The sequence below is a fragment of the Fibrobacter intestinalis genome (assembly GCF_900167415.1).
Classification (GTDB): Bacteria; Fibrobacterota; Fibrobacteria; order Fibrobacterales; family Fibrobacteraceae; genus Hallerella; species Hallerella intestinalis.
Genome location: NZ_FUWU01000003.1, coordinates 56,085 through 113,755, shown reverse-complemented (window position 1 = coordinate 113,755; position 57,671 = coordinate 56,085). Strand labels below are relative to the sequence as shown.

Annotated in this window: 49 protein-coding genes (1 of these 49 only partly in view); 34 read left to right on the top strand and 15 right to left on the bottom strand. The window is 47.9% G+C overall.

Annotated features, from left to right (window positions below):
• Positions 1 to 307: 307 nt before the first annotated feature.
• The 5 genes from B5D40_RS01705 to B5D40_RS01685 all read right to left on the bottom strand — a co-directional run bounded on the left by B5D40_RS01705 (position 308) and on the right by B5D40_RS01685 (position 3,849).
• Positions 308 to 604, bottom strand: coding sequence for an HU family DNA-binding protein (locus B5D40_RS01705; protein WP_073303987.1), 297 nt, complete (start codon positions 602 to 604; stop codon positions 308 to 310).
• 107 nt (positions 605 to 711) lie between these two features.
• Complete coding sequence (locus B5D40_RS01700; protein WP_078775515.1) at positions 712 to 1,917, bottom strand: AI-2E family transporter; 1,206 nt, start codon at positions 1,915 to 1,917, stop codon at positions 712 to 714.
• Positions 1,875 to 2,630: a hypothetical protein gene (locus tag B5D40_RS01695; RefSeq protein ID WP_078775514.1), complete on the bottom strand. Its 756-nt coding sequence runs from the start codon at positions 2,628 to 2,630 to the stop codon at positions 1,875 to 1,877. Before B5D40_RS01695 ends, B5D40_RS01700 begins: the two co-directional genes overlap by 43 nt.
• Positions 2,627 to 3,322, bottom strand: a complete 696-nt coding sequence (locus B5D40_RS01690; protein WP_078775513.1) for a hypothetical protein — start codon at positions 3,320 to 3,322, stop codon at positions 2,627 to 2,629. The genes B5D40_RS01695 and B5D40_RS01690 overlap by 4 nt, the downstream gene beginning before the upstream one ends.
• Positions 3,322 to 3,849 carry a zf-TFIIB domain-containing protein gene (locus B5D40_RS01685; RefSeq protein WP_073303996.1) on the bottom strand — a complete coding sequence of 176 codons (528 nt, stop codon included), beginning with the start codon at positions 3,847 to 3,849 and terminating at the stop codon, positions 3,322 to 3,324. The genes B5D40_RS01690 and B5D40_RS01685 overlap by 1 nt, the downstream gene beginning before the upstream one ends.
• Before the next feature lie 29 nt (positions 3,850 to 3,878).
• On the opposite strand from B5D40_RS01685, the gene B5D40_RS01680 reads away from it, so the two are divergent.
• The 15 genes from B5D40_RS01680 to tmk all read left to right on the top strand — a co-directional run bounded on the left by B5D40_RS01680 (position 3,879) and on the right by tmk (position 22,164).
• Positions 3,879 to 4,700, top strand: a complete 822-nt coding sequence (locus B5D40_RS01680) for a tetratricopeptide repeat protein (protein WP_078775512.1) — start codon at positions 3,879 to 3,881, stop codon at positions 4,698 to 4,700.
• A gap of 1 nt (position 4,701) precedes the next feature.
• Positions 4,702 to 6,159 (top strand): M16 family metallopeptidase, encoded by a 1,458-nt coding sequence (locus B5D40_RS01675; protein ID WP_078775511.1) that lies wholly within the window; start codon positions 4,702 to 4,704, stop codon positions 6,157 to 6,159.
• Positions 6,160 to 7,650 (top strand): M16 family metallopeptidase, encoded by a 1,491-nt coding sequence (locus B5D40_RS01670; protein WP_078775510.1) that lies wholly within the window; start codon positions 6,160 to 6,162, stop codon positions 7,648 to 7,650.
• 80 nt (positions 7,651 to 7,730) lie between these two features.
• On the top strand, positions 7,731 to 8,621 hold the full coding sequence (locus B5D40_RS01665; protein ID WP_143394467.1) for a hypothetical protein: 891 nt from the start codon (positions 7,731 to 7,733) through the stop codon (positions 8,619 to 8,621).
• On the top strand, positions 8,608 to 9,297 hold the full coding sequence (locus tag B5D40_RS01660; protein ID WP_233126443.1) for a TrmH family RNA methyltransferase: 690 nt from the start codon (positions 8,608 to 8,610) through the stop codon (positions 9,295 to 9,297). The genes B5D40_RS01665 and B5D40_RS01660 overlap by 14 nt, the downstream gene beginning before the upstream one ends.
• Positions 9,298 to 9,314: 17 nt before the next feature.
• Complete coding sequence (locus B5D40_RS01655; protein ID WP_078775508.1) at positions 9,315 to 10,223, top strand: MlaD family protein; 909 nt, start codon at positions 9,315 to 9,317, stop codon at positions 10,221 to 10,223.
• 16 nt (positions 10,224 to 10,239) lie between these two features.
• Positions 10,240 to 10,515, top strand: a complete 276-nt coding sequence (locus B5D40_RS01650; RefSeq protein ID WP_078775507.1) for an HPr family phosphocarrier protein — start codon at positions 10,240 to 10,242, stop codon at positions 10,513 to 10,515.
• The gene (gene ptsP / locus B5D40_RS01645) at positions 10,508 to 12,325 is read left to right on the top strand and encodes a phosphoenolpyruvate--protein phosphotransferase (protein WP_158222157.1); all 1,818 of its coding nucleotides are present in this window, start codon (positions 10,508 to 10,510) and stop codon (positions 12,323 to 12,325) included. The genes B5D40_RS01650 and ptsP overlap by 8 nt, the downstream gene beginning before the upstream one ends.
• Positions 12,318 to 14,564 carry a transglycosylase SLT domain-containing protein gene (locus tag B5D40_RS01640; protein ID WP_078775505.1) on the top strand — a complete coding sequence of 749 codons (2,247 nt, stop codon included), beginning with the start codon at positions 12,318 to 12,320 and terminating at the stop codon, positions 14,562 to 14,564. The genes ptsP and B5D40_RS01640 overlap by 8 nt, the downstream gene beginning before the upstream one ends.
• Entirely contained in the window at positions 14,565 to 15,431 is an 867-nt protein-coding gene (locus B5D40_RS01635) for an EamA family transporter (RefSeq protein ID WP_073304018.1), read from the top strand.
• Positions 15,421 to 16,275 carry a 50S ribosomal protein L11 methyltransferase gene (locus B5D40_RS01630; RefSeq protein ID WP_078775504.1) on the top strand — a complete coding sequence of 285 codons (855 nt, stop codon included), beginning with the start codon at positions 15,421 to 15,423 and terminating at the stop codon, positions 16,273 to 16,275. Before B5D40_RS01635 ends, B5D40_RS01630 begins: the two co-directional genes overlap by 11 nt.
• Positions 16,272 to 17,294 (top strand): uroporphyrinogen decarboxylase, encoded by a 1,023-nt coding sequence (gene hemE, locus B5D40_RS01625; RefSeq protein WP_078775503.1) that lies wholly within the window; start codon positions 16,272 to 16,274, stop codon positions 17,292 to 17,294. Before B5D40_RS01630 ends, hemE begins: the two co-directional genes overlap by 4 nt.
• Positions 17,291 to 18,424, top strand: coding sequence for an acyltransferase family protein (locus B5D40_RS01620; RefSeq protein ID WP_078775502.1), 1,134 nt, complete (start codon positions 17,291 to 17,293; stop codon positions 18,422 to 18,424). Before hemE ends, B5D40_RS01620 begins: the two co-directional genes overlap by 4 nt.
• A 163-nt stretch (positions 18,425 to 18,587) precedes the next feature.
• Positions 18,588 to 21,446 carry a preprotein translocase subunit SecA gene (gene secA / locus B5D40_RS01615; protein ID WP_073304027.1) on the top strand — a complete coding sequence of 953 codons (2,859 nt, stop codon included), beginning with the start codon at positions 18,588 to 18,590 and terminating at the stop codon, positions 21,444 to 21,446.
• 79 nt (positions 21,447 to 21,525) lie between these two features.
• Positions 21,526 to 22,164: a dTMP kinase gene (tmk, locus tag B5D40_RS01610; protein WP_233134303.1), complete on the top strand. Its 639-nt coding sequence runs from the start codon at positions 21,526 to 21,528 to the stop codon at positions 22,162 to 22,164.
• Here the strand turns inward: tmk and B5D40_RS01605 are convergent.
• Positions 22,161 to 23,627, bottom strand: a complete 1,467-nt coding sequence (locus tag B5D40_RS01605) for a DUF3943 domain-containing protein (RefSeq protein WP_073304029.1) — start codon at positions 23,625 to 23,627, stop codon at positions 22,161 to 22,163. The genes tmk and B5D40_RS01605 overlap by 4 nt on opposite strands.
• Positions 23,628 to 23,749: 122 nt before the next feature.
• On the opposite strand from B5D40_RS01605, the gene B5D40_RS01600 reads away from it, so the two are divergent.
• From B5D40_RS01600 to B5D40_RS01550, 10 genes are all read left to right on the top strand, one after another.
• Positions 23,750 to 24,070 carry a nucleotidyltransferase domain-containing protein gene (locus tag B5D40_RS01600; protein WP_073304031.1) on the top strand — a complete coding sequence of 107 codons (321 nt, stop codon included), beginning with the start codon at positions 23,750 to 23,752 and terminating at the stop codon, positions 24,068 to 24,070.
• 12 nt (positions 24,071 to 24,082) lie between these two features.
• Positions 24,083 to 25,861, top strand: coding sequence for a penicillin-binding protein activator (locus B5D40_RS01595; protein WP_078775501.1), 1,779 nt, complete (start codon positions 24,083 to 24,085; stop codon positions 25,859 to 25,861).
• A gap of 19 nt (positions 25,862 to 25,880) precedes the next feature.
• Complete coding sequence (locus B5D40_RS01590; RefSeq protein ID WP_233126441.1) at positions 25,881 to 26,828, top strand: tetratricopeptide repeat protein; 948 nt, start codon at positions 25,881 to 25,883, stop codon at positions 26,826 to 26,828.
• Between the two features lie 143 nt (positions 26,829 to 26,971).
• On the top strand, positions 26,972 to 28,822 hold the full coding sequence (locus B5D40_RS01585) for a DUF4832 domain-containing protein (RefSeq protein ID WP_158222156.1): 1,851 nt from the start codon (positions 26,972 to 26,974) through the stop codon (positions 28,820 to 28,822).
• 265 nt (positions 28,823 to 29,087) lie between these two features.
• On the top strand, positions 29,088 to 31,313 hold the full coding sequence (locus tag B5D40_RS01580; protein WP_078775499.1) for a glycoside hydrolase family 9 protein: 2,226 nt from the start codon (positions 29,088 to 29,090) through the stop codon (positions 31,311 to 31,313).
• A 344-nt stretch (positions 31,314 to 31,657) separates the two neighbouring features.
• Positions 31,658 to 33,391, top strand: a complete 1,734-nt coding sequence (locus B5D40_RS01570) for a maltotransferase domain-containing protein (protein ID WP_078775518.1) — start codon at positions 31,658 to 31,660, stop codon at positions 33,389 to 33,391.
• A 90-nt stretch (positions 33,392 to 33,481) separates the two neighbouring features.
• Positions 33,482 to 34,246 (top strand): ABC transporter ATP-binding protein, encoded by a 765-nt coding sequence (locus B5D40_RS01565; RefSeq protein ID WP_078775495.1) that lies wholly within the window; start codon positions 33,482 to 33,484, stop codon positions 34,244 to 34,246.
• A complete protein-coding gene (locus tag B5D40_RS01560; protein WP_078775493.1) occupies positions 34,243 to 35,457 on the top strand; it encodes an ABC transporter permease in 1,215 nt (404 codons plus the stop codon). The genes B5D40_RS01565 and B5D40_RS01560 overlap by 4 nt, the downstream gene beginning before the upstream one ends.
• Before the next feature lie 119 nt (positions 35,458 to 35,576).
• Positions 35,577 to 36,071, top strand: coding sequence for a DivIVA domain-containing protein (locus B5D40_RS01555; RefSeq protein WP_073304042.1), 495 nt, complete (start codon positions 35,577 to 35,579; stop codon positions 36,069 to 36,071).
• Positions 36,072 to 36,121: 50 nt separating this feature from the next.
• Entirely contained in the window at positions 36,122 to 36,343 is a 222-nt protein-coding gene (locus tag B5D40_RS01550; RefSeq protein WP_078775492.1) for a DUF167 domain-containing protein, read from the top strand.
• Positions 36,344 to 36,353: 10 nt separating this feature from the next.
• On the opposite strand, the gene B5D40_RS01545 is transcribed toward B5D40_RS01550, so the two are convergent.
• On the bottom strand, positions 36,354 to 37,820 hold the full coding sequence (locus tag B5D40_RS01545) for a hypothetical protein (RefSeq protein WP_078775491.1): 1,467 nt from the start codon (positions 37,818 to 37,820) through the stop codon (positions 36,354 to 36,356).
• A gap of 127 nt (positions 37,821 to 37,947) precedes the next feature.
• Here B5D40_RS01545 and B5D40_RS01540 point away from each other — a divergent pair, with 127 nt between their 5' ends.
• From B5D40_RS01540 to cysK, 4 genes are all read left to right on the top strand, one after another.
• Positions 37,948 to 38,457, top strand: coding sequence for a RidA family protein (locus B5D40_RS01540; RefSeq protein ID WP_078775489.1), 510 nt, complete (start codon positions 37,948 to 37,950; stop codon positions 38,455 to 38,457).
• Between the two features lies 1 nt (position 38,458).
• Positions 38,459 to 39,463, top strand: coding sequence for a dihydroorotase (gene pyrC / locus B5D40_RS01535; protein ID WP_078775488.1), 1,005 nt, complete (start codon positions 38,459 to 38,461; stop codon positions 39,461 to 39,463).
• A gap of 111 nt (positions 39,464 to 39,574) precedes the next feature.
• The gene (locus B5D40_RS01530) at positions 39,575 to 41,629 is read left to right on the top strand and encodes a glycoside hydrolase family 5 protein (protein WP_078775487.1); all 2,055 of its coding nucleotides are present in this window, start codon (positions 39,575 to 39,577) and stop codon (positions 41,627 to 41,629) included.
• Between the two features lie 108 nt (positions 41,630 to 41,737).
• The gene (gene cysK, locus B5D40_RS01525) at positions 41,738 to 42,655 is read left to right on the top strand and encodes a cysteine synthase A (protein ID WP_078775485.1); all 918 of its coding nucleotides are present in this window, start codon (positions 41,738 to 41,740) and stop codon (positions 42,653 to 42,655) included.
• A 16-nt stretch (positions 42,656 to 42,671) separates the two neighbouring features.
• Here the strand turns inward: cysK and B5D40_RS01520 are convergent, their stop codons facing one another.
• The 6 genes from B5D40_RS01520 to B5D40_RS01495 all read right to left on the bottom strand — a co-directional run bounded on the left by B5D40_RS01520 (position 42,672) and on the right by B5D40_RS01495 (position 50,700).
• Positions 42,672 to 44,816: an ATP-dependent helicase gene (locus B5D40_RS01520; RefSeq protein WP_078775484.1), complete on the bottom strand. Its 2,145-nt coding sequence runs from the start codon at positions 44,814 to 44,816 to the stop codon at positions 42,672 to 42,674.
• Positions 44,817 to 44,825: 9 nt separating this feature from the next.
• A complete protein-coding gene (locus tag B5D40_RS01515) occupies positions 44,826 to 45,833 on the bottom strand; it encodes a polyprenyl synthetase family protein (protein ID WP_078775482.1) in 1,008 nt (335 codons plus the stop codon).
• Between the two features lie 7 nt (positions 45,834 to 45,840).
• Positions 45,841 to 47,748 (bottom strand): DNA topoisomerase (ATP-hydrolyzing) subunit B, encoded by a 1,908-nt coding sequence (gene gyrB, locus B5D40_RS01510; RefSeq protein WP_073301549.1) that lies wholly within the window; start codon positions 47,746 to 47,748, stop codon positions 45,841 to 45,843.
• A 21-nt stretch (positions 47,749 to 47,769) separates the two neighbouring features.
• Entirely contained in the window at positions 47,770 to 48,111 is a 342-nt protein-coding gene (locus tag B5D40_RS01505; protein ID WP_078775480.1) for a DciA family protein, read from the bottom strand.
• Positions 48,108 to 48,806, bottom strand: a complete 699-nt coding sequence (locus B5D40_RS01500) for an MlaE family ABC transporter permease (protein ID WP_233134302.1) — start codon at positions 48,804 to 48,806, stop codon at positions 48,108 to 48,110. The genes B5D40_RS01505 and B5D40_RS01500 overlap by 4 nt, the downstream gene beginning before the upstream one ends.
• A 91-nt stretch (positions 48,807 to 48,897) precedes the next feature.
• The gene (locus B5D40_RS01495; protein WP_078775478.1) at positions 48,898 to 50,700 is read right to left on the bottom strand and encodes a S41 family peptidase; all 1,803 of its coding nucleotides are present in this window, start codon (positions 50,698 to 50,700) and stop codon (positions 48,898 to 48,900) included.
• A gap of 324 nt (positions 50,701 to 51,024) precedes the next feature.
• Between B5D40_RS01495 and B5D40_RS01490 the strand changes: the two genes are divergently transcribed.
• The 3 genes from B5D40_RS01490 to tsaA are packed head-to-tail and all read left to right on the top strand — an operon-like array spanning position 51,025 to position 54,840.
• Entirely contained in the window at positions 51,025 to 51,882 is an 858-nt protein-coding gene (locus tag B5D40_RS01490; protein WP_095879500.1) for a hypothetical protein, read from the top strand.
• 38 nt (positions 51,883 to 51,920) lie between these two features.
• Entirely contained in the window at positions 51,921 to 54,035 is a 2,115-nt protein-coding gene (locus B5D40_RS01485; protein ID WP_078775475.1) for a glycosyl hydrolase, read from the top strand.
• A gap of 1 nt (position 54,036) precedes the next feature.
• Positions 54,037 to 54,840 (top strand): tRNA (N6-threonylcarbamoyladenosine(37)-N6)-methyltransferase TrmO, encoded by an 804-nt coding sequence (gene tsaA, locus B5D40_RS01480; protein WP_078775474.1) that lies wholly within the window; start codon positions 54,037 to 54,039, stop codon positions 54,838 to 54,840.
• On the opposite strand, the gene B5D40_RS01475 is transcribed toward tsaA, so the two are convergent.
• Together B5D40_RS01475 and B5D40_RS01470 are read right to left on the bottom strand one after the other, a co-directional pair.
• Positions 54,795 to 55,202 (bottom strand): Fur family transcriptional regulator, encoded by a 408-nt coding sequence (locus B5D40_RS01475; RefSeq protein ID WP_073301563.1) that lies wholly within the window; start codon positions 55,200 to 55,202, stop codon positions 54,795 to 54,797. The two genes, tsaA and B5D40_RS01475, sit on opposite strands and share 46 nt — an antisense overlap.
• Before the next feature lie 50 nt (positions 55,203 to 55,252).
• Positions 55,253 to 55,813: an NADH peroxidase gene (locus B5D40_RS01470; RefSeq protein WP_073301565.1), complete on the bottom strand. Its 561-nt coding sequence runs from the start codon at positions 55,811 to 55,813 to the stop codon at positions 55,253 to 55,255.
• 248 nt (positions 55,814 to 56,061) lie between these two features.
• On the opposite strand from B5D40_RS01470, the gene gltX reads away from it, so the two are divergent.
• A complete protein-coding gene (gene gltX / locus B5D40_RS01465) occupies positions 56,062 to 57,531 on the top strand; it encodes a glutamate--tRNA ligase (RefSeq protein WP_073301908.1) in 1,470 nt (489 codons plus the stop codon).
• A 13-nt stretch (positions 57,532 to 57,544) separates the two neighbouring features.
• Positions 57,545 to 57,671, top strand: partial view of a hypothetical protein gene (locus B5D40_RS01460; protein ID WP_078775473.1) — the beginning only. 1,112 nt of this gene lie beyond the right edge of the window; 127 of the gene's 1,239 nt are visible here — the first part of the coding sequence; the start codon lies at positions 57,545 to 57,547; the stop codon falls past the right edge of the window.

Sequence of the window (57,671 nt, the reverse complement as noted above, 5' to 3'; positions counted from 1 at the left end):
TATAGATTTTTTTGCTGGAAAAGAAAATGGCACTTGTCAAATTTCGGCCCATCAATGCGTGAATTATTTGTTCCGATAAATAAAAAAGGGAATTATGGACAATCTTCCACCAAGGGGAACTTAGTTTTCAGTTCTCGGTTATCAGTTCCGACTCCCGACTCCCAACTTCCAACCGGTCCCTGAACCTGCCGAAGGGCATTAACCCCTAGCCAAGCAAATCGGGTGGATTTTATATATACCCCCTAAATAAAAAAGGCTCGCTTCGGAGTTGTTCCAAAACGAGTCCTTTTAAAAAGTTGTTATAGAATTACTTCTTGGCGACCTTGGCCTTCTTGGCGGTAGCCTTGAGTTCCGAACCGACCTTGAAAGAAACAACCTTCGTCGCTTTGATTTTGATTGTTTCGCCGGTCAGCGGATTGCGACCAGTGCGGGCACCGCGTTCCTTCACGCTGAAGGTTCCGAAGCCGATGAGCTGCACCGGGCCGCCCTTCTTGATGCCTTCAGAGATGCCTTCGAGAACGGCGTTCACGGCCGCTGTCGCAGCAACTTTCGTTTCAATGTTAGCGGCTTTCTGAACATATTCAACAAGATCTTGCTTGTTCATGGATTTTTCTCCTTAATTGATTTTAGAATTCCATACAGCTATTATAATTTTTTGTTTGCAACAAATCAAGAGATTTTCGCAAAAAACTCAAAAGAATCGTTATTTTTCTAGGTTTTTTCGTTTTGCTCTTCCCAAGATTTATCGCGCCGCCTCGGAAAAATCCGATGTTCGACGTATTCTTGAAATATAGCGATGACGATACAAGTGAACGGAATGGCGCACACCAGCCCTATAAATCCCAAGAGTTTTCCCCAGACAGAGATGGAAAGAAGGATGAGGACTGGAGGCAAATTCATCTCGGTTCCTACGATTTTGGGAATGATGAACATGTCTTCGACAACCTGAATTACAAGGTAAATAGCCGCAATAATTAACAGCACTTGCCAAAAGGGGATGCCCGTGTCAAAAGAGTACATAATTCCCAAGAAAAACGCAATCGGCATACTGGCCACTTGAAGGTAGGGGACCATGTTCAAAAGCCCGATGAAGAGTCCAAAGACGACGCCCATCGGAAAACCGAGAACGCCAAAGGCGATGGCGTAAAGGATTCCGACAATCATGGCGACCAGGCTTTGGCTACGGAAATACGCTTTCATCAACCGATTTGTTTTGCGCAAAAGATCGGGTTTGCTCAAGTCGTCAAGCGGTACGAGCAAACGGATTTTTCGACGGATTTTGGGCATATCCATCATCAAGAACGTGGTGTACATAATGATGAATACAATGCTTACCAAAGTCAAAACGACCGAGGCCGTTCCCGAAAGAACCCCCATCGCTCCCGGAAGCAGCTTCCCGATCATCGACTGCACGGTTTCCCAGAAATTGATGTCCTGCAAAGATTCCAGCAGCTGCAGCTGCCCCGTAAAATTGTGCATGGAATTTCTCCAGTCCGACGGGAATAGCGCAAGCACCTGCTGGATCCAGACCGAATCCGACATGAATTTTTTGATGAGGCTTCCAAAACGGCTGAATTCTTCGCTGATTTGCGGAATGAAAATCAAGCAGAAAATCGTAACGACAGCGGCCATCAGACATAGCGTTGCAATTGTCGCTACAATGCGCGCAGAACGTTTTGGAATGCGCCGCAATTTCGGATGGCGTAAGAGAAAACGCGTCCATTCTTCGATTTTATCAACTACGGGATTTACAATGTAGGCGATAAGAAATGCGCCGACAAAAGGTGCGAGAACATTGCGCAAGTAATACAGCAGGGCGCACAAGCACACCGTGATAAGAAATATCGTGACGTACTTGAGTTTGATTTTTGTATTTAACGAAGCTTCTTTTTTTTCAGAGTCGGATTTTTTTTCCATCGATTTTTTACCCCCGCAATATATAGATATGAAAAAAGAATCAAAAGTCCGATGCTCAACCGGATGACAAAACGGTTCTTACCTGTAAATTCCCATTGCAAAATTTCAATCTCCGTCGGGAAGCCGAGAAGGGTTCCTTTACCCGATTCGACAGCGGCTTGGACAACGCGATTCATGTACAGGGAAGAATCCGGTTCTATTCCGTGGATGTCAAACCAAATTTTGCTCGGCTTCAAAAGGGAAAGCGGCAAGCGGACTTCCGAATAAAAACGGGTCGCAGGAATATCCATTTTTAAAGGGCGCAACGTTAAGGGATCTCCAGCTCGGGAAACCTGCGGGTCGGCGACATCTAAAACAAGAACAACGTCGGAACTCGCTCGAAAGCGCAGCACAACGGAATCCATATTCGAAAAATCCATACCTTCCAATGCCAATTCTCGCAGCCCGGATTCTAAAGGAATTTCCACGCCTGCATGGGGATGATAAATGCCGGAGTTCAGGGTCATTCGCACGGCAAGGGCGCTATCGCTTTCAAAAAATTCTGCGGTGGAAAATCCGCCTTCCCGGATGTCGCTGTAAATTCGGGCTTTGCCGAACGAATCGTTTTTCGGCCATAGCACAATGTGTTTGGTCGCGAACGCTCCCCAAAACAATCCGATAAGGATTACGCAAATCGCATACGCGAGGGTTAATTTTAACAAGGGCTTTTTCACTTTTTCTTTTTCAAAAAACCAAGAGCGGCGACCACGATGACGACGCAGACCAACAAGAAAATCGCAAGCTCCATAGAACCCACGCCTTTCGCGGCGATTTTTGTAAATCGGAAACGCATTGGCTTGCCTCGTTCTACATTCCAGCCGAGAGTGATTTCAAAATGGGATACGTGCTCCTTATGCCGTTGGACCAGTTCCTTGTCCGCTTGATTTTGCTGAAACCAAAATTCGGGAACATAAAATTCCGAGAAAGGAAGTGCGATGTGATTTTCCCCTTTTCGCAATGCGATTTCTTTTAAAAGAAGACGGTATGTCGCCAGTGAATCTTTTTGGGTGACATCGGGGTCGAATGTCCAAATTTTAATGACGAGTTCCGAAGCGGATTCTGAAAAAACATCCATCACGATAGAATCGACCAGAAGCCAGTTTTTGGAATCCAACGTCCAAATCAGGCCGCACCACGCCGCTTTCGATGTGTCCTTTCCCAAAGTACATTGAAATTCCAAAACGGAATCCACCCGTCGAACGGTTGCTGCAGACGAACCTCCGTCCGAGACGTCGTCATAGACAATCGGCAGTTCCGCGCTCGGCTGGGGAAAAATGGGAATGGAAAACTCCCGCTTGGGAACTAGCACAAAAACGACGAACGCGCAAATGATAGCAACAGAAAGGATTGCGAGTTTTTTCGCCATCAGTTCTCCGAAGACGTTTCAAAAATATCCTTGAACTTCATTTCGTATTGCATTGATTCAAACGGATCTTCTTCCGGGGAGGCCGTGCCGAAGATTTTATCGACAATTTTGCCCAGCTGCACGATGAACGCAAAATGGTGCTTTGGCTTTTTGGAAAGCAGCAGGCCATCCGAAGGAGAGGCGACCATTCGACGGAGAAGGGTCGCCATGGTCGAAGCGGGCAGTTGAAACATGTTGCAGCAAGTGGCGACTTTCCCGGCGATGCCGTAATCGGGCAATTTTCCGTCCACCAATTTTTCCCCGTGGTCAATGCAGCTGGTATTTTCTGTTGGCTCAATCCAGTCTGCTCGGCGTTCTTCTAACTTTTGAAGCCAAAGGACTCGCGTCTTGTCGTAGATTTCCCTGCGAAAAGCCATTGTTTTATCGCTTGGGAAAAACGTTCCCAGGCAATGCGGGCAAATTCGCAAGTCCAATCGAGAAAGTTCGACTTTTTTTGTTTCGGATTTACAGAAAGGGCAATTGCTCATCGTCTTTAGAAAATAGTAAATTTTGAGCTATGGCAAAAATAATCCCTGTTACATTGCAAAATTTTGAGACCGAGATCTCAGCAGAGGCGGAAAAACGCCCGGTTGTCCTGACTTTCGCGTCATCCCAAATCCCCGAATGCGCTTCTTACAACCAGATGCTGGAAACCCTCGCCAATGAGCTGGATTTCTCTTTGGGCGAAGTCAATCTGGACGAAACAGACAATATGGCGTTTATGGATTATTTCCAGATTCGGAGTCTGCCTTTTGTCGTCGTCCTTTCCAAAGGAGAAATCGCCGATGCCATCCAAGGCCGAGTTCCTCAAGATGAATTGAAGAAAAGGCTTTCCAAATTTTTTGTATCGGAAGAAGAGAGTGTCCGACAAACGATAGAAGACGCTGTTGCCGAAGGAAATTTTTCCCTTGCTAAACCGCAGATTCTTGCGGAGCTCGCTAAAAAAGCGGACGATCATCTGCAAATCCTGCTCGCGAAATGTGAACTCGGACTTGATGCCGCCGAATCTGCCAAGGAAATTCTGCAAAAAATTCCGGAAACCAGCGATGAATATGCCCAAGCGAAATCGCTTCTGGATTTGATGGATCTTTTGGTGGAGGCAGCCAAAACCGACGCTGTAGAAGGTTCCGCAGAAAAATTTCGCAACGCCTGCAAAGACGCTGCGCGCAAAGATTACCGGTCGGCGCTGGAAGGTCTTTTCCAACTCACCCTTTCCGATGCGGCGTTCCGGGATGGCATTGCCCAAAAATCGATGTTGGTTCTTTTCAGCGCCCTAGGCCCCAAAGATCCGCTCACCTGGGAATACCGCAACAAATTGAACACCTTCTTGTTTATTTAAAATGATGCGTCTGATTTCTTTCTTTACTGCTGTTCTTTTGCCCGTCGTCTTGTTTGCGCTGGACTTTCCTGTCCACAAAAAAGTTCTTGACAACGGATTGACCGTCCTTTTGTATCCGAATACGCAGGCACCGACCGTCAGTTGCAGGCTCTTTTATGTGACCGGTTCCGTGAACGAAATCCCGGGGAGTTCCGGGCTTGCCCATATTCTGGAACACGAATTGTTCAAAGGAACAAAAAAAGTGGGCGTCACCGATTTTCACAAAGATTCGATCCTCCTTGTGAAGCAAGATTCTGTGATGTCTTTGTCTCGCGAAGCCGCTGTTCGTGGGGATTCTTTGAACGCTCAAAAATTCCGAGCCGAATACGATTCGCTTGTTGAAGAAGAACGGCAATACATGGTGAAAGAGGAATTGTGGAGTGCTTACCAGCAAGCTGGCGGAACAGGACTGAATGCTTTTACAACCGATTTGATGACCGCTTATTTTGTCACTTTGCCCAAAAACCGGCTGGAGCTTTTTCTGTATTTAGAATCGGACCGAATGCAAAATGCGATTCTGCGGGAATTTTATTCGGAACGCGATGTGGTGCGCGAAGAAAGGCGGATGCGCTATGACGATCGCCCTTCGGGAAGATATTTTGAAACGTTGAACGGCATGACTTACGAAGCGTTCCCCTACCGGATTCCTACCATCGGCTGGCCCTCGGACATTATGAATTTGACGCGTGAACAGGCGGCGGAGCACTATCGCAAATATTATAAGCCGAGAAATGCCATCCTCGTTTTGGCGGGTGATTTGGATACGGCATCTGCAATGGCGTTGGTTCAAAAATATTTTGCAGAAATTCCTTCGGGGGAGGCTTTTGCTCCAATCACCGTTCGAGATCCGGAACCTGCCGGAGAAAAACGTTTGACGGTTTACCGCCCCGATGCTCCCAACCGGATGGATTTTATTTTTAAAACTCCGGGCGTCGGCGACAGCAGCCTGTATGCGCTCGATATCGCCGAAGGCGTTCTGAATGGACGCTCGGGAAGGCTCTATAAAAAATTGGTGGAAGAGAAAAAAGTGGCTGTTTCTGCACGCGCCGCGAACTCTGTAAATAAAATCGTTTCGGAATTTTCGATTAGCGTATTGCTGCAACCCGATGCCAATCCCGATTCCGTAGAAGCCTTTGTTTGGGAAGAACTTGAAAAACTCAAAACAGAAACCGTTTCCGAACGAGAACTCGCCAAGGTTAAAAATCGTGCGACGATGGGACTTGTCGAAAGTTTTCTCGATATGGAAAATGTGGCGACGCAGCTCGCTTGGTATGAAATGTTCGGCGACTATAAAATTCTTTTGAACTGGCCGGACAATCTTGGAAAAGTGACTCCGGAAAATGTACAGAATATCGCCCAAAAAACATTCAGCCACAAAAATGCGACCATTGGACTTTTATTGAAAGGCGAGGAACGTTAAATGAAACTGTTTTCCCTTTTGTTGTTTGTTTGTTTCCTTGCCGCTTGCTCGGGGACAAAACAGCCGGCTAAAATTCAACAGCCCGCGACCAAAACCGTCGAAGTCGCTAAAAAAATGGAAACTCCGGCAAGCGATATTCCGGAATCATACAAGGAAATCGTTTTTCCGCCTTTTGCTTATACGGCTCCGTTCCCTGCTGATTCCCGCGTTCAAATTTCAGAAAAAGTAACGGGCTACGTCATTGAAAATAGAAGTCTTCCTCTGATTCACTTTAACATTTTCTTTGAAGAACCGCACGTCACCGACAGTCTGCAAAACAAAGCTGCCAACGCGCTTCTTTCTTTCATGTTTCGCCGAGGCGGTTCCGAAAAACTTTCTCCGCAAGTTTTGGACGATTCGCTGGAATTTATCGCCGCGTCTCTTGCGGGATCGGTCGGCACGTTCACCAGTGCCATTAGCGTGGAATGTATGACCAAAGATTTTCCGCAGCTTATGGAACTCGCCAAAGAAGTCTTTTTGCATCCCGCGTTTGACAGCAGCGCTCTTGAAATTCAAAAAGCGAATGCCATCAACGGTTACGAACACCGCTATGATACGCCTAAAGATATTCTCGCCGCTTTGGACACTAAAGTGAATTACAAACCGAATCCTCGCTTATGGACCGCCACTGCCGAGGAATATCGGAATGTCAAACGCAACGACCTTGTTGCTCTTTCCAAGGGACGCTTTCAACGGGGGCGTATTGTTTTTGCGCTCGCCGGGGATTTTAACAGAGATTCCATGGTGACGGAATTAAAACGGTATTTTGAATCCTGGCCATCTGACAAACCGGACTCGTCCAAAATTCCGCCGATGGAACTTTCACAAAAAACGGGAATTTTCCTTGTGGATAAGGATATAACCCAAGCGAATATCCAGATGAGCGCGCCTTTTGTGAAACGTCCACACCCCGATTATTACCCGACGGCAGTGGCAAGTTTTATTTTAGGAGACGGCAGTTTTTCCTCTCGCCTGATGGCGACGGTGCGCTCTGACAACGGACTCGCTTATAGCATTCACAGTTACGCTGAAAATTCTTACCGCGATCAAGGCCGGGTATTTATTTCTCTGCAAACGAAAGTGGAAAGTGCTGCTCTGGCGATAGACTTGATTCAAAAGGAAATTGAAAAATTGGCAAAGGAAGGCCCGACCGATGCGGAATTGGAACAAGCCAAGAAAACGCTGATTGAAGGACTTCCAAGCCTGTTCGATTCTCCGGCGAGTACGTCCATTCTTTTTGCGCAAGGAGATTTGCTCGGCAAAAAGGATTCGCATTATATTGACTATGTTCAAGAAATCAACGCCGTGACGAAAGAGCAGGTCCAACAGATGATTGCCAAATACTTTGACCCCAAAAAAATGGCAATCTGCATTGTCGGTCCTGAAAGCGGGCTGAAAGATGTTGGGACGTTTACGGTTGTTCCGCTGGACAGCTTGGATATGAGGCAGTGAGCTTTTTGAAACGCTTTTTCTTTATCTTAAACTTTTTTGTTTTTTGTTCGCTTGCGATTGCAGGTCCCGGACAAGAAGAGTTGCGTCACAATGCTTGCGCTGCCGCCAAAAAATGTTTAGATATCATTCTTCCGAGATGTTCTGCCCAGGAGCTGGAACCCGTCGAAGATGTCGAATATGACGGCGAATTCTGCTCGGCATTTTTGGAATTGCAAAAACGCGGAATTCCACTGCAAAGCCCCGTCACCGCTGAAATTTTTGGGCATCTCGGCGGGCGTTATCGAGTCGTTTACGAAACCGAGGGCAAGCTCCCCGTCAGCGGACCGATGATGAGCTATCTTTTTGATCATTTCCCGTTTACGACTGCGCTGGTAAATGCCATGCAAGAAACCAATTATACGATTCACTACAATTCGTGGGATCAGCGGCTTTTCAGCGGCAATAACGGCGGAAATCTTTTTGGTGATTTTTACTGGGTTTTGCAGGATAGCGCTGGAGTCGGAAAAGGATTTCACAATGTTTTTTACGGCAGCGGACGTTGCAAAATTCTTCGCTGGAATCTGCATGGAATCGCCATCGCTGTTTTGGACATGTATCCGAACGGCGATGCGACCCGCTATAAATTCAAAGCGATTGTATTCCCGGCTAACGCCGTTTTGAATTCCATTATGAAAATGGGCGTCTTCCGGGATGTGGTCAATTCCAAAATTTCGGAAATTATCCGCAACATTTCGGAATCTTCGGAAAGTTACGTCGAAGGCAATCATGAACCCGTCGAAAAATCCGAAGTTATTCAAAAAAAATACAGTAAGGAAATTCATGAATTTCAGCAAGTCGCGTCTGGAAAATTATTTTGGACCGTCGGCGACGCTGTTCAAAAAAAACGCGAAGAAAAACGAAAACAGAAACCGAATTTTGTAACCGAAATTCCGATGATTTTCAAACAGGAAAATTCCCATGGCAACCCCTGACTATACTTATTCTTCCCCGGAAATGCAAGCGAAAATCGAAGCACTGCTCCCGCGGATTACAGAACACCGTCGCGATCTTTTGATGAAAGTGGTTCAAAATCGCACGCGGCATTTTTGCATGGTTCTCGAAGACCTTTTTGACCCGCATAACATTTCGGCGGTCATTCGCACGGCAGAGGTTTTCGGATTGGAAGACGTGCATATTATCGAAGAAGTGAATCCTTACAAAGTAAACAAATCTATTTTGAAAGGCTCCATTAAATGGATGAATCTTTATTTGTATAAAAAACGCAAGGCCTGCATGGAACATCTGCGGCAAAAAGGTTACCGCATCGCTGTTGCCAGCACGAATACGACAAAATCCGTTTTGGATTTGGATCTTTCTCAGCCGACCGCTTTCTATTTGGGAAGTGAATTTACCGGAAATCATCCTGATACCCTTGCGACCGCAGACTGCGAATTTATTTTACCGCAATACGGCATTACCGAATCCATGAATGTTTCCGTTGCCGGAGGCGTTCTCATGTGTTATCTGGATCACTTTATGCAGCAAAAAGGGCGTTCTCAATTTACGCTTTCCCCTGGCGAACGCGATGAACTTTTGCTCGAATGGCTAAAAAGGCATATAAATGACGAGTCCGCATCCAGCTCTATCACTCGCATAGACGGCGAATAAGTTAAATTGTATTCGCGATGAAAAAGAATATCGGATTATATCTCGCTGTCGGCCTTGTTGTCCTGCTCGCCATTATCATTTTGATTTTTGGCCTGTTCTTTTTGAACGACAAGGATCCCCGTGAAGTTTTTGACACCTATTATCTGCGATTTCCTCAAGTCAGCACCTTGACTTTGGACGACCCTGTTAAAATCAACGGCGTAAAGCTCGGTAAAGTCGAAGATATTTATTTGTCTGGGCATCGCGTTCTTGTTGTGGTGCGAATCCGTAACGACGTACGAATCCCGGTGGGCTCCGAAATTCGCGTGCAGAACATCGGCATTATGGGAGAACGCCAAATCGGTATCATCCTTTGCGATTCCAGCGAAAATTATTCGCCCAACGACACAATCGACGGACAATTTGATGCGGGCATTGCCGAAGCGCTTGGGCTTGCGGGAGAAATCATCGATTCTACAAAAACGCTCATCACTTCGGTTCATCAAGTGATGGATTCGACCATCGCGAATCCCGAATTCCGGACTAAATTCCGCACGATGATGGACAAGGCGGAAAATCTGGAAGATCGTCTGGCGAAAATGCTCAAGGACACGGATCCGCAAATCAAAAGCAGCTTGAACAATTTGAATATGGCCACCGTTAAAGTAAACGCTTTGCTTGACACGGTAAAAGCTCCTGTCAGCGGGCTTCTTGCCGACGCCAATAATTTGATGCAAGACGCGGGCGGCATTCTTGTCAAACTGGATTCTGTGACAAATCGCTTGACTCTTTTGACATCCAAGCTTCAATCCACGGACAATACGGCGGGAATCCTGCTCAACGACAGAACTCTCCATGACGATTTGGTTCAAACTCTCCATTCCGCGGACAGCCTGTTCCAAATTATTCTTCAAGACGGTTTGGATATTAACGTGGATTTCTTTTAATTAGGACGGATATTGTATGCTGACTAAAGAAATTGTCGTCACCAACAAGCTCGGCGTGCACGCGCGCCCCGCAGGAATGATTGTCGATATTACCGGCAAATCCCAAAGCGACATCTCTCTGGAATATGAAGGCAATAAAGTAAATGCCAAAAGTATTTTGAACGTGATGATGCTCGCCATTACACCGGGTTCCACCGTCAGATTTACCGCCGATGGTGCTGATGAAGAACAGGTTTTGAATCAACTGGAACAACTTTTCCGCGAAAATTTTCATGAAGAGCAAAATGACTAATAAGCAAAAAAATCGAACGGTTCTAGTGGGAGTGGCCGCTTCTCCCGGTTATGCTTATGGTCCTGTCCGCAAAATTGAAACCCGAAAATATTCTTTAGACTCCTCGGCTTTGCCAACCAGTGCGCTTGCCGAAGAAGAAAACCATTTTTTATCTGCTGTCGATAAAGCTGCCAAAGAAATTCAGAACTTAAAAAAAGTTACCGGAGAACGGTTGGGTGAAGAAGAAGCCCGCATTTTCGATTCCCACTTGATGATGCTTCGGGACTCGACGGTTCTGGATCCGATTATTCAAAGCATCCGTCAAAAAAGGCATAACGCCCGTTGGGCTGTTCATTGCACGCTTTCGGCTTTAATTGCCAAATTTGAAAGCAGCAAAATGGAAATCATGCGTGAACGCACGATGGATTTGCGGGAGATTTACAATCGTTTGCTTGCCGCTTTGGACGAAGCTACTTCCGCGCCTCTGCCTCAAAGCAAAACTCCTTTGGAACCGTCCAATATCGTTTCGCACGAATTGACTCCCGGTATGCTGATGTCCATTGAAAAAAATGAGGTGCTGGGATTTGCGACGGACATCGGTGGGCGCACAAGCCATATTTCCATTCTTGCCCGAGCCATGCAGCTCCCTGCGGTTTCCGGTTTGCGCAACATTTCCGTTGTCATTGAAGATAACGATATGCTGTTTATTGATGGAACCGGAGGAATGGTCATCGTTAATCCAAACGAAGAAGACCTGAATCGCTACCAGGAAAAGCTGGCGGTTTACAATAAGCAGAAGCAAGAACTTTTCACCATGCGCCAATTGGAGCCGATGACCTTGGACGGCAAATACATTACGCTCCATGCGAACATCGAGCTTCCTATTGAAGCAGAATCCGTTCTGGAATTTGGCGCAACAGGCATTGGACTTTACCGTTCCGAGTTCCTTTTTTTTAGAAAGGGAACGCCGACTTGCGAGGAACAGACCGCTGCCTACTCGCATATTCTGAAAAGGCTTTCCCCCCATCCGGTGGTTATTCGAACCTTGGATGCTGGCGGCGACAAGCTCGTTTCCGATATTTCCGCCGCGGACGAAGCAAATCCTTTTATGGGCTGGCGTTCCATTCGCGTGTGCCTTACCCGCAAAGACCTTTTCCGTGAACAATTGCGGGCTTTGCTTTTGGCGAGTCGTGAAGGACATTTGCGCATCATGTTCCCCATGATCAGCAGTTTAAATGAACTCCGCGAAGCTAAGGCTCTTTATTATGAATGTCGGACGCAACTGCTGAATGAAGGCGTGGAGCTTCCCGAAGTGCAAGTCGGTTGCATGATAGAAGTCCCGGCGGCGGTCATGATGGTTGGTACTCTCGCTAAAGAAGTGGATTTTTTCAGTATTGGTACAAATGACCTGATTCAGTTTACGTTGGCTGTAGATCGTACAAATGAACTGATTGCTAATATGTTTGAACCGCATCATCCGGCTGTTTTGAATATGATAAACCGCACTGTTCAAGCGGCTCATAGCGAAGGCATTCCCGTTTGCGTCTGCGGCGAAATGAGTGCCGATCCCTTGTCCACGCTTGTTCTGGTCGGTCTAGGCGTCGATGAACTTTCCATGACACCCTGGAGCATTATGGAATGCAAAAAAATCATTCGATCCGTCAATTACGAAGATGTGAAAGCTACTGCCCGCGCCGTTCTTAAAATGGATACCGCCGCCGATGTCAATCGTTATCTCCGTCAAAAATATCTACAGATGATTATCGACTTGGGCATTTCCAGTTTTATCACATCTCACGAAATCAAGAATCCGTTAGAAAAAAATGCTTAAAAAAATTCTTCTTGTTGGAACTTTGCTTTGTGCCGCTCTTTTTGCCTCTACAAAAGATTCTGCACAGGATCGGATTCCGGGATATGATTTTCAAAACAAAGTCATTCGCTATGAACGCAATCAGAAAAATTGCGATTCCCTGCCTGACGGTTTGGAAAAAGATTTCACTTGCGCTGCAGCCGCTTATTATCAAGGCGATTTTGAAGGCTCGCTTAAGGCATACGAATCTCTTCTTGGCAAGGATGAAAGTCTAGATAAAAGTATCTTGTCTCGAATAGCGCGATCCCAGTTTGAACGAAAACAATATGCGCAAGCTAAAAGTACCATCGCTAAAGGGGATGAAAAGTTTCCCGATGACGCTGGCTGGAAAGAATTTGCGGCACGAGTTCGGCTGGATTTGAATTTAGAAGACCCGAATATCAAACCCAAAGCGAAAGCGGATTCCATTGACGTCTTTTTGAAAAATTACGGCGACGATGTGCGAGTTCCTCGTTTGCGTTATACAAAAGGAACTTTGCTCGAACAAGCGCACTGGTATAAAGCAGCAAAGACCGCGTACCTTTACGTTATCGCTCATCCCTCGGAATATGGTGACGCCGCCTGGAAAGCTTTGCGTCGCATCCGTTCCCATTCCATCGCTGAAACCCTCGATGAAAAAATCACTTATACGAGTCGCCTTTGCAGCAAGGGCTTTCACAAGGAATGCCTCGATTTGATCGATTCCATTTTTGCGATAGATGCCGTTCAAGTTTCTGGACGCGACACGAGCAAAGCGCCCGTTTTAAAAACCGCAGAAGATTCTCTCAACCAGAAATTGCCCCCCAGCACGATTTCGTTAAAAAATCGTATCTCTTTGTGGGAATTTCGAGCGGCGGCCTACAAGAATTTGAAGCAGGATTCTGCGGCCATTCGGACTTATGAATTTTTAACGGACAGTGTGGATTTCCGAGTTGCATGGTTGCAATCTTTAGTTCGTCTTTATCGCGCAAATGGCATGACGGTCAAGGCGGCAAAAATCGATTCGCAATTCCAGGCCAAGTTCCGCTTTACTTTGCAAAACGCCAACAACATTTGGGTTCGGGCGTTTGAATTGGAGCAAGCGGGCAAATTTGCAGAAGCCATCGCCAGTTATGATTCCCTTTCCAATCCCCGTTTTAAAAACAGCAACAAGGTCAAATGGATTCGTTTTCGAATCGCCCTCTGCTATTTGAAACAGAACAAAATGGATTCCGCCATTATCGCTTTCAATAAGGCGAAAAGCGAAGATTTTCTCTGGAGTTCCAGCGGTGCGAGAATGTTTCTCGGTGATATTTATTTCTCTCAAGGCAAAGCAGAAGAGGCCAAGGCGGCCTATCTCGATTGCATCAAAGATTTTCCGGTCGGCTACTACGCGCATCGTTCCCGCATCAAATTGATAGAAAACGGTTTGATGGATTCTGCATCGGTTCCGTGGCTCGCTCCTCGAGATATGTCGGACTCGGCGACTATCGTCTGGATTCGTTCCATTCAAAAAGGAAAGTCGGATTCTTCTCACAGTGAAGCCCGCTATAAGATGGTGCAAAAGCTTTTGGACTTCGGATTTGCCGAAGAAGCCTTTGATTTGTTTCACGCAGCCAAAAAGAAAAATCAAGATCGTTTGGATTTCTTGTATTCCTATGGTAAACTTTTCCTTGCTTACGATGAACTGATTCAAGGCTATGCGCTGGCACGAAAATTTCAGAATACGATTCCTCGCGCTTTTTTAGGGGACGCTCCGCGCGGCGTGATGAAATTTTTGTATCCCATGCCGTTCAAAGAACAGATTTTCGCCGCTGCGGATTCTTCCATCGACCCGTTCTTTGTTTACAGCGTGATGCGTCAGGAATCCACTTTCAACTATTTGATTACAAGCCCGGCGAATGCTTGCGGCCTTTTGCAAATCATTCCTCCGACGGCGAAAAAACTTGCCGATGCTGAAAAAATTCAAAACTTTTCTTCGGCTCTGCTGTACAATCCTTATATGAATATCCGATTGGGCGTGCGTTACTTGAAAGATCTCCTTAAGGAATACGAGAACGATCCCATGTATGTTCTGGCCAATTACAATGCGGGTCCCCGCCCTGCAAAACGCTGGCAAGCGGCTAGCAAAAACATGTCGTGGGATATGCGGGCCGAAGAAATCAGCTACTGGGAAACCCGTGACTATGTAAAACGCTGTTTGGGCAATTACTGGGTTTATACCGAAGTTTGGGAACGCTAAATGTTGCTTTTTGTTTTGACATTTGGCGCTGCAATCTGTTTTGCTTTCGGGAATGTCCTTTCCAAATCGGGAGTTGCTAAATCCGGGAAAAAAGCAGACTTTGCACATCCTATTCAATTTATTCTCGGCTTTCTCACCTCTAAACGCTGGTGGACGGGATTTTTTCTTTCGGCGTGCGGGAATGCGGGAAACTATTCGGCGATGGCGCTTTATAATTTGAGTCTGGTCAAACCGATTTCCGCATTGAATCCGGTTCTTACCGCTGTATTTGGGTGGCTCTTTTTGAAAGAGCCTATTAACCGACGCATTGTCGCCGCCATTGTGTGCGTTCTTTGCGGGCTTCTTTTCGCGTCAGCAGAAATCGGAGAAAAGGCTGGTGTGCAAAATATTCCGGCTCTCTGGATTTTTGTCGCCATTTTTTTGGCTTTCGCCTTTTCTTGCCGTTTCATTTTTCGGCGCAGCGAAATCAGCGATTCCCTGATGATGGGAACCTGCTACGGGCTTTCGGATGTTTTGTATAAAAGCCTTGCGATTGACGCTACCGCAAAGGGGATAGAACTTTCCGCTGGTGAATTCGTTTACTGGCTTGGTGACATTCGGGTTTGGGCTTTTGCGGCGACCTATCTTACCGCATTTCTTTTTACGCAAGTCGCTTTTTCTCGTGGGCGCGCCCTTTTTGTAATTCCGTTTAGCGCGGCGATCGGAGCCGTTGTTCCCATTCTCGCCGGGGCGCTTATTTTTGCGGAGCCGTTTCCACCGATGAAAATCGTGAGCATCGTTCTGGTCATTTTCGGTTCTAGTTTGTTCATTACGAGCCCGCGAGAAATCATCAAGAAAAATTTTAGTAGGAAATTCCATGCAAAATGATATTTGGTTCAAAGCGATAGGACATTGCAAAACGGAAGAATACGATTTGGCGACGTTCTTTTTGATGGAAGCGGGAGTTGGCGCTTTGGAAGAACTTGAAACTTCTAACGCCGAGCGCACCGATTTTTGCTTTTATTCCGAAAGTCAAGAATTTCGAGATGGTATAATTGCTCGGTTTCCGCAATATCATTTTGAGGCAGAAAACGAAAAGGCTAAAGATTGGGATCGCTGGTGGCGGGACAGAGCGACTCCGGTCCATGTCTCCGAAAAAATCTGGGTGAGGCCGCCTTGGGTTGAATTTACTCCTCCAGAAAAAAATGCCGTTCTCCTGGTGCTCGAAGCCAAAAGCGCTTTTGGAACGGGCGATCACGCTACGACGGCTCTGATCTCCGGCATGATGGAATTCTTGGATTTTCAAAACAAGATCGTCCTCGACATTGGAACGGGAACGGGCATTCTCTCGATGATTGCCGATAAACTGGGAGCGCGCAAAGTCATCGGTACGGAAATCGATCCGCTAGCCCTTCCTTGCATTGTGGAAAATTTCAAGCAGAACCAATGTGGAAATTCCCGTGCCGTGTTCGGGTTTTTAAGCGCGTTCAGCGATTCCGCTTCCTTTGATATTATCGTTTGTAATATGATTCGCACCGAATTTTGGCCCATGCGAAAAGACGTGGAACGGATGCTTTCTAAAGGCGGACATTTTCTGCTCACCGGGCAACTGACCGCCGAAAAGGATTACATTCTCCATTGGTTTCAGGAATGCGGTTTTCAAGTCGTTCGGGAAAATACACGGGACGAATGGTGGTGCGTTGACGCTGTTTACACGGGGAAAGTACGATGACGACTTTCTTTGCGCGCGCCGCTTTAGGAAAAACAACCGAGAAACCTGTATGGCTGATGCGCCAAGCGGGACGTTACTTGCCCGAATATCGCGCACTCCGCAAACGTTTTCCTGATTTCATTTCTTTTGTACGTAATGCGGATGCTGCTGCCGAAGCGACCTTGCAGCCCGTTAATCGTTTTGATATGGATGCGGCAATCCTCTTCAGCGATATTCTTGTGACTCTTCCTTCCATGGGATTTGATTTGAAGTTTGAATCCGGAAAAGGTCCTGTCATTTCCAATCCTTTTCGCGACGCGTCTTGTGCGAAAAATCTTCGGCAAGTTCGTTTAGAAAACGATTTAGCATATACGAAAGCCGCTTTGCAAAAAGTCCGCGCCAAGCTCTCTTCGGAAAAATCCCTCCTCGGTTTTGTCGGGGGGCCGCTTACGATTGCTTCTTATGCTATTGAAGGTGGAACTTCTAAAGATTTGCACAGGACCAAATCCCTTTTTTATAATGATTCTGATGCTTATGCGGTTTTGCTGAATGCAGTTGCCGAAACAACCGGCAAATATCTGGCTCTTCAAGTGGAATGGGGCGCAGATGTTCTCGTCATCATGGATTCGTGGGCTGGGCATTTAAACGGTGACGATTATCAAAAAATGGCAAAGCCCTACACGGATAAAGTCGTTTCCATTGTTCGCCAGCAAACGGATGCTCCCATTATCCATTATGCAAACGGCGCTTCGCATCTCGTTGCGGATTTTATCAAGTCCGATTTTAATGTTGTCGGAGTCGATCATCGAACCGATTTGGCAAATCTTCTGGACAAGAATCCAGGAAAAATTTTCCAAGGAAATCTGGACCAGGCTTTGCTTTTTGCAAATCCCGAAATCATTCGGGAGCGGACTCAAGAAATTTTAAAGACCGTTGGAAATCGTCCGCACATTATGAATCTTGGGCACGGCGTTCTTCCCGATACGCCTCTTGACGGAGTTCGTACTTTTGTCGATACGATTCACGGAAATCATTTATGAATGAAAAAGCATACTTTCCAGCCATCGACGGATTGCGCCTTTTAGCTTCCCTCAATATCGTGATGCTGCATCTAGCTTCCTCTTCGGCACTTGGCTATATGGCGAGTTGGACTTGGGTAATGCCGATTGTAACTGCTCCCGCTTTTGCCGCTGGGCTCTTCTTTATTCTGGCCGGATTTTTATTTGCTTCTAAATTCAATGACCCGGACAGACGCTTGCCCGTCATACCCTTTTTGTTTGCTCGTATCGCAAAGCTCTATCGCTGCCATTTCGCCATGACGCTCCTGATGTTTGTCGCTATTTACGTCAAAGTGGGCGGGTTTGAAAACATGTTTCACCCCATCCGCTCCCTTTTCATGCACCTTTCGCTTTCGTGGGCGTTTTTTCCGCAGTTGGGAATGAAACTCAATGAACCCAGCTGGTCTTTAACAGCATTCTTTATTTGTTATGCAATCACTCCATTTTGCGCGCGGCATTTGGCGAAAATTTCCAGTCGAAAAATTCTGTGGACGCTTTGTGCGCTGGTTTTCCTTCCTGGAATCCTGTGGGGAATTTTCTTTGCATACGCCGGTTTTCTAGGAAACGTTCCGCTTCTTGGAGATTTTTCCAATTACAATTTGCGCTATCAGTATTTTCACATGTTTCCCTTTGTACGCATTTTTGAATATCTGTTCGGGATGATTCTTTTTAGGCTTTACAAATCGGGCGCATTCGATATTTTGAAAAAAAATTATGTCGCTGGAATTTTGCAGATTTTCTTTTTGGCGATTCTCTATGCGAGCCTTTTTACGATGAAATCCGAAAACGTCGCCTGGAATTTTATTTGCCATCATTCCGTTGCGGTTCTTATTTATGGCGGTCTTATCATCTGCGTCACGACATCCAAGGGTTGGCTTTCCCGAATTTTTTGCCAGCCGCTCATTCGCTCTGTCGGGCGCGCGTCTTTTTATCCGTATCTGATTCACTTGCCGCTAGTCACCATCGCCTGGGGCTTTTGTGATATGAACCGTCCTCTTTCCACCGTTCTCTTTCTCCTTTTCATTTACACGGTGAGCACGCTCTACCAAAAGTACAAAGATCGCTTGCATCGTTTGGAAAAAAGTGCGCATTCGCTTCCCCCGCAGAAGTAGCTGCGCAACGGCTGTTGGCTGTTTTTAAAATTCTAGCCTTTGGGTATTTTGGGACGGTCGAACCCGTCGAACATATTGATTTTTCTTTATCCGGGCAATTTTTAGAGGTTGCCTGTTTTTTGTTTTTCTAAATTAACGGAATAATTTTTAAAAAGGACTTTCAATGAGTATTCTTGATTCGCTTCTTCATAAGGTTTTCGGAACTCCACACGAGCGTAAAGTAAAATCCCTTCGCCCGATCATTGCGCAAATTCACGAGGCACGTCAAAAACTGGAAGTTCTAGATGACAAGGAATTGGCGGCAAAATCCGCAGAATTTCGTGAAGCGATAAAAGCCGGCAAAACGCTGGACGACATCAAGGTCGAAGCCTTTGCCGTGTGCCAAGAAGCGTGCGACCGCCGTTTGGGCATTTTCAACGTGTTCAAGCCGGAATTTGAATTTGATTTTTCTTCTCTCGGCGATGATCCGGAAATTATCGCCGCAGTGGAAGCCGCCAAAGCCGATATGGCTGCGGGCAAACCCGAATGGGAAATCTATATGCCCGCTAAATTCTACGCGAAAGTTCGCGAGCTTTTTCCCAAGTCGGAAAAGCCTTTCCGAATGCTGCCCTTTGATGTCCAGCTGATTGGCGGACTGGTTTTGCACGAAGGCGCTATTGCCGAAATGGCGACTGGCGAAGGAAAAACTCTGGCTGCGGTCTGCCCCGTATATTTGAATGGACTTTCTGGAAAAGGCGTGCACGTCGTCACCGTAAACGACTATCTGGCGACCCGAGATTCTAAACAGATGGGATTTGTTTACAAGTTCCTCGGTTTGACGGTCGGTTTGATTGTTCACGATTTGGATTCGGCACAACGCCGTGAAAGCTACAACTCCGATGTGACTTACGGAACCAATAACGAATTCGGATTTGACTATTTGCGCGACAATATGGCTGTAGATCCGAAGGACGTGGTCCAGCGCGAACCGAATTTTTGCATTGTCGATGAAGTGGACTCGATTCTTATTGACGAAGCGCGGACGCCTCTCATCATCAGCGGTCCTGCCGAAGATGCCACCGACAAATACACCAAAGCTCGCCAGCTGATTTTGCAATTGACCCGCGGCAAAGATTATACGGTCGATGAAAAAGACAAAATCGTGCAGCTCACGGAACGCGGTACAAACCATATCGAACAGATCATGGGTTTTACCAATCTGTATGGCGAACACGCGGAATGGGTGCATTTTATCACTCAGGCTCTCAAAGCGGAAAATCTGTTTCTTCGCGACAGGGATTACATTGTTCGGGACGGCGAAGTCGTTATCGTCGATGAAAATACGGGCCGTCTCATGGAAGGCCGCCGCTACTCCGACGGCATTCACCAATCCATTGAAGCCAAGGAAAATGTTCCTATTCGTCGCGAAAACCAGACCCTCGCGACCATCACATTCCAAAACTATTTCCGGATGTACAAAAAGCTTTCGGGCATGACGGGAACGGCAGAAACGGAAGCGACGGAATTCATCAAAATTTACAACATGAACACATGGGTGATTCCCACGAACAAGCCCTGCATCCGTAAAGATATGCAGGACATGGTTTACAAAACCGAAGACGCCAAGTGGAAAGCCATCGTCGCCGAAATCCAGAAGCGGCATGAAAAGGGACAGCCTCTTCTTGTCGGCACGGCATCGGTGGAACGCTCCGAAAAGTTGCATCAGCTTCTGGTAAAAGCGGGCATTCCCCATGACGTTCTGAACGCCAAAAATCATGGGCGAGAAGCGGAGATTATCCAGTTTGCAGGCTACAAGGGAAAAGTCACTGTCGCCACAAATATGGCTGGACGTGGAACCGACATTGTTCTAGGACCCGGTGTCAAGGAACTCGGTGGCTTGCATGTTCTCGGTACGGAACGGCACGAAAGCCGGCGTATCGATAACCAGTTGCGCGGACGTGCGGGGCGTCAAGGCGATCCGGGTTCATCGCAATACTTCCTCTCTTTGGACGACGATCTGATGCGCATTTTCGGTGGCAGCAATGTCAAGCAGCTGATGAACCGTTTTGGAGTCGGCGATGACGAAGTCATTACGCATCCGATTGTCTCTCGTTCCATCCGCGGTGCGCAAAAACGCGTAGAAAGTCAGAGCTTTGACACGCGTAAATACTTGCTGGATTATGACAACGTCATGAACGAGCAGCGTAAAGTGATCTATGGCATTCGTCGGCGCATTCTCAACGGTGACGATGTGCGCTCGGACATTTGGACAAACATCCAGGACGCCTGCGATATTAAAGTCTCCCAATTTGTTGGCAAGGAACGCTTTGCCGATGAATGGAACTGGGACGGATTGACGACTGCGGTTAAATTGAGCTTCGCCGTCAACTACAACCCGGCTGCGGAAGAGCGTGGCAAAAAAACAGCGGAGCAGGTTTTGGACGAAGTGATCGCTCTTTGCAAAAACAAATACGATAAGCTGGTCGAAATTATTCCCGACAACGATTTCCGCAATATCGAACGGCGCATTTTCCTGTACACCATCGACCAACACTGGAAAGAAAACTTGTACGCAATGGACCAGTTGAAAGACGCTATTCGCTATCAGGGTTATGCGCAAAAAGACCCGCTGGTGATGTACAAAAATCAGGCGTTTACCACATTCCAGAATTGTTTGGAAAGCATTGCCACGATTACTGCCCAGCGCATTTTGAACATCCGAATTCAGTTGGCGAACGGCGTTTCCGTTGCTCCGGAGCAGCTGCAAAAAGCTCCGCGCCCAAGCGAAAATCCGAACAATGGGAATTCCGCAGCGACCGAACAAGAACAGGAAACGCCTAAAGCAGTCAATCCTGTTCCGCCATCGACTCCGTCCGCAATTCCGAGTTCCGCACTTCCCGGTACACGTCCGCAAGGATTACGCCGTGCTGGAGTTCCCGGCGCTCGCTTAAAGAGCGACCATCCGAAGCTCGGACGCAATGACCCGTGCTGGTGCGGTTCCGGCCTCAAATACAAAAAATGCCACGGCAAAAACGAAGATTAAAATCTGTGCATTTCAATATGGAACGGCGGGACTTTTCTCTTCGCCGTTTCTTTTTTCCAATAGAACAAGAGGATTTCGCATGATACAAACCGCAAAACGTTTTTTTTGTTTAGAGGGAATCGATGGTTCGGGAAAAAGTACTCAACTGAAATTTCTTGCATCCGATTTGCAAAAAAGAGGTTTTGACGTACTCTGCATTCGGGAACCGGGCGGCTCTGAAATATCGGAAAAAATCCGAAACTTGCTTTTGGATGTTCGTTACAAAGGCATTATGAGCGACAAGACCGAATTGCTTTTGTACAATGCGGCCCGCTCTCAGGTTATCGCCGAAAAAATTGCCCCGGCTCTGGATGCGGGAAAAATTGTCTTGGCTGATCGATTTGCCTGGAGCACTCTTGCCTATCAAGGTTACGGTCGGGGAATTGACCCGCAAACCGTTCTGGCTCTTTCTCAAATCGCTTGTGGGCATTATAATCCAGAGCTGACTCTTGTTTTGGATCTTTCTGTGGAAGAAAGTCGCCGGAGACAAACAAACGATAACCGAATTCCCGACAGGCTCGAAAGCGAATCGGCAAATTTTTTCAACCGTATTCGAAATGGGTATCGGCAAATGGCACAGGATTTTCCCGAATGTGTTTCGCTCATCGACGCGGAACAGCCTGCGGACAAAGTTTACTCTCAAATCCGTCAGGCCATTTGGAAAAAACTCGATTCTTAAAAGTTGTATCTCGTGTATAAATTAATGGAATGCATCGTGCGGGACATCGGTTGCACCCGTTCATAGGCGGCGATTTTAGCATAAGAATTGAGGCTAAGTCCCAGAGAAAAACGCAGTGGCAAATACAGATCGGCTCCGGCGCTGTTGAAAATCACAAAGTCGTAACCGTTGGTTCCGTAATGCGGTTCAGTATTGGGCATCGTATGGAACAAATATGCCGCAACCGAGTTGTATAGTTTTCCCCATTTTTTCAGCTCGATTTCTATGGAAGATTTATAGCTGAGTCCCAAGCTGTACTGGTAATCTCTCGTTTCTTCATACGTGGAATCCGTCAGAGCAAGCACATCGCCGTAATTAAAGTCCGACGAGCCTAGCATAACGAAGGAAGGCATGTGAATCATGCGGAAATTGAGGTTTTCAGAAAGATGAATGCTGACGTCGGCACCCAAACCGATAGCCAGCGCGGACATTTCGACCAAGTCGCCGTAGAACGTGTCGAAATGCAGATATGTAGCCAGGTCCACCCAGTTTTCGCCGGAATTCAGATGGATGTTTTTGAGTTTTCCCACGGAATTCATCCGCATCATCATACCGTCTTCACTTTGCTCCTGATTGAAATCAAAAGTAAAGTATTCAAAAGGCTTTTGAATTTTGCGATTTGCCCTGCCGTAAACGAGATTCAAACCATAACCGAGCGACGAAGAGTTCCAATCGCTATCGGAGCGGACATCGGCGTCTTCGTCGTAGCGGTATTCGCTGCCAAACCGATGGCCGACTCCGATAAACACGGACCAATTCAGCGGCGCATACCCCGGATTTGTTGGACTTGCTCCAGTCACTCTTTCTTGCAAGTAAGCAATCGGGCTAGAGACGAAGGCGAAGATGTTGTCCAAAATTCCCGCATCCGGTTTAGAAAGAACCCGTGTCGAAATCCGGTAGAGCATTTCGCCGTAGATGGTGCCGCCAACGCTGGTCGCTATCAGGTCGTTCGGTGCGGGATATTCTGTTTCGCAGAACATTTCCCAGACGTAGGAACCCGTAAAAGCAAACAAAAAGCTTTCGTAGAAAGAATAGCCCGACGCACGAGCCGCTGAATAATACATGCTGCCCTGATAAGGGTGCCCAAAAAAGTTGATGGCAAAATGGTTGTCGTCCCACTGCCAGCCTTCTCGATAGTTGCGTTTCCAGTAAGACGGTCCGGTTTTAGCGTAATCCTTGCGTAAAACGGCATAATCCCAAGCCCACACCAACACGTTTTGGGCAATCACTTCCGCAAAGGGGACGATGGTGGGGTACCGCTTGCCTGTCGGGGTTCTAGGCGTAAATTCCGGAATGGAGTCCGCCGAGGCTTCCGTTTTCTTCTGCGAAGCCGATAAGGAATCCTCTGGAGATGGCGTGGATACGTCTGCATAAGCAAACGTTGAAACCAAAACCAAAGAAAGAAAAAACAGAACTTTTTTCATAGCGATAAAAAATGTCCTTTTTGTAAGTTTTTTCTAGATGCTAAAAGATAAAATAAACTATTTCCCGATGAAGCGAAGTAGGGCGCGGGGTTTTATGTTCGTTTTTCTATATTTACGGCACAATGCAATTATGTCTAGAACCCAATCAGCTGGAAAAAGTCCAGAGAATTTTAAACGCCCATTTTGCCGAATTTGAAGTCGATGCCTACGGTCCGCGTGTGACCGGAGTCGATCTGACCCCGGATTCCCCGTTGAATATCGTGGTGGTTTCTACAAAACCGGTTTCATTTGAAGAAATGGTCAGCGTCGAAAAGGCCTTTGCCGAAAGCGAACTCCCCTTTCGAGTGGACATCGTTGACTGGTCCAAGCTGACGGAAAATATGCAGAAGGACATTAAAAAAGAACACGTCGTCATTCAAGAAGCCAATTCCAGCGCTATCTGATTTCAGGAATTTATGAATACTTCCAAATTTATTTTTACCCTTTCGTTTATGGCGGCATTTTCAGCCGCGACCGCTCAGAATGTGCAACCGAGCGACTGCTCCGCGGCGACTATCGAAACGCTGAAGCCTCTTGCCGAAAAAAAGATGAAAACCGAAGAAGGCTATCAGGCTTCCTTGAAATTGGCGGCTTGTTACCTCGCTGCAGATGACACGGCGAATCTGAACAATCTGACTACTCGCTTTTTGGAGTATTATGCCGGAGAGCCGAAGCGTTCACGTATGGAGCTGATCGCCGCCGAAGCGATGCTCCGTAAAGAGCAGTCCGTTGAAAATGCCATCGACATTTTGCTGAATGTCCTCTCTTATAGCCAGAACAATGCTATCAAGGAAGACGCTGAAAAATTGGCGATTCGCACGATTTCTAAAAATTCCAACTTGCAGATTGCGCAGCTCACCAACATCGCCGACAAGGCTCTTGTGAATCGTAAAGTCGCCAATGCGACTTGGTTGCGACTGGGGCGGGAACAAGCGAGAAGGCAAAACTCCAAAGCGGCGCGCCATTGGTTCAAAAGGGTGATAAGCGCCAACGAAAATGCGGACTGGGTGGCGACTGCCCAAGAAGAAATCGCCAAACTGGAAGGACAGCCTTCTATTCCTACCGTTCTGATTTTGGCTCCTCTGACCGGGGATTTCGCTGAATTTGGAAACGATGCGGTCAAAGGCGCTCGCTTGGCTTTTGAACAGTCGAATTTGAAAAATAAAGTCAATTTGCGTATTGCCGACACGCGGGCAGACGCTGTAGAAGCTCTTCGGCAAACCCGCCTTGCTGTCGCCCAAGACAGCGTTGTCGCCATTATTGGTCCTTTAATGAGTGCCCCGGCGGCAACCGTTGCCGCATGGCTTAGCTCCGTTCACACCCGCATCCCTATGCTGACGCCTACCGCGACTGATGCCGGAATTTCCCGAATGGGACCCAACATTTTCCAAGTTAATGTGAGTATGGAAAATCTGGCGACGGGAATCGCCAATTACGCCATGAGCTGCTTGGGAATTCGCGAATTTGCCGTTCTTTCTCCTGTCGGGGATTTTGGAACCGCTATGACGCAAAGCTTTGAACGCGCTGTCGAGCGTCGGGGTGGTGCTGTTGTCGCCATTCAGGAATTTGAAGAAGGCCAACCGGATTACACCACAGAATTTCGGAAACTTCGGGCAACGCGTTTCAAACAGATTCTGCATAAACGAAACATCGCACGAGGAGCCAAAGATTTAGATGCCATCGGCGGCAAGGAACGCAAAGCTTTTTTGCAGGATTCCGTTTTCAGCATCCCGGGAGTTTTCATCCCCAGTTCCAGTCCTTCGGATGCAGGTCTCATCGCTCGACAAGTCGCTTTCCATAAAATTCGCGGAACCCTTTTAGGGACTTCGGGGTGGTATGGCCAGGACTTGATTGATGAGGGAAAAAAACTGGTCGAAGGGGCGCATTTTAGCGTTTCTTCTGCTACGACGGATTCGAGCAAAAACTATACGAATTTTTCCAACGCTTATAAATCCGCTTTTAATGAAGAACCCAAACCCGACAAGGTCAGCGGCTTGAGTTATAATGCGGCGAACATCGTTTTTTCCCTGCTCGCAAACGGCGAAACGGATTTGGTAAAAAAAATATCTTCGCAAAAAACATTCTCCGGCGTTTACGGCGACATCCGATTTGAGCGTGGGGCAAATGCCAATGTGCAAATCATGAGTGTGGATTCCAGCGCATTTGTCGATAAAACCCAGTGCCCTGCCAAATGACAATTGTCCGGATGCCAAATTGAAATTCTTTTCAGCCGTTTTTGCTTTAATCCTATGCGCTCGCACACTTTCTGTAGCTGCGGACTCCGCCATTTTTGCTCTGCCTCCAGAAATCCAAAATGCGGCAAAGCGATCCATGGATCAAGCGTTGAACACAAATTATGCGGCTTCTTTTTTGGCGATAGAAAAAATTCATTCTCAAAATCCGGGAGTCGCCTGCGTTTTAAAAAACATAGTCCGGCTGACAAAATTCGACGATTTGGGGGATACTCTGGCTTTGGAAAAAGCGGCGGAAGAACTTGCCGATTGTCAAGCGGACGGTGCTTGGGACGTGTTGCGGGAATTTGAACTCGGCTATGCAAAATCCGCACAGGGGCATTCCTTCAAAGGGGCTTTGGCAACCCGACGTGCTGCCAAAAAGTTTGAGGATTCTCAAGACAAAGATGCTCGGGCGATTTATTCCATCTATGCGTATTACGTCGAAGATGGCTTCGGATTCTTGCCTTTCATTTCGGACGACAGGGAGAATCACCTTAAAATTCTGGAAGAACGTGCGGCTCATTCGCCTCTTTTTTGGGCGATTTTTGCAACGCCATTGGCGTGGATGTATTACGACAAAGAAGAATACGACAAAGCGCTTGCTGTCGTAGAACGCTCCCTTGCCAAATCTCCGAAGAATCCCATCTTCATTCAAATGAAAGCGGATATGCTTTACAAACAAAAGCGTTACGCAGAAGCCGCTGCCATTTACGAAAACAGTGCTGCGGAATATTTAAAACGTTCGGGAAAATCGGTGCGGTATTTTTGCGCTATTGGCAATTTGGCTCGAATTTATTTGGATGCGGGAAAAGAAAATCTGTCTCGGCAAAATGCCGAAAAATTGAACGACCCCGACTATAAAAAAATTGAAAACTGGATGCCCGAATCCCTTGTCAAAGATTTGAAAAAGAAAAAACTTTATCCTTGATTTTTTGGGAAGCTTTTCAAAAAATTCCCAATTTTACAACGCCTCTTTTGAATCGTCCGAAAAAGGAATGCGGAACCCATTCACTTAATATATATTTTCAAGAGCTTCGGATTTCGTGAAATCCAGAGCAAAGGATGGTGAAAATGGGAAAGGGCATATTGTCCAAAGCTGCTGGGACGATGCTGTGCATCGCTTTTGGGATGGTGGTGCCCGCTGCCGAATACAAACTCCAAGATTTAGACTATACCGACCACCTTGCGCCTCTGCTGAAAAATCCGGGGCGCGGGCTGGCTCCAATGAAGGGCTTTCGGGTCAAGCCCGGCGAGAGTCTCAATCTTCGTACGAATGGAACGGTTTATAACGACTTTATGCGGTTCCATGTGGACCTCGGGGCGTTTTCTGACAATGCTTTCGTCTCCATCAAAGGAACCGACACCATATTCGGCGTTTCCCAACCGATCGACAGTTTTGCCATTGCCAGCGTTCACGCCGTTTTGGATTCCCTCCGTCGGCGCGGCGGTTCTTGTGTTATTCGCCAATCTTATGACATGAATTGCTACGGCAAACAGGAGCCTTCTACAGAATGGATTCTTAAACATGCCGCTCAAATGGCAAAAGCCTATAACGGCTATGAAGATGTCATTCATTATGTGGAAATCGGGATGTTCGGCACTTGCGGCGAGCAAACGTCGATGAATGGCGAATCTCAGGAAAAGATGGCTGAAGTGCTGCAAACTTTTCTCGAAAATACAAATGATGAAATTCCGGTAGGTATGCGCAGTCCCTATGTGATTGCCGCATGGCTCGGGCTCAAAGACGCCTATTCAGGCGGCGGACCCGCTTTTGGCGATTTCGATATTCATTCTGCGCGTTTTCAGGATTCCGTTCGATCTCGTCAAAAATATTTTCATCGTGTCGGACTTTATAACGACGGCTACTTGGGCAGCGACAACGATCTTGGAACTGTCGGTTGGGGGCATCCTCCGCTCTCCCGAGAGAAGATGGTACAATGGCTTGAATCCGAGCGAATTCCTTATGGTGGAGACTTTGTTCACAATTACAACGATTCTTCTAGGCCTCCGCTCAATACTGCCGAGTATATGAGTTACGAAGGTTTTCGGACGCACACGTCTTACGTCGGTTCTTTCGGAAATCTGGACAAATACTACCATAATATGGGCGAAGTGCTTTTTAAAGGTCCGGACGCAGAATACGGCGGCAAAGCGACCGGTTACGAATACATTCGCGACCATTTGGGCTACCGATTCGTTCTGCGTTCTTCCGAAATTTTGGATTCGATTGGCGTTGGCGGGCGATTTCAAGCGCGGGTAAAAATTCAAAATGTTGGCTTTTCCAACAACCGGATGGTTAAAAAAGCGACGCTTCTTTTGAAAAACGCCAGCGATTCCACTCAAATTTTTGAATTGCCTCTCGACATTGACCCCACTCAAATTCATTCTCGCAAATTGAATGTCAAAAGTGAAAATCCGACAAGTCTTTGGAATGGCGAAAATTTTTACAGCCTTTACGACGAAACAGATACGTTTGACGGCATAAACGTCTTGGAATTTTCTGCATCTCTCCCCGAAACGATGACGCAAGGAAAATGGAATTCCTTTTTAAGATTTTCCCGTTATGGAAATTTTAAATCGGACGGTAATTTTCACACCATCCGATTTGCAAACGATTCCACTTATTACGATGTGGCAACAGGATCCAACTTCATCGGCAGTTTTGTCCTTTCGGACAAAGTACCGGCAGCGATGCATTCGGCAGAAACCATGGTCAAGAATCCCGCCTTTAGGGTTTATGGAAAAAATTTGGAATTGGAAAATGTTAGCCGTGTAGAAATTTACGACTTGCAAGGTTCACGGATTTTGAAGCAAAGCATTCAGGGGAATGCGATCCTTCCCCTACAATACAAAAGCGGTGTCTATATCATTCGGCTTCAAAATGGAAATTTCTTGAAAAAAGGAAAGATCCAAATACAATAAACTTTGGCAGCGTCAAAGGCGAGCTTATGAGTTGGAAGGAATCGCCGTGTTTCATTCGAATGGCGCATTCTAAAGAAAATTGCGCTTTCGAGTTTCGTCGTTGTAAAGATGGCCCGGCTAGCTTGACAGGCGCACCAAGTATGTAAATCGACATTGCAAGGAACAAAAGCGATGCGGCAATCTTGAAGTATTGCCCCAAGCGGCGGAATGCCGTTTCCCCGAATTTTCATATATATTTTGAAAGGTTCATCGATAGGAGATACTTATGGGTTGGCGTGGTTTGAAATGGGCGCATTCTCTTTTTGCAATGGGAACGGTTGCTTTCGGAAATCTTTGGGCGCAGGATGTTTTTATTACGGTGGATCAATTCGGGTATCGACCTGCGGCGAAAAAAGTGGCGGTCTTGCGCAGCCCGGAATCGGGGTATGACGCGGCACTTTCCTATGTGCCGGGAACGGTGATGGAAGTGGTGGATTCAGCTTCCAACAAGATTGTGTTTTCTGGAGCACCAGTGGCGTTTCAGGAGGGGGCAGTGGATACGGCTTCCGGGGATAAAATCTGGTGGTTCGATTTCTCGAATCTTTCGGAACCGGGGACGTATTTTATCCGGGACAAGTCGGATTATACCAAACAATCCTTTTATTTTCGCATTGGCGAGGATATTTACAACGATATTTTGAAGGCGGCATTGCGTGTGCTCTATTACCAGCGGGTAGGCATTGCCCACGAGGCGGCGTATGCTGGCGAAGAATGGGCAGACGGCATGAATCACGCTCAAGACAAAACGGCCCGCCTTTTCACCGATTCCACCAATGCGGCGACGGAGCGTGATGCGAGCGGAGGCTGGTTTGACGCCGGGGATTATAACAAATATACGGTCTGGAACGGCAACTATGTGGAAATGCTGTTGCGCGCCTATTTGGAAAGGCCCAAGGCTTTTACTGACGATTACGGGATTCCCGAATCGGGGAATGGCATTCCCGATATTTTGGACGAAGTGAATTGGGGATTGACCCATCTGCTTCGGATGCAGAATGCGGACGGCTCGGTGCTTTCCGTGGTGGGCGAGTCTCACGCTTCTCCGCCTTCGGCAGCGAAAGGCCGCACTTATTACGGAGCGCCCAATGCGGTTTCGGCCTATTCGGCGGCAAAGGCTTTTGCGCTGGGTTCGATTGTAGCAAAGCTCCGGAAGAATACGGAATATGCGGCCACATTGCAAGACGCGGCTTTGCGCGCTTACGCCTGGGCGGAAGCGCATCCGGATTCCATGTTTTTTAACAATCTGGAATCGGCGGGGACAAAAGGGCTTGCCGCAGGCCAGCAGGAAGTGGAAGAAAACGAAACGACGGCTCCCAGGCTTGGACTTGTAGTGCTTGCGGATTTTGCCCTGTATGAATTGACGGGGGATGCTGCCTATTTGAATCGCTTTAACGAAAGCATCGACCGATTTCCTTTGATGACAACTTATGGGAGTTGGGCGATGGATCAGTATCGCCATGCACAGCACCAGATGTATATCCAGTATTTAGGTTACAAGGACGCCGATAAAAATGTGAAGGCAAAAATCGAAGAAAAATTTGTGAACGCCTTTTCTACATCTATGAATTTTGTGCAACAGCTGGAACGAGATGGCTATCGTGCGTATTTGCGGGATTACAACTGGGGTTCCAATTCGGCAAAATCGGCGGGGGGACTTTTCTTTGACCAAATGGCAGAATTGAAAACGACTTCTGGAACCGATGCGGCAACCTGGCACAACGCTGCCGAGGAATACTTGCACTACTTGCACGGCGTGAATCCTTTCGGCATGGTTTACCTTTCCAATATGTCCCGTTACGGTGCGGAAAAAAGCGTGTCGTCTTTTTACCACACTTGGTTTAACGATGGCTCGCCCAAGTGGGATTCTGTGAGTAACTCGACTCCGGGACCTGCGCCTGGTTATTTGACGGGAGGCCCCAATGCCCGTTACAGCTGGGATGCCTGCTGTGCTGAATATGACGCCGACAACAGCAAGAAAGGATGCGGAAGCGTTTCAAACAATAAATTGTGCTATGCCTTTTCGCAACCTGCCGGTGAACCGCCAGCAAAAATGTACAGGAATTTCAATAACGGCTGGCCTCTCAATTCTTGGGAAGTGACGGAACCCAGTCTTGGTTATCAGACCAATTACATTCGGCTTCTTTCGCGATTTGTCGAGGAGCGGGGTGTGGGCTTTGACGAAGATTTGGGAATGGCGCGACCGATGCCTGCACCGCCTTCCGCGTTGAAAATTTCTTTGTCCGGGAAAAATCTGATGGTGCTCTGTAATGCCGACGTTCGGGAAGTGCGCCTTTTTGATGTGAATCATCGGGAAGTGTTGCTGTGGAGTGGCTCTACACAAAGCGTGACGCTGAATCTTTCTGCGCTTCCGTCGGGAGTGTATTTTGCGCGGGTGCGGGCTGGCAAGGATGCAAAACTTTCAAAAACGATGGCCTTTCCTTTGTTTCAGTAATGGCGTTGCGTGAGGCATGCGAAGGGTGGCACTTGCGCCAGTGCGTAGCACCGACTGGAAGATAGCCCGGAACTCGCCGACCTGCCGTCGGCAGGGCACGCCCATCTCAAAAATTTTCTTTGCGAAAAAAATTCTTCCTCCTTTTTTACAGTTGGAATTTTTTCATTTCGCAGTCGATGACGCCCTCGTTCTCTATTAAATATGAAGCATTCAGATAACATAGGTTCTTTTTTTTCAGGCTGTAAAAAGTTTCTTTGTTTTACTGGACAATCCCTGTGTTTTCCCGCTTGGAAACCAAAAAATTCCTACATTATGTCCAAAGATTCAACACAGTGAAGGAAACTATGGCAGCCATTCCGGAAAAAAAAGACAATCTTGTCATTGAAAATATCCAGCCATCCATAGATGCCGGGCGATTCGCCATCAAGCGCGAACCCGGTGACACCGTTCAAATCACCGCGGACATTTTCCGCCACAGCCATGAAAAATACGACGCCGCTATCTATTATAAATTGCGGAATGAACGCCGGTGGCGCAAAGCGCCGATGCACTTTGTCGATAACGATATGTGGGCGGGCGAATTTGTCGTGAACAGCATCGGTTACTACGATTATAAAATTGTCGCTTGGACAATCGATCCCGAGGACACGCCAACGGAAAGTGCCCTTTTTGAACTTCGAGTGGATCCTGTTTATGCGCGCGCGGGAACCTGGTATGAAATGTGGCCGAAGAGTCAGGGAAAAAGCGATACGAAGAGCGCCACTTTTAAAGATTGCGAAGCCCAGCTTGACTATATCCGCGATTTGGGATTTGATACGGTGTATCTGGTTCCTATTCACCCGATTGGCGTTACCAACCGCAAAGGTGCCAACAATGCGCTTCACGCTAAAACCGACAAAAAGGGAAAACCGCTGGAACCGGGATGCCCTTATGCCGTCGGCAACAAATTCGGCGGGCACTTTGACGTGGATCCCGAACTCGGGACGATGAAGGACTTTGAACATTTTGCCAAAACGGCGCGTTCCAAAGGTTTGCGGCTGGCTTTGGACATCGCTTTGAATTGCAGCCCGGATCATCCCTATGCGAAAAAGCATCCGGAATGGTTCTATCACGAGCCGGACGGCAGCATTAAATTTGCTGAAAATCCTCCCAAAAAATACGAAGACATTTATCCGTTCGATTATTACAACAAAAATTACAAGGCCCTTTGGAAAGAGATTCGGGACATCATCCTCTTCTGGGCGGACAAGGGAATCGAGATTTTCCGCATCGACAATCCGCATACAAAACCGTTCCCGTTCTGGGAATGGCTGATTCGCGAAATCAAGGAGCAGCGACCGGAACTCGTTTTCCTTGCCGAAGCATTCACTCGCCCCAAGATGATGCACCGTTTGGCGAAATCCGGCTTTGACATGAGTTATACCTATTTTGCTTGGCGTGAACAAAGGTGGGAATTTGAACAGTATTTCAAGGAACTCACACAGAGCAATGCCAAAGAATACATGCGTGGCATTCTTTTTCCGACGACACCGGATATTTTCCCGAAGTATTTGGCAAATCAGGGGCCTGCACAATTCAAGCAGCGGTATTTTTTGGCGGGAACGCTTTCTAGCTTGACCGGGCTTTACAACGGCTACGAGCTTTGCGAAAACATTCCTTCGCCGGTAAAAGAAGAACTTTGGGATAGCGAAAAATACCAGTATAAGGTTCACAACTGGAATGCTCCGGTAAGTATCAAGGATTTTGTGCGCAGGGTCAATGACGCCCGCCAGAACCATCCCGCTTTGCAGGAATACGACAACCTGGATTTCCATAGCGCGGACAATTCCAATCTGATGGTCTATTCCAAAAAGAAGGATAACGACGTCATCCTTTGCGTTGCCAACATGGATATGCACAACGCCCAGGAAGGAACCATCTCGTTGGACATGTCTAAGCTGGGACTTGCCGAAGACGCGTTCTTCTTTATCAAGGATTTGATTACGGATGAATCTTATGTTTGGCATGGGGCGCATAATTTTGTGCGACTGGATCCGAACAAGGCTCCTGGCCATCTGCTGGTTGTCAAAAAACTGTAATTTCCCGCAAAAATTTCAGAACATCACCCACGGATATCGGGGTGATGTTTTTTTGCAACGCGTTTTTCTTTTCAGGCATCTAAAGGTATCATGAGTAGTCCAATTCTTTCCATTCGCCATTTACGCCGCGAATTCAAAATGGGCGGTGAAACGGTACATGCTCTGCGGGGTGTGAGCTTTGATGTCTGCGCAGGTGAATTTCTGACCATTATGGGAACGAGTGGATCCGGTAAAAGTACCATGTTGAATATCTTGGGCTGCATGGACAAGCCGACTTCCGGGGAATATATTTTGGACGGCGAACATATTGAAAAAATGAAAACGGAATCTCTGGCAAATATCCGCTGCCGAAAATTGGGATTTGTTTTTCAGAGTTACAATCTGCTTTCTCGTACAAGCGCTATTGAAAACGTGGAACTCCCCCTTTTGTACAATTCCAAAATCGCTGCGGAAGAACGCCGGGAGCGAGCGTTTAACGCGTTGAAACGCGTCGGCTTGGAAAGTCGAATGAATCATTTGCCCAATCAACTTTCGGGCGGCCAGCAGCAACGCGTCGCTATTGCAAGAGCTCTGGTAAACGATCCGGTCATCATTCTTGCTGACGAAGCGACGGGGAATTTGGACACCCGCACGAGCTACGAAATTATGGAAATTTTTCAGGAACTCCATTCTCGTGGGAAAACCATCGTCTTTGTGACTCACGAGCCGGATATTGCGACATTCAGCACGCGCACAATCGTTTTGCGCGATGGACAAATCCGGCGCGATTCGCCGAATGAAAATGTGCAAAGTGCCAAAGCTGCATTCGAAGCGTTGCCGCCCGCCGAAACTTTTGAAGAAACGGAGCCCCTATGAATCCGACGACTCTCGTTAAAATCGCTTTTCGGGCTTTGCTGCGCAATCGGATGCGGACATTTCTTTCTGTTTTGGGCATTGTTATCGGCGTTGCTGCGGTCATCACGATGGTCGCTATGGGAGAAGGCTCCAAGCGTTCGATCAAAGAAAAAATTACCGCCATGGGAACGAATGCTATCGTCGTCATGCCCAATGTAGAACGCCGTGGCGGGATTCAGCTGGACGCCAGTTCCTCCACGCAAACGCTGGAAGAAGAAGATGTTGTCGCCCTTCGCCATCAGGCTCGATATATCAACGGCGTTTCTCCTGTCGTTACGGCGAACGGTCAAGCGATTGCCGGCAATAAAAATGAATCCGTTTCTTTGACCGGAATCAGCACGGACTATTTAAAAATCCGAAATTACGAAATTGAAAACGGCGTGATGTTCGACGATTCCGCCGACCGCATTGCCAAAGTCTGCGTCATCGGGCAGACTGTCGTTTCGACGCTCTTTCCCGATACCGATCCAATCGGCAAAACCATCCGCTACAAAAACATTCCCCTCAAAGTTATCGGCACATTGAAAGCCAAAGGCTCGGGGGATTTTGGACAAGATCAGGATGAAGTCATTTTTGCTCCCTACCAGACGGTGATGAAACGTTTCAACGCGACGACGGATATTCGCACGATTTACGCCAATTCCATTGGTGAAGGTTATGCGGCAAAGGCCAGCGAAGAAATTCTTTCCATTTTGAAAGAACGTCGTTCCTGGAGCGGGGAAAAGGAACCGTTCCGAGTGCACACCCAAGAAGAAATGATTGAAATGATTACGAGTACTTCCGACCTGCTTTCTTTGGTTCTTACTGCCATCGCAGGAATCAGCTTGCTCGTCGGGGGCATCGGCATTATGAACATCATGTACGTTTCTGTTACGGAACGCACTCGGGAAATCGGGTTGCGCATGGCGATTGGCGCACGCGGACGCGACATTCTTTTGCAGTTTTTATTCGAATCGGTGATGATCAGTTTGCTCGGAGGACTTGTCGGCATTCTTTTGGGCTCTGGAGCGACGGCGTTCATCCGGTGGATTTTAAATTGGCCGATGAGCATCACTCTTTCCAGCGTGCTCGTCAGTTTTGGCGTCTGCTTTGTGACGGGAGTGTTTTTTGGCTGGTATCCCGCCCGAAAAGCCAGCAGGCTTGACCCGATTGAAGCTTTGCGATTTGAATAGCGCTTATTCAAACCAAAAAGAAAAACGAGCATTGGCGTTTGGCAACGAGAAGCCGCCGACAAGTACTTTTGGATTTTCTATATTGAAATGCGTCCATCTTCCCTAAAAAGGTCGCCTCTATGGAACTCACACCGCTTGACATCCGCAATCAGACTTTTCACTCCAAACGTTTTGGGGGCTTTGATCCCGAAGAAGTCAAGGCTTTTTTGGAAACCGCAGCCAAGGCTTTTGAAGAATCTGGACGTGTCCGCACGGATCTGACGGAGCGTTTGAAAATCGCCGAAGAACGTGTAAACTATTACAAGCAAATTGAAAAGACGATTCAGGATGCTGCGATTACCATGCAAAAGACCATGGATGAAATCAAGCGTTCCTCGGAGAAAGAAGGCGAACTGATTGTTGCCGAAGCGAAAACGCGCGCACAGCACGAGATTGAAAATACCCGCCGGGAAGCCGAAAAATTGCGGGCCGAAATCGAAGAATTGCGCCAACTTCGCACTAATTATTTTATTCGGATTCGCGCTATGGTCAAAAGCCAAGCCGATCTTCTTTCCGCTATGGAAAAAGAACAGAACCCGGAAATAGCGGACGACGAAAAACCTCTTGTTTTTTAAAAGCGAGTCGTCGCCGTTTTTTGAAAATGAATTTTTAAAAGCGACCTAAAATGCGAATTTCCATTAAAGTTCACGCACGGAGCAAGCGGGAAGGAGTCGTTCCGCAGCCCGATGGCTCGTATAAAGTGGATGTGAAAGCTCCCCCCGTTGAAGGGAAAGCGAATGAAGCGGTTTGCGCAGTCATCGCTGAATTTTTTAAAAAATCGAAAAGTGCCGTCCGCGTTGTCACGGGGTCCACAAACAGCCGCAAAATCGTTGAAATCGACGATTAGAGTCGTGGGATTATTTCGCTTCGCACGGAAAATCATTTAATGAAAACGAAAGCGTATCGCCCAAAAATTGTTCAAAGGGATAACGCTTAAAAGAGAGCAGCGCATTGCCGAACAGCAGTTCGTTGGATTCTGGAATAAACGCCGCGCATTTCCCGTGGGAAAAGAGCATCGGCTTGGATGCACGACCGCTGTTGAGTTTCAAATACACTTCGCTCGCATTTTTATACATCACGCTTTCCACGAAATTCAAAAAAATCGTTCCTGGGACATGGCGCAACTCGCGGCAGCGAATTCGGTTTTTATCCCGCTCGCAATAATATGCCGAATCGGGAGAAGAACGAAAAAATTCATCCGCAGAAAGCGAAACCCATGAGACTTTTCGGGAATTTATGGGCGAAATCGAAGCGGAATCCCCGTTTCCCGCCTCTCCGTAATAGTGGATTTCGCGGACAATGCGCTCTGCGTCGTAGGACTCGGCGGTTCCGTCTGCACCTTCATAGACAAAAGAACCGAATGTTTCAATGAACGTGGCGTTTCCCAAAGAATCGAACACCGTCGAAGATTCCCATTCTCCATGCCGATATGTATTCTTCGCGGAAAAATTCACGCTGTCCCGATAGACATATCGAATCGTGTCGTTTTTGGGCGACCAGGCTTTGGAATGCTTGGTAATTACACGTATCAAGCGGCCTTGGGCATCGTAGGAATAAGTTTCCGTCCAGTTCAAAAGGTCCGGATAAAAAATGCGCTCGTCAAAACGGAATTGCACCGTTTGCAAAACGCCGTCCTTAAAATGCCTTTCCAAAGAGCCGATTTTTTTCCCATCTGGGTTCAGAGCCACGATGCGCACCAGGGAATCCCTTTCGTCGTATTCATATAAATGCCGATATTGAACGCTCGGCGAAGAACCCGTAACTGCCACAATCTGATGCTTGCCGTTTTCTTCCCAAGAAAGGTGTCCGTCCGAAGAATTCCAGGAACCATCGATGGGACTCTGGCGATAAAACGGATTGGAATTTTCTTCGATAATCCGATTGTCGTTGGCGAGAAAATAGACAAAGTCCTTGTCTGCATCAAAAAGGTGGACGTAAATTTCTCGACGGTTCGCTTTGTGGACTACCTGCGCAAATGTATTGATGGTTCCCGAACTGTCAAAGCTGGAAAAATCGGCAACTTCCCCATTGGGAAGATAGTGGATTTTGACGGTTCCCGAAAAATGCGGTTCCAAAAGATTTCCGCTTTCGTCCTTTTGCATCATGTAGCTGCGTTGCAAAATAAATTTCACCGGGCCGTGTATTTCCTGATATTTCTTGGCTTCCCGATTTCCCAAAATGACTTCGTAAATCGTTTTTACATTTGGGGGCGTTCTTAAACTGAATTGCAGACGCTCGGCTCCCCGAGAATCCAATTCTGTGCTGCATCCGGCCCAAAAAATGACGCCAACTGAAAAGACGATAAGGGGAAAAGAAAAACGCATAGTGTAGAATATAAAAAAATCCCTCGACTCGTTACAAAGCGGGCAAAGTTTCCTAAAATTACAAAGAGCAGCAGGAACTGCCGTTGTCAAAATGCCGTGGCAAAGGAAAAGCGGCGAAGGAGTCTAGATGACAGAAATACAAAAGAAAGTGCAGGAACTCGGCTTTGCGCTCCCCAGTTGCCCAGCTCCGCTTGCCGCGTATGTCCCGGCGACCCGATTTGGCGAAACCATCGTCGTTTCCGGGCAGCTCCCTTCGGTAAATGGGGATTTGTCCGACTTTTGTGGACAGGTTCCCACGGGAATCAGCCCCGAAAAAGCGAAAAACGCTGCTGCGATTTGCTTTTTGAACAATCTGGCTGCGGCCATGACCCTTTTAGAACAAGGAGAAACCCTGCGTCTGGTTCAAATGCAGGGATTTGTACAATCCGAAAAAGATTTCCATGAACAGCCCGCCATTTTGAACGGAGCATCTGAACTGGCCGTCAAAATTCTCGGGGAATATGGTCGCCATGCGAGAACCGCTGTTGGCGTTGCCGCCCTTCCCAAAAATGCAAGTGTCGAAATCAGCTGCACCTTTCAAGTCGTTCCCGAAAAAGTCCGTTTCAACGGACGCTACAACTGGATAGAAAAGAAATAGCATGGATTCTTTGAAGCTCCCCCTTCCCGACGATTTTCACGTTCACCTGCGCCAAGGTGAATTGCTTGCGCATTACGCCAAAACCGTTGCACAGGATTTTGGTCGCATTCTCGTGATGCCGAATACCGTTCCGTCGATTTCCAGTGCGCAAAGCCTTTGCGAATACCGGAAACAAATCCATGACGCTGCGCCGGGTTTGGATCTTTTGATGACGTTCAAGTTGAATGCGCAACTTTCCTCAAACGATTTGCAACAATTAAAAGATGCCGGAGCCGTTGCCGGAAAATATTATCCTGCGGGCGTGACGACAAACAGCGAAGACGGCGTCTCGGAATTCGAATCGATTTTCCCTGTCGTTGCTGAAATGGAAAAGTTGGGGCTGGTACTGTGCATTCATGGCGAAGAACCCGGAGCGTTTTGCTTGGACAGGGAATCGCTTTTTATCCGACGGGTGGAATGCCTTGCTCGGAAATTTCCAAAGCTTAAAATCGTCTTTGAACATCTTTCGACAAAAGCGGCTGTTGACGCCGTTCTTCGCTTGCCGTCCAATGTAGCAGCGACGATTACGGTTCACCATTTGTTGCACACCCTCGACGACATTGTGGGTGCGTCTTTACATCCGCATCATTTTTGCAAACCTCTGCCGAAACGTCCCGAAGACAGGGAAGCTTTGCGGGCGGCGGCTTTCAGCGGCAATCCAAAATTCTTCTTCGGTTCGGATTCCGCTCCGCACGAAAAAGGAAAAAAGGAAGGTCCTTGCGGCGCGGCGGGCGTTTATTCGGCTCCGGTTGCGGTTCCTATCTTGATCGAAATTTTTGAAAGGAACGGCGCATTGGACAAACTTCCGGACTTTATCGCTGGATTTGGCGCTGATTTTTATGGCATTGAACGCACAAAAAAATGCTGCACCTATCTTCAAAAACCGTGGACGGTTCCTGAAAATATCGACGGTGCAGTTCCCCTGTTTGCTGGGAATGTGCTAAAATGGCAAAAATGCGCAGACTGAAATGGCTCCGATTGCAAAAAAACTTGCAATTAACAAAAGTTTACGCTATTGCGGATTTCCTTGCGAAGACCTAAATTTAAGGAAAACAACATTCTCGTCTAGAGGTATTTTATGAAAGGACTGATTTCTTTGGCAGCTGCGTCGCTCCTTGCGACAAGTGCCTTTGCGCTTCCTAAAGCAACAGAAGTTTATGCCAATATGGGCTTAGGCTACAACATCGGCAACACCATGGAAGTGCCGGGGAATCTCACACTCACAGCCTGGGGCAACGATTTTCCCACCGCCAAATACATCCAATCCATTAAGGCCGCCGGATTCAACACGGTCCGTATTCCTTGCGCCTGGGATTCCCACGCGACGAATGGCGTAATTAACGAAGGCTGGCTGGATTCCGTGAAAACCGTCGTGGACATGGTCATCGACAATGGCATGTATGCAATCCTGAACAGCCACTGGGACAACGGCTGGCTTGAAGACCACGTCTGGGACGGCAGCGGTTTTGATCGCAACGGAAATGCAGCCAATAACGACGCCAATGCCATTGCCGCCCAGCAAGAAAAATACTGGAAGCAAATCGCCAACAAGTTTAAGGATTACAACGAAAAGCTGATTTTCGCCAGTGCCAATGAGCCTGGTGTAAACGACCCTTGGAATCCTCCAGGAGTAAATGGTCAATGGGCTTTTGACGATGTACGAATGAAAGTCCTGAAATTGTATCATGAAGCGTGCCTTAAGGCTGTCCGTGCAACAGGCGGAAATAACTCTACCCGTACAGTCGTGGTTCAGATGCCTCATACCGAAATTGACTATTACCAGCTCCTTGCGGATAATTATCCCACCGATCCTGCTGGCACAGGCTACACTATGGCGGAAGCCCACTTTTACCCCTATCAGTATTCTTTGATGACCCAAGATGAAAGCTGGGGACCCTGTTTCTATTACTTTGACGGAATGGAATCTAGCACCGACACCAAGCATAATATGGGTTCTTCGGAAAGTACGCTTGGAACGAAGCTTCATATCGACAAACAATTTGATTTGTTGAAAAACGCTTTTGTGAATAACGGCATTCCTGTGGTAATTGGCGAAATGGGTGCCATCAAGCGTCTGGAAGAAATTTCTGGTGACAACCTGAAACTGCATCTGGAAGGACGCGCTGCATGGTATGGCTATGTCGCCGCAGCAGCAAAGGCCCATGGTATCGTTCCCTGCGTTTGGGACACCGGCGACGAAGGTAACGGCAACATGACCATTCTTCATCGCCAATCCAAATTCGCGGGCAACGTCGGCGACATTGTAGACTACGAAGTACTGAACGCCATGCGCATAGCCTATGGTTTGGACACCCTCGCAGGAAACTCCATCGATAAGTTTGTGGAAGCAAGCTTGGATACGAATGATAAGAAACTCGTCATCACTTATACAAGCCAGCAATCGGATTCCAACGAAGTTGGAACCATGCGCATTGATTTGAACGGAGTTAATTGGAGTGATTATGTGGCTATTTCTTTCCAAGCGAAAGTGAATGTCGCTTCGGCGGGGCCCTGCTCTGGTGCAAGTTGCAATGCATACGCTTGGACTTCTCTCAGCCTGTTCGCGATGAGCGGAGCCGACTGGAAGTGGGATGATTTTAATTTTCCTGAAAGTGATATCCTTTCGACATGGCAAACTTATACGGTTTCACTCGACGCCAACGGTCTGAACATCTCCGACAAAAGCAAAGTGAACGCAATAGGCCTTAACCTCTATGGGATGCAGGTTTCCGGCACCATTGAAATCGACAACATCGTACTGCACAAGGCGGACGGTTCCTCGGTTGTCCTGCAAGACTTCAACAAGAAATTGCCGTCTCTGGAAGGCATTGCTTCGGGCGAACTCGTTCCGCAAACTTCCGCTATCCAACGTCCGGCGGCCTCTGTTGTTCTTGATCGCAAAATGCACGTTCAAGTTCAATCGGGCATCTTGAGTGCTTCGTTCCATGCAAACCGCGCCTCTCAAGGAACTCTGAAGCTCGTCAATAGTATCGGTCAAGTTATCGCTTCGCAGAACTTTGTTTCTTCTGTGGGAGCGAACTCGATTTCGATCGAAACCAATTATCACGGAACTGGATTCTTGGTTCTGGATTTGAATAGCAATCGCACGACTTTGCCGATTCGCCTCAAGTAAAACATTTCCTCTTTGAAATAAAGCGAAGGTCCAGGGGGTCTTCGCTTTTTTATTTTATTGTCGAATTCACGCTAGCACAGCAAGCTGGCTCTGTTCAAGGAGAAAAAAATGAAAGTCGAAAAGATCACCGATTTAATCGGCAACACGCCGCTGGTCCGCATCAACAAGCTGAACGACAGCGAAGCTATCGTCTATGCCAAAGTGGAGTCCTTCAACCCGCTTTCCAGCGTCAAGGACCGCGTTGCCTTGAACATGGTCGAATCCGCCGAGAAGGAAGGGAAGCTCCGGAAAGGCTCCGTGATCATCGAGCCGACCAGCGGAAACACAGGCGTGGGCCTCGCCTACGTCGCCGCCGTCAAGGGCTACCGCGTCATCCTGACCATGCCCGAGACCATGAGCGTCGAACGCCGAAAGCTCCTTGCCGCGCTGGGCGCGGAACTTGTACTCACCGACGGCAAGGCGGGCATGAAGGGGGCCATCGAGAAGGCGAACGAAATCGCCGCCCAGACCCCGGGCTCGTTCATCCCGCAGCAATTTGAAAACCCCGCCAACCCGGAAGCGCACATCCAGACAACGGGCCCGGAAATTTGGAAGGACACCGAGGGCAAAGTCGATATTTTCGTCTCTGCCGCGGGCACGGGCGGAACCGTCACCGGCGTAGGCACTTTCCTCAAGAGCAAAAATCCGAACGTGCAGATTGTCGCCGTCGAGCCGGACACTTCTGCGGTGCTTTCCGGGAAGCCGGCCGGTCCGCACAAGATCCAGGGAATCGGAGCGGGATTCGTTCCCAAGATCTACAATCCCGAAGTCGTCGATGAAATCTACCTGACGAACGACGTGAAAGCCGGGAATATCGCCCGCCGTGCGGCCAAAGAAGAAGGGCTCTTGGTGGGCATCTCGTCCGGAGCCGCTTTGGAAGCCGCCCTCACGATAGCCAAGCGTTCCGAGAACAAGGGCAAGACGATTGTAGCACTTCTCCCGGACACCGGCGAACGCTACCTTTCCACTTGGCTTTTTGAATCGTAAATTTCAAATCGTCTTTTCAATCCGGCAATTTTTCCAGCTTAGCCGAAAATTGTAGGCTTCGCGGCGTTTTCAAGTTGTCAAATTGAACCACATACGCAGCCGCCGAGATATCGACGGCTGTTATCTTTCCTTCTCCAAAAATTTTATGCCGAACCCGGTCGCCGACAAAAAACAGATTTTGCAGTAGTTGTAAACTCTCTTCGCTCTGCTGAATTTTTCGCAGCGCATTTTTGCGCAAGTCGTCGGGAAGAGGTCGCACAAATTCCAGATTTTCTTCTCCGGATTCAAAAATAAAGCGAGAGGGAAATTTGCTCAAATTCGCGTCGCCGCCACCTTCATTTTCCGAAAGGAAGAGCCTCTCTTTGGCTCGAGTGAAAGCGACATAGGCGATTCGGCGTTCCTCTTCCATTTCTTCTGCCGTTTCGATTTGCGCACTGGGGAATAAGCCTTCGGAAAGTCCCGTTACAAAGACGAACGGATATTCTAAACCTTTTGCAGCATGGACGCTCAACAATTTAACCGCATTTCGGCGTTCTTCCTTGTCCAAATTTCCATATAATGCGACTCGAGAAAGAAAATCTTCCAGATTGGCGTCGGGATCGTGAGCGGCTTGCGCCACCGACTGTTTCAATTCTGCAATGTTGTCCAGACGATCTTGCTCCGCATCCATCCGAATAAATTCCGTATATCCCGAAAGATCCAGAATTTCGTCGAGGATGTCGTCCATCGGTTTGTTTTCCATTCCTTTTTGTGTGGCTGCAATCGCTTGAACAAAACGCTTGGCTCCCGTTCCCCGAAAAATTTCACTGTCCAAATTTTCGAGAAGAGCATTGTAAAGGGAAATGCGATTCGCTTCGGCGTATTCTTTCAAAAATTCGATTTTCTTTTTGCCGATTTTTCGACTCGGCGTTTGAATCGCGCGCAAAAAAGCGATGTCGTCCTGTGTCGTGAGCATTCTTAAATAAGCGATGACATCTTTAATTTCTTTGCGCTCGTAAAAGGAAATGCCCGAAAGAATACGGTACGGAATTTTTCGCTGAATCAAAATTTCTTCGATGCCGCGGGACATAAAATGCGATCGATACAAAACGGCAATGTCGCCAAGGCTTGCTCCTTGAGAGACCAGATTTCCCATTGTATCCGCAATCCAATTCGCTTCATCTTGAGGTTTTTTCGCATGAAAGTAGAGGGTTTTCGCTCCGTCGGAATGCAATGCGCGCAATTCCTTGGGAAAACGCACCGAATTATGTGCAATCAATGAGTTCGCCGTTTTTAAAATCTGCGGCGTACTGCGGTAATTGTCTTTCAAAACAATCGTTTTGGCATCTGGATATTTTTTGTCGAAATCCAAAAAGAGCTGCACGTGTGCATCGCGCCAAGAATAAATCGTCTGGTCGCTGTCGCCGACGATAAAAAGATTGCCGTGCTTTGCAGAAAGCGTCTGAGCAATGGCGTATTGCTTTTGGCTCACATCCTGAAATTCGTCCACCATCACATATTGCATCCGGCTTTGCCACGCTTCTCGAGCTTCTGGAAAAACGTTTAGAATGTAACCGGTAAAATTGATGAGGTCGTTAAAATCCAATCCGTAATTTTTCTTTTGTTCGTAAAGATAACGCAAAAAAATCTGGTTGTTCTTTTCGGGTTCTGCGGCGATTTTTTGTAACAGCTCCTCGCTGGAATTGCGTATGAATTCCGAAATGTAATCGTCTGTGATTTTCTTTCCTTCCAGCACTTGGTCGATTGTCCGTCGCATTGTCGTGTCGCGAAGGGTGATTTTCATATCGGCAAAAATCCGCTGCAACATTTGCCGCTGATCTTCCGTATCGATCACAATAAAATTTTTGGGATATCCCAGCCGGTAGATTTCTTCTTTCAAGAATCGGGTGCAAAATGCGTGAATCGTACTGATAAATCCCAAATCCAAATCGCCGAGCATCGCTCGCACCCGGCTTTTCATTTCATTGGCGGCTCGATTGGTAAATGTAACCGTCAAGATGTTTGCAGGCGAAATTCCCAATTCCGAAACCAGATACGCATATCGGGAAGTCAGTGTTTTTGTTTTTCCCGTTCCTGCTCCGGCCATCACGCGTATATGGCCTTCGGTCGTTTCTACCGCCGACAGCTGTTCCTTGTTGAGTTGTGAAAGAAAATCTTCCAAAATCCGATTTTAATTTCCGCGTTCCGCCATCGACAACAAGAACGCTTTGAGCGTTTCGATATGCTCATTTTTGGGAAGAGAATCCGAGATTTCCGACGCATCCATAATATGCTGCATCGCCATCTCTTTCGTTTTATCAAAAGTGCTGGATTTCTGCAAACGTCGGCAGATTTCTTCGGGAACGCCGGCTTCGGCGGTTCGCGTTAAAAGTTCTTGCATCGCCTGCTTGTTGTTTTCCGGTTCGTGTTGCAGATAAAGAATCAGCGGAAGAGTCGTCAGGCCGTTGGAAATGTCCGTGAATTTGGCTTTGTCCAAATTGCTAGCACCGACGCCATAGTCCAAAAGATCGTCGATAATCTGGAAGGCGATTCCGAAATGGGAACCGATTTTGCCAAATTTTTCCACGTCGTCTTTTGAAAATCCCGCAATGAATGCTCCTATTCGGGCACTGGCTTCTATTAACGCTGCGGTTTTCCCTTCGATAATCCGATTGTAGCGTTCCAGGGAAATATTCACGTCTCCCGTGGAATCCAACTCGCAAATTTCCCCGACAATCAGGCGATTTGCTGCCGAAGACAATTCCAAAGGAATTTCCCGTTCTTTTTCGTGAATTACCGCCCGCATCGCTTGAGACAAAATATAATCGCCCATCAGAACGGCGACCTTATTGCCCCATTCCACATGGGCCGTGCGTTCCCCGCGGCGGAGAGTCGTTTCGTCAATAATGTCGTCGTGGACAAGGCTCGCCAAATGCAGCAATTCAATGCCGGCGCAGGCTTGTGCAACCCGGTCCACTTCCGGCAACTCCTTTCCCGCCGTAGCAATCAGGGCCAGAACCGTGGAGCGAACTTTTTTTCCTTTCCGCTGAATGAGCTTCATCATGCGTTCTGAAACGCCATCTGGTGCCGAACGCGCGACAGCGACAATGGTTTCATCTGCCCGGTTCAGATATTCCTGAACTTGCGTTCGGGCGGTCTGAAGCACTTCTTGAAAGGAACTGTGTCCGGAAAAATTCATGGCAAAATCAAATGTCCAAATCGTTGATGACTTTGTAGGCGTTTTCTTCAATAAATTTGCGGCGAGGTTCCACGTCTTCGCCCATCAGCATACTGAAAACGTTGTCCGCCAAAACCGCATCGCGAATATGGCATTTTTTCATGATGCGGGATTCCGGATTCATCGTCGTTTCGGCGAGCTGTTCCGGATTCATTTCACCCAGACCTTTGTAACGCTGGATGTCGTAATTCTTTTTTTCGGCAGCGTCAACGCTTGCCAGTTCCGCTTCGTCGAAGATGTAGCGAATGAGCTTTTTTCCTTGCGACAAACGGAAAAGGGGAGGCTGGGCGACAAAGACGTAACCGCCATCGACAAGCGGACGCATATAGCGGAAGAAGAAGGTGAGAAGGAGCGTCTGGATGTGGGAACCATCGACATCGGCATCGGTCATGATGATGACTTTGTGATAGCGCAATTTTTCCAATTTGAATTCGTTGCCGATACCGCAGCCCAAAGCGTTCACCAAATCCTGAATCGAGTCCGCGTTCAGCACTCGGTCCAGTCCCGCTTTTTCGACGTTCAAAATTTTTCCACGCAAAGGCAGAATCGCCTGAAATTCCCGGCGACGCCCTTGCTTTGCAGAACCGCCTGCAGAATCACCTTCCACAATAAAGAGTTCGCATTTTGCGGGGTCGCGCTCGCTGCAATCCGCGAGCTTTCCCGGAAGTCCGCCGCTTTCCAAAACATTTTTGCGCCGGGCCAAATTCCGAGCCTTGTGCGCCGCTTCGCGAGCAACCGCGGCGTTGTAAACCTTATCGACAATCGCTCGGACAATCGCCGGATTTTCCGCAAAGAACTCGTCGATTTTCGCTCCGAAAGCCGTGTTCACCAAACCGGCAACTTCCGAATTTCCCAAACGGCGTTTGGTCTGTCCTTCAAACTGCGGCTGTGGAATTTTAATCGAAATGACCGCCGTTAGGCCTTCGCGAATATCGTCTGCGGCAATCTGCGTATCCTTTTTGCCTTTGGGCAGAATTTCTTGCACATACTTGCCGATGATGCGGGTCATCGCCGTTTTAAATCCCGTGACGTGCGTTCCGCCATCATGCGTATTCACGTTGTTCACGAAGCTGAAAAAGTTTTCTTGGTAGCCGTCGTTATACCAGAGGGCGACTTCTAGCGGATAAGTGCCCGCTGTCGTAGAAATGTGAATCGGTTCATCGAAAAGCGGCTTGCGATGTTCATCCACATATTTGACGAAAGCCGAAACGCCGCCCGGAAAATAGAAGGAATCGCTTTTTCCGTCTGGAGTGCGGGTGTCCGACAAGGAAATGCGGAGTCCGCTCATCAAGAAAGCCAGCTCGCGGAAGCGTTCTGCAAGAATGCTGTAATCGTAAACGGTTTCCGTGAAAATGCTGTCGTCCGGATAAAATTCCACAGTCGTTCCCGTTGAACCGTCCGAAGGCCCGATATCCTTTTGCTCGGCAAGAGGCTTTCCTTTAGAAAATTCCTGCTGAATCATGCGGCCATTTCGCCGAACGGTCACAATCAGTTTTGTAGAGAGCGCATTTACGCAGCTCACGCCTACGCCGTGCAAACCGGCAGAAACCTTGTAGGAATTGCTGTCGAATTTTCCACCCGCGTGCAATTTCGTCATGACGACCTGAATCGTTCCCACATGCTCCTTGGGGTGGATGTCCGTCGGAATGCCGCGCCCGTTATCGACGACGCGAATGCCGTTTCCCGGCAAAATGGAGATTTCGATATGGGAGCAAAAACCGGCCAGCGCTTCATCGACAGAGTTATCTACAACTTCCCAAACAAGATGGTGAAGGCCCACGGAATCGGTTGAACCGATATACATCGCCGGACGAACCCGGACAGCTTCCAGTCCTTCAAGAACGGTAATGCTGGAGCCACTATATTCTTCTGCCATGAAAACCTCTGTACTTCAAAATTAAACGAATCGGATATTCTTGACGTATTTCACGCCCAAGAGCCCGTTACAACGCTCAATAATAGCTTTTTTCTGGTAGGCGGACTCGCTTTTCCACACGGAATTCGAGGCTTTTAGCACCAAAACGGAATCCTGTAAATCTACGATTTTCAAGTGCTCCGACATCGGCTTTCCAAAAAGGGTTTCGATGTTGGAAACCAGCTTGAAAAGGTATTGCTTTTCTCCCAGTGCGCCTGCGGAAAGAACTTTGGCAAGGATGACTCCCGCATGGGTTAGACTCTTCAATTTATGTTCTTTGGGATCCGTTCTGCGTTTTTTGGGACAATCTTCGGCAAACATCATACGAGCAACAACTTGGAGAGAACGAAGCCGCCAACTAGAATGCTGGTCATGCCGGCAACTACCGTCGCCTTGGTGCTTTTTCCGACGCCTTCTGCTCCACTGTGCGTATTGTATCCAAAAAAGCAGGCGTAACTGGCAATGAAAAATCCGTAAAGTGCTGCCTTGATGAGTCCCACGGCGAAATCCCAGTCTTCGTAAAACATTCGAACGCCGTAAAAGAAGGTGGAAAAAGACACTTCCTTGTACAGGAACGCTGTCGCATAACCGCCGACGATGCCGATGAAAATGCTGATGATCGTCAAGATGGGAAGCATGACGACAGTGGCAATCAGCCGCGGTGCCAGCAGAAAACGGTAGGGATTCAAACCGAGAACGTTATAGGCGTCCAGCTGTTCTGTTACCGCCATTGTGCCGAGTTCCGAACACATCGAAGCTCCCACGCGACCCGCCAGAACCATCGCCGTCAAAATCGGGCACAGCTCGACCATCACGGATTTTCCGACGGCCATTCCCACGAATACCAGCGGAATCATGTCTCCGAATTGGTAGGCGAGCTGCCACGCCATAATCGCTCCCGTCGCTAGGCTCGCCGCAAAAACCACAGGGATGCTTGTAATCCCTGTAATGTACATCTGTTCGACAATGGTATGGAAATTGCGAAAAGAACTGGGAATGCTTTTTCCCAGCTCCCACATGAATACAAAGTAACCCCGGACCGTTTCAAAACATTTTCGAACATAATGTCCAAGGCTCTCTGCCGCTATGTCCATTACAGCAAACATTGCGCTATTTCTTTTTGCCCTTCGCTGGAGATTTTGTCGGAGCGCTAATCGTCTTTTTGTATAAATCCATATCCGACAGATATTTAATCGCTTCCTTGACTTGGGCGTCTTTTTTCAGTACAAACGCCGTGCTGGCGGAATCTCCCACAATGGCCGTCAGAAGTTCCCGCTTAATGCCGTCCATAATATATTCGCGGTTCTCTTCAAACTGTTTGTTTCGATCGTTTTCCAACGCCTTGCGAAGAGAGTTAACTTGTGCGCTAAGAAGTGTGTCGGAAAGGGTTTTGGAAGAATCGCCCATAAAGTTCTGTTCGCGAATCAAATCCTTTTCCAGAATTTCAAGAGTCGCAATGGAATTGCTTTTGATTTTGGTGAAATTGGTATCCTTTAGGCAGAATTCTTTGAACTGCGTAAACAGGGAATCGGGAACCTGCCAGTCGCCGTCGATTTTTACGCCTTGCTTTTCCAAACCGGGGCGGATTTTGACGGCGAATTTGAAATACATCGTCATCCGTTCTTGCACTTGAACAACCCAAGGAATCGGGTCCAGTTCCACGTCCACGTCGGGCGTAATCCCGCCGCCGCCATACATTTTGCGCCCGGCATTGGTAAAGAATGTGTCTTGTGCGACAGTATCGCTTGCCGCTTTTACGGAGTCCGCCGGTTCATCCAGTCCTTCTTCTTCGGCCAGAGCTTCCTCTTCGCGGATTTTCAATCCTTTAATGCCGTTTTCCGGCTTGTTGATGCAGCGGCCAAATGGCAAATAATAGAAGGCTGTCGTCAGCTTCAATGCGTAACCCTGATTGTCCAGCGGGAAAATCGTCTGCACGGAGCCTTTGCCAAAAGACGTCCTGCCTATGATCAGACCGCGGTCCCAATCCTGGATAGCGCCGGATACAATTTCTGCGGCACTTGCCGAACCTTGGTTTACCAGAACGACTAGCGGCACATCCGGAGACACGATTCCATTTTTATGGGCGCGACTTTCTGTCTGTTGTGTCCGGCCACGCGTGCTGACAATCAAATCCCCTTTTTTCAAAAAGAGTTCGCCGATTTCCACCGCCTGATTTAAAAGTCCGCCCGGATTGTAGCGCAAATCCAAAACGAGTTTTTTCATTCCTTGCTTCTGCAAACGCTGAATGGCATCGACGACTTCTTCCCGGGTTTTCAAGGAGAACGAAGCCAATTTGATGTAGCCGATATCCTTGGTCAGCATTCCGCTGTAAGGAACGGCGTGGACGACGATCTTCGCGCGGGTAATGGTAAAATCCATCAAATCCGTCACGCCAGCTCGTGCAATGCTTATCGTCACATCGGTTCCGACTTTTCCGCGGAGTTCGCCAACCGCTTCGTCCAAAGTCCATCCCTTCGTGTCTTTGCCGCCGATCTTCATAATGCGGTCGCCAGCTCGAATGCCCAATTTGAAAGCGGGCGTTCCCGCCAACGGAGAAATCACCGTGAGGATGTTGTCGCGAAGGCTAATCGTAATGCCGACGCCGCCGAATTCCCCTTCCGTCGAAACCTTCAAATCCTCGTAATCCTTAGGGGCGAAAACCGCCGTATGCGGATCCAAAATGTTTCGCATTCCTTGAATCGCCGATTCGGAAAGTTCCGCCGGATCCACACTTTCTACATATTTCAAATTGATTTCCGAAAGAACTTTGTTCAGCCGGGAAAGTTCCTCGTAAAAATCGCCAGGGGCTTTCTTTTCGGATTTGGAAGTTGCGGACGAAGCGACGCTCGCCGCAAAAGTAATCAGGAAAATCGTTTTAAAAACGATGCACGAAAATGACGTTTTGAATTTCATGCGATAAACATATAAAATTTAAGGATTATTGAAAAAAGAAATCGGGAAAAGAACCCGCCGATAGAAAGCATATACAAATCGGAAAGTCCTGGGAATGAAAGAACTCTAAAAAATGGCGGCAAGGTGTGCGGCGGAACTTTTCTGAAATAAGTTAGTTGGAAGTTAGGAGTTGGAACTAATAACTAATAACTAATAACTAATAACTAATCGACCGACGCCCGGATGGGTTCGGACAAATTTCTGGAAATTTGGCTGAACGGACGCCGAAGGCGATAACGCTAGGGAGCGGCCCGCCGCAGGCGGGAAACGCCCGGAAATAGCGAGATGGCTTGCGAAAAGGAAACGATTCTTTTCTATAATAGCTGCATGATTTGCCGAATGTTCCTTTCTCTTTTCTTTGCGGTTTCGTTGGCGCTGGCGGCTCTTTCGGAAAATGTCGAGTCCAATTTTGTGGAAAGCTGCGTGGCTGGTGGCTCGTCCGAAAAATTTTGCGAATGCGTTTTTTCCAAGGTGGAACGCAAGTATTCCCAAGCGCAGATTGACGCGATTGAACTCAAGATGCGTCGCGGCAAAGAGGATTTGGGATTTTCTAAATTTGTAAAACAGGCGTCGGCGGAATGCGATGCGGCGATGAAGTCGGGGGCGTCGCTCGGTTCGCTGGCTGTTAGCGAGGATGCTCAGGTTCCAGAAATCGCTTTGTCTCCGGAAGAGGCGGCGGCTCTAGAAGCTTTGGGCGTCGATGCGGATTTGGTGCAGGGTTTTGCTGCGCTCCTTTTGGAATCGCCGGAATACAAGAATGTGGTTGTCGCGGAATGTGCCGTGGAACTGTTGCCCTATTTGGGGCGGAAACAGTCCGAAAAAATCTGTGATTGCGGCTATCAGAAATTGATTGCGGGCGATAATTGGCGCAAATTGTTGGAAATTCTTCGCCGGGAGGATGCGCAAAAAGATTCCCTGCTGATGGAGATGTTCCTTTCTTGTATGCCGGAAAAATTTACGCCGGAGCTGAAAAAATATCTGATGGATTCTTGCTTGCTGGCGGCCTCGAAGAAGGATTGTTCTTGCCTTGTCCGAGAATTGGATCAAAAGTTCACTTTGGCGGAATGGCTTCGTTTAGCGTTGTCCGATTCGACTTTTCTTCAGCAATATATAGATAAGGCGGCATCCCTTTGCCAAGAATGAATTTATTTTTCTAAAAGCCATTAAAAAAGGAGTTTTTTGTGCTTGAACGAGAATGGAAAATTTTAGCGAGTGTGGCATGTGCCGCATCCTTTGCATTTGCGGCAACGGTGACGGTGAATCCCGAACAAACGGCTCAGAAAATTGTGGGCTTTGGCGGCGGAGTTGTGTATTACCAGAGCTGGATCACGCACCTTTCGGAAGCAAACCAACAGGCTCTTTACGATACGGCATTTACGGGATTGAACCTTTCCCTTTTGCGCATCGGAAACTGGAAACAGGAAGATACGACAGGCATCGCTGACGACGTGAAAATCGTTCAGGCGGCAAAGCAGCGTTTGGGTTCTCATCTGAAAATCGAAATGTCCAGCTGGTCGGCTCCGGCGAGTTTGAAGCCGAGCGGGAGTGTAATGGGTAATGTGGGGGACTCTACTTTGGGGACTCTTAAGTCGTCTTCTTCAGATCCTTATGGGAATTACGTCTATAGCGAGTTTGCGAGCTGGTGGAAACGCTCCTTTTTGGCGTATAAGTCGGCGGGAATCGCTCCGGATTACATCAGCATCCAGAACGAACCCGATATGTTTGCCAAGTATGAAGAAACGCTTTTTCGCCCGACAGAAACCTCTACGATGGCGGGCTATGCGCAGGCTCTGGCCGCTGTTCGCGATACGATGAACACGGTTTCGGGGGCCCCTAAAATTCTTGGACCGGAGCCGCTCGGCATCGGTTACAGCAATTTTCAGAACTACATGAAGGAACTGGACGATTCTAAATTGGACGGTTACGCTTACCATCTGTACCATGCGGGAAACGGCAACGACAACTCTCTTGCGAATTACAAAAATCCCGAAAATTTCCGCAGCCCGATGAAGGCGATTGCCCAGAATTACGGCTCGGATGCGAAACCGATTATCATGACGGAATTCTGCTCTATGGCGGAAAACGGTGTGGAAAGTTACATGGTCGGGCTCGCGCACATTATGCAGGTGGGATTTACGGATGGAAAACTCGGCGGCTATATCGCATGGGAATTGCTGTGGGGCGAAGGCAAAGGTCAGCTGATAGGCGTTTGCACTGCGGGCTGGGGAAGTTGCGAAAAAGACGAAATCGTCATCTCTCCGGAATATCATGCGATGCGCCATTACTCCAAATTTGTGAATCCGGGTTGGAGTGTCGTTTCGACGGAATCGGCGGCAAGCGATTTGAAAACCGTCGCTTTTAAGAGTGAAAACGCCGACTCGGTGACGCTGGTGCTTGTCAATACAGGAAATACCGAAATTCGCATAGATGCGCCGACTGTTTCGGGAATGAATGTCGCTCTTGCGGTGCAATCCAAGGAAAATGGAGCGAAAAGCAAAAATATCACGATAGCGGGCTGTTATGCGTTGCCGGCTCGTTCCATTACTTCTCTCGTTTACACCCAGACGGCGAGCGCGCCAAGTGTGCAGACTTGTGTCGATGAAACGAGCGACCCGAGTTATGTGGAGCCGTCTTCGTCGGACACGCTGATGATTGTGGATTACAGCAAAACTTCGACGGCGGAAGGCTGGTCCGCCGACTCGTCGCTTTCAACTCCGGTTTATGGAACATCGACGGTCGATGGCGTTTCAAGTTATGTTTTTGTGAAACAGGCGGGGTGTGATCAGGGTGATTGCGGATACAAGCACGCCTATTTTGCGTTTTCTGCGGAACAGGTGGATAATTTTGCCAAGTGTTCGGATTTGGTGGTTGTCATGCACAGCGCAGACGATACGACGGCCTATGTCAATATCGGTGGCGTGGGCGCGGAATGGGTGGATTACAAATACGGAGTTCAGGCGGGCAGTGCCTCTTGGGTTTCCACGTCGATTTCTTTGGAAAAGGAAGCCGGTAATGCTTCGACCCGTTTGAAATTCAACAGCAATGCTTCGGGATTTTACATTTCTAAAATTTTTGCGACGGGTTGCAGTGACGCTTCCATTCCGCAGCGTGTGCAGGTTGCTTCACAAAAGTTTGGCGGCGTTTCAAAAATTTATGACATGCAGGGGCGTCTGGTTTGGAAAGGCGAACTTTCTTCGTCGGACATATCGGGTCATGTTCTGCATTTGCAAAATTTAAAAGCGGGCGTTTACACGATTCGTTCCGGAAGCAGGACCATGACCGCTGTCAAAAAGTAAAATGCCTTTTACCGTTGAGGAAATCGGCTATTTCACGAGCAAGGCGTCGTTCAAATACGAAGTTCCTCGGCAAGGCGTTTTTTTTCGCGGGCATCCTGGGAAAATAGAGCTTTTGCCTCACCGGGGCTTCGAAGAAGCTCTTCGGGATATCGAGGGCTTTGAACGGATTTGGGTTCTGTTCCTTTTTCATCGGAATGCGGGCTGGCGTCCGACAGTGCGCCCGCCTGTTCCTCCAATAGATCATGAACGTGTCGGCGTCTTTGCTTCCAGAAGCCCGTATCGCCCGAATCCCATCGGCATTTCTTGCGTTCGACTTTTGTCCGTGGAAAATCTGACGTTGAATGTGGATGAAGCGGACTTGTTGAATGGCACTCCCGTTTTGGATATAAAACCGTATATTCCCAAGGCGGATGCTTTCCCCGAAGCCAAACCGGGTTGGGTCGATTTGCAAAATTCGCCCGAGTGGACGGTTTTGTCTTCGCCGGAATTTAAAGCGCAGAGCGATTGGATTACCGCAGCCTGCGGTTGGGATTTGCAAAGTTTTGCGGAATGCCAGCTGTGCCACTCTCCGTTGGATGCTTCGCGTCGTCGGATTCGGGTGGATTCTATTCGGTCTCGAGCGGAATTGGCGTTTCGGACTTTCCGGATTGCTTTTTCCTTTGACGAATCCCGTCGACAAATTGAATTGTTACAAATTTACAGCGGCTACTCGGCGGAGGATTTAAAAGCCGGAGAGGATATTTATGGCGACAAGCCTATTCACCGGGATTTTTTAGCGCATTTTGCACAAATGCCGAAAGCGTAAAATTGAGAAGAAGTCAGAATGGTTCCTTTTTCCAGATGCTTTTGAATGTCTTCGGGAACGACAAATACATCGTGGATGGCGTTGCATTCCTGGCATTTAAAGTGGATGTGCGGAAAAGTGTCCGCATCATAGTGGATGCTGCCGTCGCCAAAGTCCAAAGCGGAAACCAGATGGCATTTTTGAAAAGTCTGCAACGTATTGTAAACCGTCGTGCGGGAAAGAGTTGGAATTTCGGGATGCAGAGCTTCGTAAATCGTATCGACTGTCGGATGATTTTTTTGCGAATGCAAATAATCTAAAATGCGCATCCGTTGAATGGACGGGCGTATGTTCTTGCTTTTCAAAGATTCCGACAGATTCATAGAAAATAAAAAGGGAGCAGTGGCCTGCCCCCTTCCTCTTGTAAAGATGACTACTTGTTGAAGTAACGATTCAGAAGGCCTTGGAATGCACCGCCGTGACGGGCTTCGTCCTTGCACATTTCGTGAACCGTGTCGTGGATGGCATCGTAACCGAGTTCCTTGGCGCGCTTGGCAATTTTGAGTTTGCCTTCGGTAGCGCCGGCTTCTGCGGCGACGCGGACTTCCAGGTTTTTCTTGGTATCCGCTTCGACCACTTCGCCGAGGAGTTCTGCAAACTTGGCAGCATGTTCCGCTTCTTCAAAAGCAATGCGCTTGTAGGCTTCGGCGACTTCAGGATATCCTTCACGGTCGGCTTGGCGGCTCATCGCCAGATACATGCCGACTTCCGTACATTCTCCGGTGAAATTTTCTCGAAGCCCTTGGACGATTTCTTCGTCAAGACCTTTGGCCACGCCGATTTTGTGTTCGTCAGCCCAAACGATTTTTCCGCCTTCTTTCTGTTCTTCTTTCAGTTTGAACTTGGATTTTGGCGCTTTGCACTGCGGGCAAACTTCAGGAGGTTCTTCTCCAAAAGAAACGTAACCGCAAACAGTACAGACCCAAACTTTCATAGGTGTCTCCTTGTTGTGGGCTTTATGGCAAGCCCGTTGTTTGTAACTATTCTAAATTTATAATAATTGCAAATAAAAAGTCAAGTGTTTTTTTTCGATTTTTTTGTCTTTTTGGAAAAAAGGTGATTTTTCTGGCTTTAATGGGAATTTTGCGCACTTTTTCTCCCGCATTTTCCTTTCAAAACCTGGATTTTGTTAAACTTTGTCAAAACATCTTTTGTGGAACGTTTTATCATTTTGAGGTTTATATGTCCGAAAAAACGCATCAGGTTCGAGTTCGTTTTGCTCCAAGCCCGACAGGCTTTCTTCACGTCGGCGGAGCCCGTACGGCAATATACAATTACTTTTTTGCCAAAGCGACGGGTGGCACTTTTTATTTGCGCATCGAAGATACCGACAGAAAGCGTTACAATGAAGCGGCGCTCAAGGATTTGTTGCGGGATTTGAAATGGCTCGGTTTGAACTGGGACGAAGGTCCGGGTTGTGAAGGGGCGTGTGGTCCCTATTTCCAGAGCGAACGTTTGGAAATTTATCATCGGGAAATTCAGAAACTGCTGGATTCCGGGATGGCCTATTATTGTTTTTGTTCGGAAGAACGTTTAAACGAAATTCGTGCGGCGCAAAAGAAGGCCGGAGCTCCGGAAACGGGCTATGATAGGCACTGCCGAAATATCCCAAGGGAAGAAGCGGAAGCGAGAATCGCCGCTGGGGAAAAGGCGGTCATCCGTTTTAAAATTCCGGAATCGGGTTCTACCGAATTTGAAGATTTAATCCGCGGGCGCATTGAGTATAAAAACGAAGTGCTCGACGATCTGGTTCTTATCAAGCGGGACGGTTTTCCGACTTATCATTTTGCGAGCGTCGTGGATGACCATCTGATGGGGACGACTCATGTTTTGCGCGGCGATGAATGGATTAGTTCAACGCCCAAACATGTTCTGCTTTACAAGGCTTTTGGCTGGGAACCTCCGGTTTGGTGCCATCTGCCCGTGATTTTGGATTCCAAAAATGGCGGGAAGCTTTCCAAACGCAACGGGGCTGTTTCGGTCGGCGAATTCCGCGAACTGGGCTATTTGCCGGAAACGATGGTGAACTATTTGGCGCTTCTCGGCTGGAATCCGGGGGACGATCGGGAAGTGATGACCTTGGACGAGATGATTCAAGCGTTCAAACTCGAAAACATCCACCCGACGGCGGTTAAATTTGACGAAAAGAAATTGCAGTGGATGAATATGCAGCACATTCACACGACGCCGAATGAAGTCCTTTTGAAAGAAATGGTTGCGGGCCTGGAGGCAAAGGGAATTTCGGTTGCGGGCGAATCTGCTGAACGCCTCAATGCGATTGTGGAGATGTTGAAGCCCCGAGCGCATTTCTTAAAGGATCTGGCCGATATGGCGGTGTACTTCTTTAAGGCTCCGACGGAATATGACGAAAAGGGACGGCGGAAACATTGGGCGGCAGGCAGTCGTGAAATCGCTCGCTCTGTCCGCGAAATGCTCATGTCCGTAGAACCGTTTACAACTCCCGAAATCGAAAAGGGTTTTGTGAAGCTTACCGAAAAGCGCGGTTGCAAATTGGGAGAACTTGTCGGTGCTGTCCGTTTGGCTGTTTCTGGAGTTACTGCGGGTCCCGGTTTGTGGGAACTTTTTGAAGTCGTCGGCAAGGATGAAACGATTCGCCGCATTGCCAACGCGGAACCTTTGATGCAGGAATGATTTTCGAGGCGGAATGCTCCGATACTGGATTCATCAGTTGTGGGAAATGCCGCTTTTCTGTGCGAAGTGCGGGGCGATTACCGCTCATGCGATTTTAGCCAGAGAAGCGTTTTCCAAGCGCTTTGGAATTTCCAAGGATG

Excerpts from the sequence above, each read along its gene's own strand:
- B5D40_RS01705 (WP_073303987.1), bottom strand. The coding sequence starts at position 604 with ATGAACAAGCAAGATCTTGTTGAATATGTTCAGAAAGCCGCTAACATT.
- B5D40_RS01700 (WP_078775515.1), bottom strand. The coding sequence starts at position 1,917 with ATGGAAAAAAAATCCGACTCTGAAAAAAAAGAAGCTTCGTTAAATACA.
- B5D40_RS01690 (WP_078775513.1), bottom strand. The coding sequence starts at position 3,322 with ATGGCGAAAAAACTCGCAATCCTTTCTGTTGCTATCATTTGCGCGTTC.
- B5D40_RS01685 (WP_073303996.1), bottom strand. The coding sequence starts at position 3,849 with ATGAGCAATTGCCCTTTCTGTAAATCCGAAACAAAAAAAGTCGAACTT.
- B5D40_RS01680 (WP_078775512.1), top strand. The coding sequence starts at position 3,879 with ATGGCAAAAATAATCCCTGTTACATTGCAAAATTTTGAGACCGAGATC.
- B5D40_RS01675 (WP_078775511.1), top strand. The coding sequence starts at position 4,702 with ATGATGCGTCTGATTTCTTTCTTTACTGCTGTTCTTTTGCCCGTCGTC.
- B5D40_RS01670 (WP_078775510.1), top strand. The coding sequence starts at position 6,160 with ATGAAACTGTTTTCCCTTTTGTTGTTTGTTTGTTTCCTTGCCGCTTGC.
- B5D40_RS01660 (WP_233126443.1), top strand. The coding sequence starts at position 8,608 with ATGGCAACCCCTGACTATACTTATTCTTCCCCGGAAATGCAAGCGAAA.
- B5D40_RS01655 (WP_078775508.1), top strand. The coding sequence starts at position 9,315 with ATGAAAAAGAATATCGGATTATATCTCGCTGTCGGCCTTGTTGTCCTG.
- B5D40_RS01650 (WP_078775507.1), top strand. The coding sequence starts at position 10,240 with ATGCTGACTAAAGAAATTGTCGTCACCAACAAGCTCGGCGTGCACGCG.
- ptsP (WP_158222157.1), top strand. The coding sequence starts at position 10,508 with ATGACTAATAAGCAAAAAAATCGAACGGTTCTAGTGGGAGTGGCCGCT.
- B5D40_RS01640 (WP_078775505.1), top strand. The coding sequence starts at position 12,318 with ATGCTTAAAAAAATTCTTCTTGTTGGAACTTTGCTTTGTGCCGCTCTT.
- B5D40_RS01635 (WP_073304018.1), top strand. The coding sequence starts at position 14,565 with ATGTTGCTTTTTGTTTTGACATTTGGCGCTGCAATCTGTTTTGCTTTC.
- B5D40_RS01630 (WP_078775504.1), top strand. The coding sequence starts at position 15,421 with ATGCAAAATGATATTTGGTTCAAAGCGATAGGACATTGCAAAACGGAA.
- hemE (WP_078775503.1), top strand. The coding sequence starts at position 16,272 with ATGACGACTTTCTTTGCGCGCGCCGCTTTAGGAAAAACAACCGAGAAA.
- B5D40_RS01620 (WP_078775502.1), top strand. The coding sequence starts at position 17,291 with ATGAATGAAAAAGCATACTTTCCAGCCATCGACGGATTGCGCCTTTTA.
- secA (WP_073304027.1), top strand. The coding sequence starts at position 18,588 with ATGAGTATTCTTGATTCGCTTCTTCATAAGGTTTTCGGAACTCCACAC.
- tmk (WP_233134303.1), top strand. The coding sequence starts at position 21,526 with ATGATACAAACCGCAAAACGTTTTTTTTGTTTAGAGGGAATCGATGGT.
- B5D40_RS01605 (WP_073304029.1), bottom strand. The coding sequence starts at position 23,627 with ATGAAAAAAGTTCTGTTTTTTCTTTCTTTGGTTTTGGTTTCAACGTTT.
- B5D40_RS01600 (WP_073304031.1), top strand. The coding sequence starts at position 23,750 with ATGCAATTATGTCTAGAACCCAATCAGCTGGAAAAAGTCCAGAGAATT.
- B5D40_RS01595 (WP_078775501.1), top strand. The coding sequence starts at position 24,083 with ATGAATACTTCCAAATTTATTTTTACCCTTTCGTTTATGGCGGCATTT.
- B5D40_RS01585 (WP_158222156.1), top strand. The coding sequence starts at position 26,972 with ATGGGAAAGGGCATATTGTCCAAAGCTGCTGGGACGATGCTGTGCATC.
- B5D40_RS01580 (WP_078775499.1), top strand. The coding sequence starts at position 29,088 with ATGGGTTGGCGTGGTTTGAAATGGGCGCATTCTCTTTTTGCAATGGGA.
- B5D40_RS01570 (WP_078775518.1), top strand. The coding sequence starts at position 31,658 with ATGGCAGCCATTCCGGAAAAAAAAGACAATCTTGTCATTGAAAATATC.
- B5D40_RS01565 (WP_078775495.1), top strand. The coding sequence starts at position 33,482 with ATGAGTAGTCCAATTCTTTCCATTCGCCATTTACGCCGCGAATTCAAA.
- B5D40_RS01560 (WP_078775493.1), top strand. The coding sequence starts at position 34,243 with ATGAATCCGACGACTCTCGTTAAAATCGCTTTTCGGGCTTTGCTGCGC.
- B5D40_RS01555 (WP_073304042.1), top strand. The coding sequence starts at position 35,577 with ATGGAACTCACACCGCTTGACATCCGCAATCAGACTTTTCACTCCAAA.
- B5D40_RS01550 (WP_078775492.1), top strand. The coding sequence starts at position 36,122 with ATGCGAATTTCCATTAAAGTTCACGCACGGAGCAAGCGGGAAGGAGTC.
- B5D40_RS01545 (WP_078775491.1), bottom strand. The coding sequence starts at position 37,820 with ATGCGTTTTTCTTTTCCCCTTATCGTCTTTTCAGTTGGCGTCATTTTT.
- B5D40_RS01540 (WP_078775489.1), top strand. The coding sequence starts at position 37,948 with ATGACAGAAATACAAAAGAAAGTGCAGGAACTCGGCTTTGCGCTCCCC.
- pyrC (WP_078775488.1), top strand. The coding sequence starts at position 38,459 with ATGGATTCTTTGAAGCTCCCCCTTCCCGACGATTTTCACGTTCACCTG.
- B5D40_RS01530 (WP_078775487.1), top strand. The coding sequence starts at position 39,575 with ATGAAAGGACTGATTTCTTTGGCAGCTGCGTCGCTCCTTGCGACAAGT.
- cysK (WP_078775485.1), top strand. The coding sequence starts at position 41,738 with ATGAAAGTCGAAAAGATCACCGATTTAATCGGCAACACGCCGCTGGTC.
- B5D40_RS01515 (WP_078775482.1), bottom strand. The coding sequence starts at position 45,833 with ATGAATTTTTCCGGACACAGTTCCTTTCAAGAAGTGCTTCAGACCGCC.
- gyrB (WP_073301549.1), bottom strand. The coding sequence starts at position 47,748 with ATGGCAGAAGAATATAGTGGCTCCAGCATTACCGTTCTTGAAGGACTG.
- B5D40_RS01505 (WP_078775480.1), bottom strand. The coding sequence starts at position 48,111 with ATGATGTTTGCCGAAGATTGTCCCAAAAAACGCAGAACGGATCCCAAA.
- B5D40_RS01500 (WP_233134302.1), bottom strand. The coding sequence starts at position 48,806 with ATGTGGGAGCTGGGAAAAAGCATTCCCAGTTCTTTTCGCAATTTCCAT.
- B5D40_RS01495 (WP_078775478.1), bottom strand. The coding sequence starts at position 50,700 with ATGAAATTCAAAACGTCATTTTCGTGCATCGTTTTTAAAACGATTTTC.
- B5D40_RS01490 (WP_095879500.1), top strand. The coding sequence starts at position 51,025 with ATGGCTTGCGAAAAGGAAACGATTCTTTTCTATAATAGCTGCATGATT.
- tsaA (WP_078775474.1), top strand. The coding sequence starts at position 54,037 with ATGCCTTTTACCGTTGAGGAAATCGGCTATTTCACGAGCAAGGCGTCG.
- B5D40_RS01475 (WP_073301563.1), bottom strand. The coding sequence starts at position 55,202 with ATGAATCTGTCGGAATCTTTGAAAAGCAAGAACATACGCCCGTCCATT.
- B5D40_RS01470 (WP_073301565.1), bottom strand. The coding sequence starts at position 55,813 with ATGAAAGTTTGGGTCTGTACTGTTTGCGGTTACGTTTCTTTTGGAGAA.
- gltX (WP_073301908.1), top strand. The coding sequence starts at position 56,062 with ATGTCCGAAAAAACGCATCAGGTTCGAGTTCGTTTTGCTCCAAGCCCG.